Source organism: Trichocoleus sp. ST-U2, assembly GCF_039961875.1.
Lineage (GTDB): Bacteria > Cyanobacteriota > Cyanobacteriia > Cyanobacteriales > FACHB-T130 > FACHB-T130.
In genome coordinates this window covers 115,344-163,478 of the sequence record NZ_JAMPJY010000011.1, presented here as the reverse complement: position 1 = coordinate 163,478, position 48,135 = coordinate 115,344, and the positions used below count along the sequence as shown (strand labels likewise).

Genomic DNA, 48,135 nt, shown 5'->3' with positions numbered 1-48,135 from the left:
GGATGTGACCATTCTTGACCGTTTGAGCAGACGCACAAATAGGGCAGGCAGGCATGAGTGGAAAATATTAGCAAGAATTTCTACTCCTCTATCATTACATGTTTGGTACTACCGACTTAATAACATCTAGATTAAATTTATGAGAGCAAAATAATTGAATTAGCTCAACATCCTTTGACTCATATTTTAAAGCCTCAAAAATATAAAAAGGATGATGATCCATGACATTAGGCTTATCAAAATCACTAAAAAATTTGTAAGTAACTCCATTTGTAATAATGGGAATTTTCACTTTACCTCCATCTCTTATTTTTGCCGAGAAATAGTTAGCTAGCTGACCGTCTTTATCGTCTAAAACTTGGTTTACAGCTTTGGTTTCTATTAACATAACAGGATCGCTTCTGATAAATATCTTATAATCAACCCTTTTATATTTACCGGCTCTCCTCTTTTTTGCATAATCAGCCTTCGATTCTGCTTTGACTACTTCTGGATCATGAATGTTATAACCTAATAATTTAATAAAAGGTAATATCAAAGATGTCTTAGCCTGCTCTTCATTGTCTTCAGGGATAAAAGTTAATAGATTTTGAGTATTCTTAGCGAATACATTGATGTTTTCCGTAAAACTGGCTTTTTTCACTAAAATTGTTCTTTGAATATTCGCCCCTTCTAGTTGTGCATCGGTTAAATCAGCTCCTGCTAAGTTGGAATCACTTAAATCTGCTCCACGTAAGTCTGCTTTAATTAGCTTTTCATTAGCTAAGTTAGCCCGATGTAAATTGTTTCCCTTTAAGTCAGCACCAGTTAAATCAGCTTCAATTAAGCAGATATTAGACAAGTTAGCACCGCTAAAGTTGGCATTTGTTAGAAAAGCACCATATAAATTAGCATTTGTCAAATTTGCTCTTGTAAAATCTGTATAATCGTTAAGGTTAATTTCTTCTAGAAAATCATTAGACTCCTTAATATAAGAGAGCTTTTTTAGCTTATAAATTGCTTGTTTAGCAGCTCTTACTATCCTATAAAAATCAGGAACTGTCTGAGGATGAGGAGCGTTTACAAAACATAAGTTAGTCCTACTGAGATATGCAAAACTCAAGTTAGCACCGATTAGGTTGGCATAACTTAGGTTAGCATCCTGCAATTTTACATAAATTAGTTTGGCATCACTTAAGTTCGCATGACTCAAATTGGCGGTAGCTAGGTAAGCATGTCCAAAATCAGCACCACTCAGATCAGCGTTACTTAGGTTGGCACCACTCAGATCAGCGTTGCTTAGATTGGCAAAAGGAAAACTCCTTTCTCCTGCCGCGTAGCGTTTTAGAAGTTCGGTCGCATCCATATATGTTTTTTTCCGTTGGAAAGTTGACTCTAACTAATTATTCCCAAAATTAATATCCTGCACTACATTTGGTTTATTTTTTCTGTGGAGGTCAGCAATCAACCTGCTATGAAGCCGATACTCGCAAGTTTTTTTGCTGTCCGTTATTTAAGCGTTAGCTATCAATTCGCTAACTAAGCGTTAGCTATCAATGGGCTGTAGCAAAGACAGTAAGCTTACGGTCAGAACTACCTGAATAAAGTAATTCACAGGTAGCAACATAAAAAAATGACAATGCGTAAAGCAATAGACATTGGCTCTTACCGCGTGCGAATCCGGACACAAGCTGCTGGCGAACAAGAGGCTGCAATCTCTCCTGCCAGAGTGGAGGATATGCCGAATAGTTGGGCTTTTCGCTGGCAAGAGTTATGGCAACGTACCGATTTTGAACTGCAAAACATCGTCAAACTGGTATATGAAGAGCAAGTTTGGGGATTAATTAGGTATATCGTCTTTCCTTACCCCGGCACACCGCATACTCTAGAAATTGAGCATTTAGAAACCAATCCTGTTAGTAAAGGTCAACAAACTAACCCCTTGATTGAACCCATAAGAAAATGGTTAATCTGGTATGTGACGCAAGTAAGTTTGCGGTATTGTTCTGGTGGGATGAACGACACACCTCTGATGCTAGTTTCTGTGGATTCAGCCTTTAACTACTATAAAGACATAATCAAAATGCAGTATGTCGGTGCCACAACCATTGCCCCTGGAAAAGATGGATATGTGTTCAAATTCACAAGAGACAACGCCGCAGCCTTCACAAGAAGACAAGAACAACAATTGGGAGTCCCCTCGTCTGTTGACCCCTGAACAAGTTCGTGTGGGGACAAATCAAATAATGTCCTATGCTGAACGTCAAGCCTTTTGGAAAAATTCTGAGGTTGGGAAGTTACTTGGTTTTGACCGCTGGCCCGATTTAGAAGAAAAGGTGGTAACAAAGATAGTATTCCATCTGTCAATGGAAAGATGGATTAACAATAAACTTAAAAGCGAATTAATTAAAGACGCAAATTGGAGCCAAATAGAAGCAGCTATCCGCGAGTTAGATGGCAAAAGCAAAACTTTAGTTACATTGGGTGCTGATGATGAAACTTATATGAGTATTGGAGGTGGTGAAGCGGGAAAATATATTGTTACTGTAACTTTTGATACCCTTAACTTTCATGTGTTAATTGAGCCATCAAAACCAGATGAAACAGAAAAGCTAGTTGTGGGTGGACAAGAAGGGATTTATCCCGCCAAGATGTGTGTGGATTTGCTCCGATGCCTCCTGGCTGCTAGAACATTTACAGAGACAGGGAAACTTGAGCCATTACTTGCTTGGGAAGAAGATAAGTCCTTAGTAAGGGTGTGAAAGTGCGTAAGCGTTGCGGCTGCGTCAGCAGCATCACATTCCCTAACCACAACATAAGTTAAGCGCGATCGCTTCTTAGTTTCAGACTAGGGAGTGATTACAGCTTCCTCCTGAACTTGACACAATCGCTACAAAGGGCTAGCAGGTCTGGTGGAGCGAAGGGAAGGGGAATGGTTATTAAATCTTGGATGGTGATTGGGGGCGTGACTCTTTTAGTGGCGATGGGGAGTAACATCATTACGCCAAATGATGTTAAGTGGTTCAAACGCCTGCAACGACCAAGGTGGTTAACATTTGAGCCATTAATTCCATTCATCTGGACAGTCGTTTTTATTTGCGGTGCTTGGTCAGCTTATATCGTCTGGGAACGCACCAAAAATTGGTGGCTGATGGCGTTCTATCTTTTAGTAGAAATTGCGATTGTCGCCTATAACCCAATGATGTTGAGGCTACGCAATCTTAAAGTTGGGACAATTATTGGCACAATTGGTTCCGTTTTAGGTCTAATTCTGGCACTAACAGTCTTACCGATTTCCGGCTGGGCGTCTCTGTTGCTAGTTCCCTATGTGCTGTGGAGTCCGGTTGGAACTTTTACTACCTGGAAAATGATGCAGCTTAATCCTGACGATGCTTAGAGACGCGGACGACGCCTCCTGACCGCTTCTTACTAGGTTGAGATGAATGGTACCAACGCAAGGGTTTAACTTCTGTCGAAGCATCGAGTTCTATTGTTTCGCGGACTGCCTGATGCAAAATCGCTGAGTACTGCCGTGCAATAATCTCTGGGGTGAAGTTTGACTCCAAGTAGTAACGCCCTGCACGTCCCATTCGACTGGCTAATGGGGGAGAATTCACTAAACTCTGAATAAAGTTAGCCAAACCGTTCGCATCTTCATTGTTGAAAGCAGCGCCGCACTTGGCTTCAGTTATCAGCTGGCGAAGATAGGAATGGGGTTCGCAAATGACAGCAAGGGGACGCCCTGCGGCTAAGGCAGCGTAAAGCTTACTGGGAACGACTAATCCTTCCATTCCAGGGCTAATGCTGACTAAAGACAAGTCGCAAGCGGTAAGGGAATAAGGTAAGTTCTCCTTATTTTGATAGGGCAAGAAGCGACAATTGCGTAAACCCATCATGCTGACTTTATTGATACAACTTTGACGCTTGGCACCATTGCCAATAAAGACAAATTGAATGGGTTCATCTTCCAAGAGTCTGGCGGCTTCCAGAATTGTATCCATATCATGACAGCGCCCCATATTGCCGGAGTATAGGACGGTAAAGGTATCAACTAGATTAAACTCCTGGGCAAACCAGTTATCTTGTTTGGGAATCGGTACAATCCGATCTGGATCTGCCCAGTTATGAATTACAGAAATCTTATTGGCAACCTCCGGGCATTTGGCAGTGACGCGATCTTTCATTGAGGGGCTGAGGACGATAATTCTTTGAGCTTTTTTCCAGATGCATCTGTTGACAAAATCCCACAATCGAGCTAGCCAATTTTGGGGGCGAACCACATTTAGTTCGACGGCAACATCGGGATATAAGTCGTAGAGCAGACAAACATAAGGCACACCAAAGCTTAAGTTCGCTAAGTACCCTAGAATCGGCAAGAAGGGGGGAGCGGTCGTGAGGAGCAAAACATCGCCTCGCCCAGCCGTCTGGAGTAGATGAAGTCCAGAACGCACGCAGAATAATAACCCATTGATGGCTTTGCCGCGAATTCGCTGAGGCCACATTCGAGAAGTGCGCGATCGCTGCACGACAACTTTATTACAATGCTCGATTGCGGGTGCAGAGTGCTTTTGGAAGGCATACCCTGGCTGTCCGGTAAAAATTTGCACCGGCAAACCCAGTTGTCCTAAGTTAGCGGCTAGCTCTTCAATCAGCTGCCCAGTCGCTGCGTAGTCTGGTGGATAAAACTGCGTAATGATAGACAGTTTTATAGGCATTAAAGGAGCCAACGATTCTCGGCTCAATGAGCTTGGCTCTGGAAACCCGCCCCTACCAATATGCTCTTCTGAAATGTTCCCGTTGCTCATGCCGCCTCGCTGACTTCGTAGGGATATGGTGTAATTTACGTTACTGCCGTGCAGTATTGACAATTCGCTCGTAGACCGGCGGATGAGCTAAAGCCAATCAAGAGCTGGAATTTTCCACGTTTTGGCGGTTAATTGCCGTGTACATAAAAATATACTTATCTATCTGCCACAAATTATCCTGCTTCCATCCGAAATCACCTGTAAAGACTGATTAGAGACTCCCTATAGATTGATGTCGCCTCTCCAAAGGAGGAGTCCATTTCACACTTTTTATGCATGATGCCATTCGGTAGATGATTATTCATCGATCGGAGTTTGGAGTATCTTTCGAGCATATCAACTAGATGTAAAACACGTTCTGCCATGTATGTGATGGTTTAAAGGCAGGTAATCAGGATCGTCGATGTGCTTAGGGTAGGGTGTTTAGGAGAGTAGCTGAATCCGGAACCCCGCTCCAACCCTTGTGAATAAAAATTTATTCTCGATCTTCCCTTGCAAAAGCAGGCGGATAGAGGGGATAGGGGGAGCGAGAAATCCTACTTGTCTTCTTAACGAGGGATTTTAAGATGAATGCAGTACCTGTTCGTAACGAGATCCAGCGCTTTCCCAGGTGTACTCTGTTTCGATGAGCGATCGCGCATTTTTCGATAACTGCTCTCGAAGCTGGGGGTTTTCAAACAGCTTAGAGATCGCATCTACATACTCTTCCACCCGATTAGCCCGTAACGCGCGTAACGGCACGCTTTCCCCTTCCACAGCTAATCCTTCCAAACCGCGATCGCTCCCCACTACGGGCACCCCAGCTGCCATTGCCTCCAACGTTTTATTTTTGATCCCAAATCCTGTCCGCATTGGCACCACGCAGACGCAAGACTTGTGCAAATACTCTGCCATTGAAGGTACACGCCCCGTAACCGTAATCCCAGGACGCTTCCCTAAATCTACAACTTCCGTTCCAGGACGAGCGCCCACCAGTTCCAGCGTCGCATCCGGATATCGCTTCTGAACCTCCGGGAACACCTCCAAGCTAAAAAAGCGCACCGCATCAATATTCGGCGTGTTATCCATCGCCCCAATAAAAATTAATCGGTGTCCCCCCGGATCGGCGGAACGCATCGGAAACTGAGTAAAATCTACCCCATTCGGAATGACTTGAATTTGGGCGTTGGGATTAAATTTCTGAATTTGTTGCTTATCTTCCTCCGTCGTCACCACAATTGCCGAAAATTTAGAACAGTAGCGCTGCTCATAGCGGCGCAACAGCGGCAAATTCAGCTTGTCTCGCAATGGCTTCTCAGATGTCCCCGTTTCCAGCTGGTTCTTGCACGTCCCGTAGACAGAACTATGAATATTCACCAACGTCCGCAGCGCTGAGGTTTTTCCATCCTTGCGCCGCCACTCAGGACGCACATAGATTTCATTCACGCAATGTTCGCAAGTAATCGCCTCAAACTTGCCAGCAGCGACTGCTTCATCCACCCATTTCTGAATCTCTGGCGAGTAGAGAGACAGCACGCTGGGGGGTGTTCCCTCCTGCAAAAACGTACTGAAGCGCCGCAGTTTCCCCAACACGCCTCCTTGAGAATTTTCCTGTGGGCGGGGGAAAACTACCAACTCGTCCACCCACTCTTGCAGTCCTTTGATTTCTTCGTCCGTAACATCTCCACTGCGCTGCGTAATTAGAGTAATCGCATGGCTAGACTTGAGATACTTGAGTAAATTAAACGTCCTTACTTGCGTTCCTCCCCGTGTTGGCGGATAGGGAAAGGTGGAAGAGAGCATTAAAATCTTCATCGTAGACTGAGCGTTTGGTTAGATTTTACGGAGAGGGATAATATCGATACTATAGACTTTCGCCTCATACTAGACTTGCCAGAGCGTGTCTCTACTGCGTAAAAATAATCAGTAACAACTTCAGCTTATGCCCAAAGTTAGCATTTCCATCCCCACCTACAATCGAGCTAATTTGTTGCCTTATGCAGTAAATAGCGTACTGGCTCAAACTTATACAGATTTTGAACTAATTATCTGTGACGATGGTTCTACTGATGACACCCCAGCAGTAGTGAGTCAATGGAACGATCCGAGAATTCGCTATATTCGGCACCCGGTTAATATTAAGCGCAGCCGAAATATGCGTTCTGGTTTTGATGCCGCTGGTGGAACTTATTTTATTAAATTTGACGATGATGATGCGTTAACGCCTGAATTTTTAGAAAAAACGGTAGCTGTTTTAGACGCTAATCCAACCATAGATTTTGTTTGTACAAACCACTGGATTATAGATGCCAGGGGAGAAAGAAATGAATCAGCTACGTTAGAAAATTCTGCTAAGTGGGGGAAGGACAAACTTAACGAGGGAATGATTCCCGATCTAATTACGGAAACTTTCCAAAAACAAAGCTTACAGGTTGGTTCTACGCTCTTTCGGATGGAGTGTTTGAAAGAAGTTGATTATATGCGCCCGGAAGCAGATGGTTGTGAGGATTTTGATTTACTGGTGAGGTTAGCGATCGCAGGCAAAAATGGATACTTCCTGCCAGAATTTTTGATGGAATATCGAATGCATGGCGGTCAAACCAGTCTGAAACAAAATATTCACTTTTTAAAAGCAAAATCTTTCTGTCTAAATAGTTACAAATTTCCGGAAGAACAATTAGAAAAAGCCCGATTAAATAAACTTGCCGGAACCCGGAAAGCACTGGGCTTAAGGCTGATTGAAAATGGCGAAACCTCAGAAGGACGCAAGCTTTTGCAAGAATCTAGCCAGATTTTGGGGAGTTCGCGTCAAGCAAAATTAGGGATTGTGCTGTCTTATTTGCCTACCAGCTTACGACAATTCGCTCTCCAAACTTTTCGTCGAATCCGTCCCAAAGATTACGCTGAGCAAGTTCGGAAAGCAGCTAATTGATGAGAAAGTAAATGGAAGCGATCGCTATTAGCCGTTAACTGCAAGGCGCTACGTTTATAATGCGTTGCGCTAAGTGAATTAATGAGGTTATTTACTTTTGACTGGCATCGGCTTTTTGAAGAGCTGCAATGAGTTGCTCTTTTTTCATCTTTGAACGTCCCTCTATGTTCCGTTCTGCCGCGATCGCTTTTAGCTCCGGAACTGGCATTCCAGCGTAGTCCGGTTTTTTAGTTGGAGGTGTATCATCTCCCGCAGTTCCTACTTTTCCTTGGTGATTCAGGATTGGTTCAATTTTCCGAACAAATTCATCAATATGTTCGCCGATCCTGTTGCTAATCATTTGAATTTTTCTATCTATTAAACTTTCAATTTCAGGCAATAAAATTTTAAATTGTATTGCATTATTTGATGACTCAACCATATTTAAAGGCTGTATGTCAGCAACTTGGGACTCATTATTAAAAGATTCTCGATTTCTCAGGACTTTAACCTGATCCATGAGAACTTCCTCATTTTCTGATTCAATAATGAAAGCTCCAATCATTTCCCCTTTACGAGGATCTATCTCACGAGCCTTAACAGCAGCGTAGTATTCAAAGTGTCCGTTAACTACCTCATAGGATTCCAGGCTGGTTCTACGAATAACTGGAGGATTAATAATACCTTCAGCTTTTAAAATTAACTCAGCAGTCAGGTTCAACTCATCCTCTGAAAATTCTGAACGGGGCATATTAGAGTTAATTTTTTTTACTGCTACGAGCGAAGTAGATAATTTCATGTAGTTAGTCCTATTGCTCGCAAAACTTCTTCTGCTAGTAGATTAAATTCTTGAGCGGAGGTAGAATCCGGCTTGAAATCAAGCACCGAGATTGGATCTGGTATTTCCATGTTACCTACAATCTGAACTTTTTCGGTACACTTTGCCAGCTCCTCTCTTTCATAAATAACGCTTTCCATTACTTTCAAATCGTAGCGTTTGGGAATTACCTCTAAGCGCCGTGGTAAAGTATATTGAACAAATCTTGAATTCGTAGATATTTTACTAGGAAGAACACCTAATATTTCAATAGCTGGTTTATTGAGAAATTTTCTGAACTCATTATTTGTTTTAACAAAATCCTTGACGTTTACTAACCCTTGATTAGCAAAGGGTTTTAGATCGGAAGGAATAATTAGATAGTCAGCGGTGATTAGAGCAATTCTGGCATAAAGGTTTAAAGATGGTGGCGTATCAATAATTACAACATCGTATTGAGCCTCTACTGCTTTTAGTTTTTGCAGGAGCATTAGTTTACTAGAATCTTGTTGGTTTAGCTCAATTTCGTATTGCATTAAACTGATGTGGGAAGGCAACACATCAATTTCAGGGTTACTATACTGAGATTTCTTAGCAACTTCGTTTATAGGGTAAAACTCTTCTGACCTCAATAGATGACGAACATTGCAATCTTTTAGCTCATCTAGTTCTTCATCATCAAATTTTGCTAAACCTGCGGCAAAGGTAGTGTTAGCTTGACTATCTAAGTCAACAATCAGGACTTTTTTGCCTTTCTTTCTGATAGCAGCGGCTAGGTTAACAACGGTTGTTGTTTTGCCTACGCCGCCTTTGTTGTGGTAAACCGCAATTGTTTTCACAGTATGTTGCCTTTTTGGTTGAATAATTGGTGTGGATCTGAGTTGAGAATTAATTAATTCAGGTTGTAATGTTTTTTCCTCTACCAAAGGTTCATTTTGAGCGTTTTCAAGATTAATTTTGATATTGGTTGGATCTTCAGTAGTTTTTTCATTTAAGTTATTTCTACCAATAATAGTTTTTATATTGTCTATTTTAGAGCTAATCTCTCTGCCGGAACAGTGAAATACTAGCTGAATATTATCCTGATTTTTTTTATAAATTCTGAGTTCCTTGCCATTTGTTAACAATCCATATTCTACATTCAAACTCATTAAGTAGCGATTGAGTCTGCCAGTATGTCTATTTAAGTTTTGATTGGGATGCTTTGCTTCCATTACAACGCTTAATGGCGAGTTGTCATCCAACACAAATGGGATGACTTGCGCTGCAAATGCCAAAAAGTCTAATCGAATACTGCCAACGGCAATCTCTTGATGCCAAGTTTCTGGAGTATATCCTAGCTGTGGCAGCAGATATTGAACGATGAGTTTACTTTCTACTTCACTCTCATTTCGGCAAAGCTCAGGGTTGAAGTTCAATTGTGTTCTTCCTCTCCACGGCACTCATTGAAACCTTAAACCTATCTGATTGTCCTCAGAGTGAGGTTTTTCGTATTAGGGTATTGACCGCTTCTTAAGGACATGGGTCAAGTTCCTTTTAAAGTTTAGCGTCTGCTCAACTGGCAGTGGCAAAAGTGAGTTGGATGCGATCGCGTTTTCTTCTCGACTACGCAAACAGCCGTTAAAAACGGCATATTCTATGCGAGAAGGGCTTATGTACATACCAGCGGAGCGATCGCATCCTTGCACTAAACAACAAAATTAACCCCGTTTCAATAGCCCAGAGAAGCTATTCTTCAGCTTATCGATCGTTGCTTGAATCGCGTTCGGGACAGATGGCTGAGGAGGAACGGCAACTTGGATTGGCTCATCTGCATATTCAGAACCCTTGAGGCGATAGCCGTATTCCAAATTGTTCTGGTTCTTGCGGAGGACGGGAAATAGACGGAAGGCTCCTTGGCGTAAGTCTTCTTGGGTGTCGAAGATGGCTTGATTAATCTTACTGGTGCGATTCACCGCTAGGGAACCGACTGGAAACCAGTTTTTTTTACCTTGAATGCGAATGTAAATATTGAATTCTGGTACTCCGTCCCCCTTCATCTTGTCGTACTGCTTGGATGCTTCCGCGCGTTTGGTGGAGCTTTTGGGAGTTTTTTTGGTTTTTTGAACTTTGCCAATTCCACTATTAGTTGTCATAGATATTGATTGGTGTTTTGCTTTATTTATAAAAGTTTACATAATTTTCAGAAATCTGGGATAGTTGATTTCAGCGCAAGTTCTGGGCAAACGCTGTAGGGTAAGAGAAGCGATCGCACGTGCCATCGCTATTCTGGAGAGATTCCGCTTTGATAGGCGATATCCGTGGCGCACGGAACACCGCGATCCCAAATCGTCGCAACTCTCATATCGCGCTATTGCCTTACGACGGCGAATCCAAGATTATTATTAAGGCTGTAACAGTTGACCAGGGATTGAGTGACTGCGATTCGCTTTGTATTTAGCGGGGCGTAGGCTTGAGAGGAGCTAACAAATGGGATATGTAATTGCAACGGTAAACATGAAAGGCGGCGTCGGTAAGACGACTCTCAGTGTCAACTTGGCGACTTGTTTAGCCAAACATCATGGGAAACGGGTTCTAGTCGTCGATTTAGACACGCAAATCAGTGCTACGCTCAGCCTGATGTCCCCACAGGACTTTGGAAAGAGCCGGAAAGAGAAACGCACGTTGAGACAGCTGGTTTATAAAGCAGTTAGACCCGATAGTCCAACCAATCTTTCAATCCAAGATATTATTCAGCCTTACGTTTGCACGGTTAAAGGGCTGGATTTATTGCCGGGGGATATCGATCTCTACGATGAATTTTTAGTGTCTGAGATGCTTCATGAAAGAGCACTAAGGGATGGCAATAGTAATTTCATTCAAGTTTGGAATGAGTTTGAAAAGCAATTAGTCAGAGGGATTTTACAGCCGGTAATTAAAGATTACGACTTCATTATTCTGGACTGCGCTCCTGGCTACAATCTTTTGACTCGTAGTGGGATTGTCGCTAGTAATTTCTACTTGCTGCCAGCTAGACCAGAACCTTTATCCGTTGTAGGAATTCAACTGCTAGAAAGACGGATTAATAAGCTCAAAGAAAGTCATAATTTGGATGGCTTACTCAATCTCCGCCTGATGGGAATTGTCTTTATTATGTCAGGGAACATTCTGAGTGGAAGATATTACCAGCAAGTGATGCAGCGAGTTACTGAAGATTTTACCCCGGCTCAAATTTTCAAAACCCGCATTCCAATGGATGTAAATGTCTCTAAGGCAGTTGATAGTTTTACCCCGGTGAGTCTCAACAACCCCAATTCATCTGGCTCTAAAGCATTCCTTAAGTTAACGCAAGAGTTTTTACAGAAGTTACAAGTTTCTGGTGGTATCTACCAGGCTCCAGAAGCCAAGGTGAACTTAGCCAACCTCGATTGAAGATTCGTAATGAGCGGTTAACGGTTGATTGATTAACCTCCGATTTTTTGGGTAGGGGCTTTTTCTGCGCCATGCCCCTACTTAATCCACGTTCCGAAGGTTCCTATCGCCCTAGGATTCTCCGCTACGGACTTATATGGGTTTCGTGGATGCGACGCTCGTATCCTTGCATACCCGCGATTCCCACTTAACTTTGTTTCATAATCTCAATAGTATCTCCCTGCAAAAACATGAATTTTGGTTTCATTTACGGGTGCTTCTGAAAATGCCTGCTAAAGTAAAAATATGAAGCTAAACAGCTTCCCTGACAGATTCTACAGCGCGGTTCACATACGACTTGAGAGGTAAAAACGCTGTTTCATTTAACATCTGTCTCATCCAACAACAGCAGCACTCATCCAGAAGGCTGATATTTCCTAAGCTAGTGACTAGGGAGCGATGCAACTAAACTTTGTAAGTTAGTGCAACTCCACGTCGAATTGCCCATAAGAGGAAATCACTTAGCGAGTCTGGTTGGAGTGCTATTGTTGTTTTAAAGATTTAAATTTAATGAATCCAGCATTTCCCAACAAGGAAGCAATTCAAAAGTAATGCGATCGCTTGCAACAAAATGTCTGTAGCAGGCAAATTATAAATTTTGCCTGCGTTTGTGGTTTGTGTACTCAAGCGTCGTAAATTGTTTCGTCTTCCTTACGCCACGCCGGATCGACAATGCAGATAAACACCAACGGTTCAGTTCCGCAACTGTGAATAAATTGCTTGGCATTCGGCGGAATATACACCGCATCTCCAGGTTCTACCAACTGGGTTTCATCATCAATGTGCATCTCACCAGCACCGCTAAGGATGTAGTAAACCTCGGAAGTTGTTAGCGAGTGCGGCGTCGAAGTTTGTCCCACCGGCAGAATCGCGTGAGCCAAGCTATAACGCAATTCTACCGGCTGTTTATCTGGATGCAATAACTCCCTCAACTGAGTGGCATCACCGGCAATAAATTCTTCGCAGTCATGGAGCTTTTGAATTAGCATTCTCGATTCAGAGAGTAAAAAAACACCCGCAGTAATCTTACCCAAAAATTACGGGTTTAAAGCCCCGTCCTTCTAGGGCGATTTTTCTTTGTTTATAGCAATAAGTTGCTATAAACAGGGTAGGATATCCCCATGATTGTATTAGAGTTCAAGTTAAAAGGTGGACATGAGCAGTATCGGGTCATTGACGACATGATCCGAACCGCGCAGTTTATCCGCAACAAAACACTCCGGTACTGGATGGACAATCAAGGAATTAAGCTCTCTGACCTCTACAAATAATTTGCTGTATTAGCCAAAGAGTTTGATTGGGCAGACAAGCTTAACTCAATGGCGCGTCAAGCCTCAGCTGAACGCGCCCTGATTGCAATTCAACGTTTCTTTGCTAATTGCAAAGCGAACTCGCCTTGGAAGAAAGGATTCCCGCAGTTCAAGAAGTGTACTCGCTCTGTAGAGTACAAGACTAGCGGGTGGAAGCTTTCTTCCGATAAGAGACACTTGACTTTCACGGATGGCTTTAAAGCTGGAACGTTTAAGTTAGTCGGCTCTCGCGACCTATATTTCTACGCTTCCGAAGAGATTAAGCGAGTGCGGGTAATCCGTCGCGCTGACGGCTACTACAGCCAGTTCTGCATCAATGTAGAACGAGTAGAAGAAATCGTTCCTACGGGCAAAGCGGTTGGGCTGGATGTGGGATTAGCCCATTTCTACACCGACAGCACAGGAGAAACTGTTCCAAACCCTCGCCATCTTCAAAAAAGCGAGAAAGCCCTGAAGCGCTGGCAACGAAGAGTTTCTAAGAAAAAGAAAGGATCAGCCAACCGCCGGAAAGCCATTAATCGGCTAGGAAGAAAACACCTAAAAGTCAGTAGACAGCGTAAAGGCTTCGCCGTAAAAACGGCGTTGTGCGTGGTGAAATCTAGCGATTTCGTAGCCTACGAAGACTTGCAGGTGAAGAATATGGTGAAAAACCACAAGCTTGCCAAAAGCATTAGTGATGCAGCTTGGTCACAGTTCGCCCAATGGTTGCAGTATTTAGGGAAGGTGTACGGAAAAACAGTAGTTGCTGTTGCTCCTCAATATACATCCCAAGATTGTTCTAACTGCGGTGCGACAGTTAAGAAGTCGCTATCAGTCAGGACTCATGTATGTGGCTGTGGAACTGTATTAGACCGCGACCACAACGCCGCACTAAACATTTTGGCTATAGCTTTAAGGTAAACAGGTATTGATTTAAATACGGCGGGGCACGCCGGAATTAACGCTTTCGGACAGACCGATCTCTACTCGCGGGTGGTGACATCAACGAGCAAATCGACTGGTTGAAGAAAGAATCTCGCGCGTTTACGCCGAGCAGTGTCAAATTGTGTCTTGAGAATGGAACGAAAAACCCGGAATTGGACGATAGTCGGAGCAGTTAATCGCCTCTTCAGTCTGGGCAATACTGGGTTGCACGGTACACTTGAGCCGGTAATCGCCGGTAAAATATCGGCAATTGGTACAGGGTACGCTGTGCATTTGCTTCGCTTTGGTAAAACTCGCGGAGATCGTACTAAATAAACTCCAGCCAATCAAAAGGAGCAACATCCACGCACACAAAAAGCATAGAGGTACTAAAACTGGCTGGATTGCATGAACCAGAACGTATAAAAGTTGAAACACAGGCTATTTTTTGAGGAGGAGTGAACAGAGCTACTTAAACAAAATTACTTCACTTCCTCAAAGTTCGCCTCATAATTAGGGCTTAGTTGTAAATTTTTGTAAAGATTAGTTTGCCTTGTAGAAGTGGCACTACTTTGTGCCTAGATAATTTGTGCCTACATAAATTGATAGATAGACAGTTGCAGAGCAGAAAGTTAGAATACAACTTCCTACCCAGGAAGTAATTATCTTGATTAAGGGGTCTTACGCTCTTTTGTGGTGTAAGGGGTTGTGCATTTACTGCGACGGACCAGAAAGATCGCTGGCAACCGGAACGGCAAGCGAAACAAGGCTGGAAAGCAAAACGTTCTGCCGCCGGGAAAGGCGAAGGCGAAGCACTTCTACGCAGAATCTACGCAGAATTGAAAAACTGCTCTAGGTTTTCTGCGCGATCGCTTCGCTTATATAGATGCTGCCACGCTGTTACGGTATGCACCCATGCTTATCCCTTCATCTAGCAACGACAGCACCACCTTCCCCCTAGAACTCGCCCTCTGTAGGTCAAAGCTTGAGAGCGAGGCTTCCGCGCGCTATGCGGCTGGGGAAAACGCTCTGATCTCCTATGGCCTTTCAACCAAGAAAAGCTATGACTTAGGCACTCAAGGCGCATCGCTCATGCCTTTGCGAGAGCGAGACGTGACAGCACTGGCAGTGCTATTTGAACGAGATGACAGTGAGGAAATTGAAGCAGATATTAACCACAACCTCATCTGGCTGTGGCCTGAACCTTGCTGGGATGACGAAGATCCCTTTGATTTTTTGGGCGATTATCTTCACAAATAGCGATTAGTTACGAGTGATTAGCCCTTAGCCATGAATATGTTGCCAAAGACTAATGACTCATGACCCATGACGGCTAAAAGGGGATATCGTCGATATCTCCTTGAGGCGGTGGGGTGGAACGGCTGCCCGTTCGGGAGGGAACGCGACTGGGCGGTGTTTCCTCTGTTGGGAAGTCTCCAGACATTCCCCCATCGCTGTCATCAGCGGGTGCGGAGGTAGGACGACGAGAACCCATTGGAACGACATTGCTGGGAGGAGTCGATTCGGCTACCGAAGTGTCAAAATCTGTATCGATTGCCACTTTGTGAATCCGGGAAACCGTTAACTCGGCGCGTTTTTCTTTAAAACCTTCTTGTCGGTCAATGGTGTTCATTGTCAGGCGACCTTCAAGGATGACGCGATCGCCCTTCTTGAAACTTCCCTGAATTTCTTGCGCTAAATTGCCCCAGCCGACGACCTTCACCGTTGCCGGGGGGTCTTCCGCCCGCAGTCCAGGAAACTGTACCATCATCTCCGTAACCGCCGTTTGGGTATCCGGCGTGTAACGAAGTTGCGGTTCCCTGATAATCTCCGCCATTAAAATGCAGCTGTTCATAACTCCAAGATCCTCGCGCTGAACCGAGCGGCCTCATTCATAATAGAACAAATGTACCAAAGAAGACCCAAAAGTGGGTATGGTAACGGGTAATTGGTTATTCGCAATTCGTCATTCGTCATCAGCGAATAACCAAGGATGAAGGAGCGATCGCTCTTCACCGATTACCGATTACCTAACACCCTACACCAATTGCAATTTAACTTCCTCCACACCTTCCTCTTGGTCAACAAACGATTGAACCCGACCGCGATACTCCCGTAAGGTTTCATCAACCCAATCCCGGTCATTACTATTGGCGAAGATATGCACCAGCGGCTCACCCGCATCCGGCAACACTAGTACCCAGCTATCATCCTGGTAGTTGCAAATCTTCACTCCATCCACTAATTCCAGATGTTCGGCTGGGTGGGTTTCTACTAAATGGCGCATCAAGGCTCCTTTTGCCGTCCAGGGGCAGCGCACCGTGTAACTCTTGTGGTAAACCCGGGGGAGATCGGCGCGGATCGCCGCCAGATTTCGCTCTTGCATCGTTAGCATCTCCATCATCTTGGCAATGCAGAACATGGCATCAAACCCTGGATGCAGCTGTGGAAAAATAAAGCCCATTTCCCCACTGCCACCCAGTACTACATTCGGATTCGCTTGAGACGCTTCCATCAACGCCGTGGGATTTGCCTTCGTGCGAATCACCTTAGCATCGTGGCGACGAGCAATCTGTTCTACCGCACTGCTGCTATGCACCGGCACCACCACCGTTCCTCTGGGATGAGCGGTGAGAATCATGTTAACCATCAGCGCTGTCAACATTTCACCGCGAATCGGCGTACCCGATTCATCCACCAAAATTAACTGTTCTCCGTTTGCTGATACCTGGACGCCAAAATTTGCTTTTAGCGCTTCTACCACATGACCCAGCTGATTAAGCAACGCTTCTCGTTCTGCCGCAGCCAGTCCCGTTTGATTCAAGCTGGCATTCAGTACCACAGCATCACAGCCAAATTTTGCCAACAGTTGTGGCAGGATGGCTCCTGAAACTGCATAAACGTAGTCAATGACTACCTTCGAGCCTGAGTTGCGAATTGCCCCCGTATTGAGATGATTCTCAAACGCCGTGCTGTAAACATCTAGCACCTGGCTGGGGTAGGCGACATTTCCAGTTTCTTGAATCTGGACTCGCCGCAAGTCTTCCTTAAAATAAGCCCCCTCAATTTTTTTCTCTTGGGATTTCGAGATATTGATGCCCTGCCGATCGAAAAATTCGATCAAAATGTGGTCGGGTCGATCTGGATGCACCCGCACGTGGATACCTCCGGCAACTGAGTAAGTGGGAATAACCGTGCGGGAAATTGGGATTGCCGTTGCTTCCAGGTTTTGGACGTGGATGCCCACCGACATCAAACCAGCAATCAAAGCGCGACTGACCATGCGGGAAATATTCCGCTGGTCGCGGGAGATGGTGATCTGGGAACCGGGCTTTAATGTGGAACCGTAAGCTGCACCCAGTTTGACAGCAAATTCTGGAGTGATGTCGATATTCGCTAACCCACTCACACCGCGTTGCCCAAACAAATTGCGATGAGCCGTGTGACCCCAAATCAAGTTAATGTTTAATGTCGCGCCCGATTCAATTTGTTTGCTAGGCCAAACACGCACCTGGGGCGAAACTTGCGCTTCTTCCCCAACGGTAGAGAGCGAACCCACGACGGCTCCTTCCAAAACGTGCGATCGCCTATCGACTCTGGTGCCGCGACCAATCACGCAAGCCCGCAGATGCGCTTCCTCGCCAATAATCGCTCCATTCCAGACAATCGGACGCTTCAAGTTTGCGTCAGCTCCAATCGTTACATTGTCGCCAATTGAGGTTCCTGGCTCGATATGCACTCGTGCCCCAATTCGGCAGTTATTCCCGATCAGTGCAGGCGCTTCAATTTTGGCTGAGGGGTCGATATGAGTGTTCTGACCTATCCACAGTCCGGGAGACACTTGCTCGTAAGCAAAGTCTAATTTAACTTTTTGATGTAAGCCATCATATTGAGACTCTCGGTAAGCATCTAAATGACCTACATCGCACCAATATCCTTGGGCAACGTAGCCGTACATCGGCTCGTCTTGTTCCAATAGCAATGGGAATAAGTCTTTCGAGAAGTCAGACTCCTGATTGCTGGGGAGGTATTGTAGGACTTCTGGTTCCAGAATGTAGGTGCCGGTGTTGACAGTATCGGAGAAAATTTCGCTAGAAGAAGGCTTTTCTAAAAACCGACGAATTCTCTGTTTTTCATCTGTAATTACCACGCCAAATTCAATCGGGTTGGGAACTTGGGTTAAAATCAGGGTTGCTTTTGACTTCTGTTTTTTGTGAAATTCAATTGCTTGGGTTAAATCAAAATCAGTAATGCTGTCGCCGCTAATGACTAAAAAGGTTTCATCTAGTAACTCAGCAATGTTCTTGACGCAACCAGCCGTACCTAAAGGCTGGTCTTCTTCAATCGCATAGGTGATCTGCACTCCAAAGTCGCTGCCGTCCTGGAAGTAGTCTCGCATGACATCAGGGAGATAGTGCAGAGTGGCTATAACCTCTGTAATCTGATGCCGCTTGAGCAGATTGATAATGTGTTCTGCAATCGGTCGATTCAGAATCGGCACCATCGGTTTGGGAAGATCGCACGTCAGCGGTCTCAGCCGCGTTCCCGAACCGCCAGCCATCAGCACTGCTCGCATAAGTCCTCCTGATTCTTTGTTATGGTACGGGCGTGACCTTGATGATTTAAGTTGACCTAAGTCTTGTCTTTTAGTCTCCTATACCCTTGAAATTTAAGGTATCCCTCATAAGATTAGAGTGCAGCCTTGACTCTGGGCAAATCCTTTGAGGCTTTCATTTTAAAGCAGATGTTAAATTTAGCGGCGACTCCCTAATTATCTCGTTGATTGCTGGTATCTGCTGGCTCCTCGATCTAGAAAATTGCTTTTGTTACATCTTGAGGGTGCAGCTACAACTCAACCTCGGATAGGTTAGAACTGAATCAATGCTACTTTGCCGTGTAGCCGGAATCAATTGCGTAGTCTAGCTTACACTTGAGAGATGAAGCAGAATGTTCTAATCTTCTGGAACTGCCCAAGGTGGATGTCTCAAACAGTGTTGGAAAGATTAACAGTTGCTGGTGGCGACAAAAATGCAGTCAGTTTTAATGGGTTAATGAGGATTGTTTGAATGGGTACGTTATTAGGCTTATTATTTCTAGGGGCTTATGGATACGGCGGATGGAGATTCTGGAAGGGGTTTCGCCGGACGAATTTCAGCCAAGGTCGGCTCGTTCTGGCTCTCTTATGGCCTGCTTTGATAATTGGCAATAAATCCTATCGTCAGAACTTTAGAAAAGCACTCAAGGGATAGAGGAAGGATAAAGGGTGAGGGATGAATCAGAAACAATGAATTCTTCATCCTTTGAGCAACGCCTGTGGCTAATTGGGGGCACTCAGGAGAGTGCCGAGTTAGCAAAGGCGATCGCTCGTTTCCATCTACCCTGCATTGTTACTGTCACCACAGAAGCCGCTAGAACGCTGTATCCATCAATACCCTCCTTGCAAGTTTGGGTGGGCTATCTGCATGCAGCGCAGTTGGATTGGTTTTTAAAAGAGCAGGGAATTGTGGCGATTTTGGATGCGTCTCATCCCTATGCGGCGGAGATTTCCAAGATAGCGATCGCAACTGCCCAAAAGCAACAGATTCCCTATCTCCGCTACGAGCGTCCGGTTATTGATGCAAGCTTACAGAAGCAGTGGGTAATAGAGCTAGATAGTTTCGACACGCTTTTATCTGGAGACTACCTACAAGGGCAACGGGTGCTACTGACAATTGGTTATCGAAGCTTGTCCCGGTTCCGTCCTTGGCAAGAAAAGTCTACTTTATTTGCCCGAATTCTTCCTTCCGTAACAGCGCTGGAAGCAGCTTTACAATCAGGGTTTACACCCGATAAACTGATTGCGATTCGCCCTCCTATCTCTACTGAATTGGAAACGGCACTTTGGCGTCAGTGGGACATTTCCCTGGTGGTGACGAAAGCATCGGGAACTGCTGGGGGAGAAGATATCAAGCGCAGAGTTTCCGCAGAGTTAGGCATTCCTTTAGTTGCGATCGCTCGTCCAGAAGTTGCGTATCCTCAGCAAACCAGCGACTTGAAAACAGCGCTAGAGTTCTGCCAAGACATCTTTCGTCGAGTTTAGTCCGCCACAATCCTACCGAGCGTGAATCAAGCGACAATTAAAGAATGCTAGAACTACACTGCCACACCACATACTCAGACGGCACCCTCACACCCAGCGAACTCGTTAACGCGGCGATGAGTGCCGGAGTCCGCGCCCTTGCCATTACCGATCACGATACGATGAATGGCTGGGATGAGGCGTTTGCTGCTGCCAAACTGCATAACCTGGAAATTGTCCCCGGATTGGAACTCAGCACCGTTCACAACCATTGTTCCTTACATATTTTGGGCTTTTACCCAGATGCACAGAAGCTGCGAGAACCTTTGGGCGATCGCCTAGAAGGACGGAAACGGCGATCGCAACAAATGGTCGCTAAACTGGCAGAATTAGGCTACCCGATTCAGTTACCTGAATTAGGCGAAGGCATGGCACCAGGGCGTCCTCATATTGCGACTGCCCTCGTGAAAGCCGGTTATTTTCAGTCATCGCGGGAAGCTTTCGATCGTCTGCTGGGGGATGATAAACCAGCTTATGTGCATTACGAGAAATTCTCGATTGTTGAAGGGATTGCCATGTTACGTTCTTGTGGTGCCGTCCCTGTCTGGGCGCATCCCTACCTGTTCCGAGGCGGTGATGTGAAGGAAGTGCTGAAAGAATTGGTTGCTGCTGGGTTAATGGGCGTTGAGGTTTATCATCCCAACCACAGCGCCAAAGAAATTCAAAATCTCAAAAAGTTGTGTGCTGAATATGGCTTACTGATGACAGGCGGCAGCGATTATCATGGCCCCAGTCCCGATCCCAAAACTCCAGATCGCAGTACGCTGAATATGCTTCAGGTACCGTTAGATTTGCTTGAACCCATCAAACAGGCGGCGGCAAGTTTACGTTAATTTCTAATCGCTAGTGTCACCCGAAACAATTAGCGATTACCCATTCCTTATTACCAATTACCAATGGCAAGTGCCATCCTGCAAGACTTTCTCAACGACTTGCACCTCAAGTACAAGTCAATTCATGAAGGTGTATTGGCAAACTATATCCCGGAACTCGCCAAGGCAAACCCGGATTGGTTTGGGATATGCATTGTCACCGTGGATGGTCAAGTTTATGAAATCGGCGATTGCGAACAGTTGTTCACCCTTCAGTCGATTTCCAAAGCATTTGTATATGGAATGGCGCTGGAAGATCATGGGCGCGATTATGTTGTAAAGAGGGTAGGAGTGGAACCCACCGGCGATGCTTTTAACTCAATTATTAAGCTGGATGAATCCTCAAAGCGACCGTATAACCCAATGGTAAATGCGGGAGCGATCGCTACCACCAGTTTAATTAAAGGAGTGGGACCAACTGAGCGCTTAAACCGGATGCTGGATATGTTTCAGCGTTACGTTGGACACAACCTATTTATTGATATGTCCGTGTTCATGTCAGAGCGAACGACCGGGCATCGCAACCGAGCAATGGCGCATCTGATGCTCAATTTTGGCATGATCGACGCGAAAATTGACGAGGCACTGGATTTGTACTTTCAGCAGTGTTCTTTGATGGTGAATTGCCGCGATTTGGCAGTGATGGCAGCGACTCTTGCGAACAACGGCATGAACCCGATCACCCAGGAGCGTGCGGTTGATTCCCGTTATATCAGAGATATTTTGACAGTCATGTACACTTGCGGGATGTATGACTTTGCCGGAGAGTGGGCGTATAAAGTGGGTCTTCCCGCTAAAAGTGGAGTATCGGGCGGACTGATTGTGGTTGTGCCACAGCAAATGGGCATTGCAATTTTTTCACCCCCGCTAGACTCGCACGGCAGCAGCGTCAGGGGAATAAAGGTGTCTGAGGAACTATCAGAGAAGTTTGGGTTACATTTATTTGACTTGCAGACAGATAGATCCCGTTTGCTGGATACTTTGTGCAACAAGCAAGAAACTGAATCTGAATAGAACCGCCGCCATGAGCCTGGAGATAAATTCCACAGCCAGAAGCAATGTTAAGCTAAATTAAACTGACTGAGTGAGCGTTGAACCCGTTTTGATGGGTTACGAGCTTTCAGCCCAAACTTTAGTTTAGAGCCTTAGTTTAAGACTGAAATCAGTGCCATTCAACTGAACCTGAATAGCACCGATCTTTAGCCGAAATTCCGTAGCCTGAACCCTGGGAATGAAACCCAGCAACCGTTAGATTCCGCTGTCTTAGCTTAAAAGGGTAGCTTCTTGCGACGCATCAATCGCTTTAATTGCTTTGGTTTCCGAGGATTCTATACTCGAACCGTAGAGGTCTACAAATCTTTGAAAGAGCCACATTGTTTCATGATTTGAAACCCTATTTAAGCTAACCAAACGCTGTATATTTCTTTCAGCTAGTTTCTGTAGGTAAGGCAAATCTTCAAAGAGTGTCAAACAAGAGGCAAAATGCAAGATAAATTGCAATAAAGGTCTGGGCCACTCCAAATCGCTGTAAATGTCTACGAGGAACTTATGTTCGGTGTCGCTGAGCGGAATGGCATTGAAAATTACAACGATCCTTTTGCCATTGTAAACGGGAATGCTGAGTTCAACCGTATAGGGACTATGCAATGTTAAGTCCACTTCAACGATAGGTTGTCTCCAAATTCTTAAAGGATTAATTGGAGAATCTAAAACAGTTTGGAATTTCACCATTCCACCGATGGCTGTAGGCTGGAAATGACTCACATTAATAACCCGTAAATTATTCAGGCTAAAGTTGTGAATACTTTCCAGATGTTTTAAATTTAATAAATGATAGATTTGGCATACGTAGGGAAAAGGTAGAATATATTCCTGCCCTATCATATGCTGATGCTGCTCTTGCAATTCAAGCATTCTAGCTTGAACTGTAGATAAATATCCTTCATCTTGGTAAGGATTTACATCGGCTTGGTAGTTTTGGATTGTGCCTAAACTATCGCCCGTTAAGTTTTGATCGGGTCTTAAATACAGCCAACTTAGGAAGAAAAAAGAAGCTGTAAATAAGTGGATAACTTCTATTACTGATAAATAGCCATCAGCAAAGGAAGCAACCGTTCTATCGGTGAGTCCGAATAGCCAAGAGGGAATTCCAAATACCCAAATTCCATTCTTGAAGTTGGTGATAAATAGAGAAATCTCTAGGTATTGATTATTGTTTATGAGTTTAAAGTCAGTGTTTTGAAGAATATTGCTAGACATAATAATTCAAAAGATTGAGATTTTTCTATTGATTTATGCTTGGCTTTAGCACTCCTAATGGTGCTTGGAAGCTTGTATAGAAGCGATCGCGTTTGGGATCGTCTACTTCATCTAGTGCCATTGGCACTAGATACACCTCTGGAAAAAACCTCCGAATGCCACCTGTCTTAAACCTGTTTTTGCCTTGAGGTTGGCTTTAAAAGCAGCCAACTTACAAAGAAAAACGTCGCCGTGCCTAGTTGCGCGATGTCAATGACAGAAAGATATCCATCTGACAATGAAGCGATACTTCTATCGGTAATTCCAAATAGCCAGAAGGAAATACCGAAGAACCATAGACCAATTTTGAAGTTTGCTAAGAAATTAGCAGCTTCTGTTGGTTGCTGGTTATTCATCTTTTCAGCCCTTTTTCTAAAAATACTGAATGGTCATCTAGCGATTAAAGGGCTTGAGGACTTTTGATAACTCCTGACATTCCCCTTGACACTTCTATGTTAAAAAATGTTTCTTTTACTTGCCATGCGTCCAAAGAGGGAGTTGTTAAAATACCAGAGAAATCGACAAAAGGCAAGAAAATGTATATTAAACTACTAAAAAAGCTATAACCTCGACAGCATAGAGGTTTAGTAGCCTTTAAGTCAGACAAAAAAAGCAGGAAAACTGAGTTTGAAGGGAAACAGGGAGATTCGTTGATAAAATCCTTGAGGACGTGATGCCGGTTTGTCGGTGTGAAGCTGAATGGCGATCGCAATTGATTTTGGAACTAGCAATACGGTTATCGCTCGCTGGAATCCAGCCCTCCAGCAACCAGAAACCGTGAGTTTACCTGGGTTATCGGTCATCGCTGGGCAGAATCCCCCCCTAATTCCCAGTTTGCTCTATGTTGAGGATGCGGCACTCTCGACGGTGGTGGTGGGGCAAGCTGTACGCGATCGCGGTCTCGATCTCACTAGCGATGCCCGCTTTTTCCGTAGCTTTAAACGAGGAATTGGGGCTGATATTCAAGGATTCCTCCCAGAATTAGATGGGCAGTTCGTTACTTTTGAGCAAGTCGGACAATGGTTCCTCAACCAGCTGATTGAGAAACTCCATGCTGTTACTCCCGATGTGGGACAGTCTCTGGTATTAACGGTGCCAGTAGACAGCTTTGAAGCTTACCGAAAGTGGCTGGGACAGGTATGCCAATCTCTTCCGGTAGAACAAGTGCGGATGTTGGATGAACCGACAGCCGCTGCTTTGGGCTATGGAATGAAAGATGGGGGCGTGGTACTGGTGGTAGATTTTGGCGGCGGGACGCTGGATCTTTCCCTGGTGCGGCTGGATATGACAGAAACTCAGAAGCCACTGGGTTTTATTCTCAAATGGGGAAAAAAACAGCTAGCTGAAAAGTCCGGACAGAAGGCAAAAACTGCGCGGGTATTAGCGAAAGCCGGACAAAATTTAGGCGGTTCGGATCTGGATAACTGGGTTGTTGATTATTTCGCCAAAACTCAGGGATTGAAGCCGACCCCTTTGACGACACGACTGGCAGAACGGTTAAAAATTCAGTTATCTGTGCAAACCGAAGCGAACGAGGTTTATTTTAATGATGAAACTTTTGAGAGTTACGAATTAGAACTCAATCGCGATCGCTTTGAAGCCATCCTCACAGAACACCAATTTTTTGCTCGCTTAGACGAGTCAATGACTCAAGTGTTGCAGCAAGCGCGTCGGCAAGGCATCGAAGTGTCAGATATTGATGCTGTCTTATTAGTGGGCGGGACTGTACAAATCCCCGCCGTACAGACGTGGGTGCAGCAATACTTTGACTCCAGCAAAATTCGTTGCGATCGCCCGTTTGAAGCGATCGCGCAAGGTGCCCTGCAACTGAGTCAAGGCGTCGAACTGCAAGATTTTCTCTACCACAGCTATGGCATCCGCTACTGGGATCGCCGGAATAACCGCCACAACTGGCATCAACTGATTAATTCAGGTCAAGCTTACCCGATGAGCCAACCTGTGGAATTAGTTCTAGGTGCTTCGGTGGAAAACCAACCCAGCATCGAATTAATTGTCGGAGAGTTAGGTGCTGAAACAGGTGGAACTGAAGTGTATTTCGATGGCGATCGCTTAATCACCCGTCGTCTGGGCAGCGACCAGACATCGGTACAACCCCTCAACGACCGCCAGGGTGCCCGTACCATTGCCAATTTGACACCACCAGGGTACCCAGGAAGCGATCGCATTAAACTTCTGTTTCGCGTCGATCGAGAGCGCTTCCTGCGAATCACCGTTGAAGACCTGCTGACCAATCAAACTTTATTAGACAATCAGCCGGTCGTTGAGCTGAGCTAGGTTTGGGTCATCAGTCCTTATCCAATCCAGTTGATTACCCGCAATTAAGAAGAACCCCACCAACAGAGCGATCGCCTTTTGCTCCCGCTCCCACTCCGGCTCCAGCTCCCCTCCCTGCTTGCGGGGAGGGGTTGGGGGACTCGGGGTCCCCTCTGGGGATAGGGGGCGGGGGTTCTTTGATGACGCTATTTGATATTACCCGTTACCCCTTAACGACGGACAACCACCTTTGTGCCATGTGAGGCGAAGCTGTACAACTTGCGAGCTTGAGCGACTGGCACATTGACACAGCCGTGGCTGACTGGGGTACCAAAGCGGTTATGCCAGTACGCTCCATGAATGGCATAGCCGCCGGAGTAGTACATCGTGTAGGGTACATTGGGAACGTTGTAGTCTCTTCCTCGCATGCGAGCCGTGCGGTGCTTTGATTGAATCCTGAAAGTCCCGACGCGAGTGGGGGTGGAGCGCTTACCACTGGAAATTCGGACAGAATAAACCCGTCTTCCACCTTCCCAGGCAATTAACCGTTGCTTTGAAAGGTTTACTTCAATCCAGCGCCGTTGCGATCGCCGAGCGCGAAGACTGTTACTGGCGACTCTTGTACGACGAACCCTGTTGCTGGCGACTCTTCTACGAACGCGAGCCTTGTTGCTGGCAATTCTTCTGCCTCGGCGAACCCTGTTGCTGGCGGCTGTTCTCCGAACTCGGATGCGCTTCCGCATGGCTCTGCGCGATCGCACCGATCTTCTCGTCGATGGCTGTTCGGCTGTCTCCCTTGCCCTGACTGACTTTGATGCTGACAGAGCGGGCGTTGACCAAGAAAACAAAGTCGCAAAGATCAGGGCAATACTTGCCCAGAAGGTTCCAGAACGACGTAACCAAGCAAAGCAAATTTGGCTTTTAATGACACACCTCACTTTCGGGTCTAGGAAAGTAGCTAAGGTTAGGTTTCCCTATCTGATAGTTAGCTAAAACCATCTTTAGATAGATTTTGGGAATCTATTCCAGATTTTTCCATAAAAGAGGGTTCTAGAGCCAAAAAAACTATTTATTTTTATTTACTTTCCTTCTTACTTATGGACAACGACGGGCGTCCCCACCGCAGCCCAGTTAAATAGCCATTTAGAATGATTAACGGCTACATTGATGCAACCGTGGCTAACGGGAGTTCCAAACCGGCGATGCCAATAAGCACCGTGGATGGCATAACCACCGTGGTAATACATCGTGTAAGGAACATTCGGAACATCATAATCAGCCCCGCGCATCCTGGCAGACCGATGTTTAGATTTAATCGCAAACGTGCCGGTGCGAGTGGGGGTTGAACGTTTGCCGGTAGAAACAACCACTGCATAGACGGGTTTTCCACCTTCCCAGGCAACCAGTCGTTGCTTGGATAGGTCAATCTGAATCCAGCGTTGATCGGATTGTTGCAACTCCTGCATTTTTGCAGCCACAATCGGCTGCTTTGTTTGAGCGATCGCGGGTGCGAAAGCAGCATCCAAAGCCGTAAGCGCCACCACCGCCCCAGCAAAAAATGCAACTGGGCGATGCAGCAAATTAGCAGAAATGATGCTTTTCATGGCAAATCATCTCACTCGGTGGATCGGTTTGAAAAATTCAGCGAAAAGCTCTGATTAGCTGCTAGGAGCAACTAATGTCGGTCTTTTATTAGCTCAATCGTAACTCAGCTGGTGGATTCATTCACTAATTGCATCAGAGTTTGAGCGCGTTTGGCGATCGCCTCCCATCCAGAGGACGAGGCATTGGCTTCCCAGTTTTGGGGAAATAAACTGCCGGAAAGTCCGACCGCGATCGCTCCAGCCGCGAGAAAGGCTTTAGCATTTTCTACCGTGACCCCCCCAGTCGGAATTAAGGGAATATGTCCTAATGGCCCTTGCAGACTTTTGATGTAGCTGGCACCGCCTACCGCTTGGACGGGGAACACTTTGACACAACTGGCACCGGCTTGCCACGCGGTGACAATTTCCGTTGGAGACAGCGCCCCCGGCACCATCGGCACGCCCCTATCCATAGCTATCTGAATTAAGATTGGGTCAACATGGGGAGTAAAGACGAATTGGGCACCGGCAGCGATCGCGTCTTTAAGCTGTTCCCGATTTAATACAGTGCCCGTGCCAATCGTACACGCGGGTAATTGCGATCGCAAATCACCAATCAATTCTGCGGGGTTGTCGCTATTCCAAGTAATTTCAATCAACTGCATTCCCCCAGACGCAACCGCATGAGCCATTTGGCGACCCAGCTCCATCTGCGGTGCGCGAATGACTGCGATCGCACGGTGCTTTTGCACCTGCTTGAACCACGACTGATTATACATCCTCATTTTCTACCGTTAGGCAGATTAATTTTTGAACTTTTTAGATACTATTAGCTATTTCTGATTTAATTCTTACTTGTTTTTCAGCCCTTAGGAATACGCATTTGTTTATCTTAACTTGCTCTTAATTAATATTTCTTAATATTTTTAGCTATCAGTTACTGCCTAAAAAACTCAAGCTCAACCACCAAGTTACATTTTCAATAACTCAAGTTTAAATATTGAAATCCTTTGATTTAATTTTTGCAGGAGTTACTTAACGCGAGTTAATTCAGTCGCTAGGGAGATGGAAACACTTAATAAAATTAATAAAATCGCAAATATAGAAATAATTTTGAGGAAACAAAACCATGCCTCTTTTAAAACTCACTGACTTTGATCCAAACTACAGCGAGACTTTTGAAGGAGATGACCTTCATGGAATGGGGGTCTATTCAGAAAGTAGTACCGACGATAAAATTGGAACCGTTAGCGATGTTCTAGTTGATGAAGAAGGTCATTTCCGTTATTTAGTTGTTGACCTAGGCTTTTGGATTTTTGGCAAAAAAGTTTTACTACCAATTGGTCGTTCGCGAATCGATTACAACACGGATCGGGTTTATGCCATTGGCATGACCAGAGAGCAAGCAGAAGCTTTACCAGAGTTCAACGAAGCTACCAGGACTGATTACGACTATGAAGAACGGGTAAGAGGCGTTTATCGCACTCCCTCTACTGGAGCCTCTGCTACCTCTGCTAACGTTGATGCAGCACCTGTTGTTGATACCTCCTATGCAGCGGCTACGCCTAACATTGACGCTTACGATCGGAGTACCTACAACTATCAGCAAGAGCCGAATTTGTACGGACTGAACGATCGGGATCATCAAACTCTCAGACTGTACCAAGAGCGGTTGATTGCTAACAAAACTCGCGTTAAAACCGGGGAAGTTACGGTTGGTAAGCACATTGAAACCGAAACTGCACGAGTGTCAGTACCAGTTGAAAAAGAGCGAGTGGTGATTGAGCGAGTTACTCCAGCAGATGCTGGAACAGCCGTAACTCCTGGCGAAGCTGATTTCCGCGAAGGGGAAGTTGCCCGCGTGGAAATCTACGAAGAAACTCCTGACATTCACAAAGAAGCTTTTGTGCGTGAGGAAGTCAGAGTTAAGAAAGTTGTAGATCACGAAACAGTTGACGCAGAAGAAACGATTCGTCGTGAAGAGTTAGATGTGAATACGGACGGGCAAGCTACTATTAACCGCCCTACTAACTTACCTTCTGATCGGATTTAAGAAGCCCTCCAACGAGCGATTAAGTCACCGATGATTTAAGCGAGTAAAAACCATGCAGGCAGGGCAAATTATTAGCTCTGCCTGCACCTTTAGAGGTAGGGTTTTCCTACCACTAACTTGCACCTGATAACCTAATTTAGAAAGTCTTCATGTTTCTCAAAAACAAACAAACCGGCGATTTGATAGAAGTTCTCGATATTGAGGAGCTGTTCAACCCTAATAATGATGCAATTTCTGGGCGAGATCAAGCAGGGCAGGAGGAACAGGAAAAAGCTTCTTTTGAGAAGAAAGAATTAATTTTTCCTTCTGGAGAAAGCCTACCTCGCTGTTGGATGGATGCCAACTATACAACCACCTAATTTTCAATAAAACGCTTAAGCATTATCGGGTGTTTATTCGTCAAGTCTTGCTAGAAACTTTTGAGTTTAGGAAAAGGGCTGCAAATTTTGAAATGGCGGATATGGGATTGTATTACCATTGTCTTTTGTCGGTTGGGTAACGATTAGTCACACAACGCAATCGAAAATTCGTTACTAACAAAGCGAATATGCTCCTGGTAAAGATCCCCTTTCCCCATGCCTAATCCAAAATCTAAACTTCAAACTGGGATGATGACTTGCTTGTTATCTATATAAACACCCGTTCATAAATGGAATAAAAAATCGAATTTTGCTTCAAGATCGTTTAGGAAGTTTTTAAAATGAACCATCAAATGCTAGCACAAGGGCAAGGAGCAAGGCGAAACGATGTCAGAATTAATGTCTTGCTAAATAAATTGCAAAGTAAACTTAAATCTTTTGCAGTCAGAGATCGGGAAAATTTGCTGTTAGGAAAGGTGAAGGATGTAAATCTCGATTCAGACCGTCAGCTAAACTTAGTGATATCTCAAGAAGGGCTAAATCAAAATGCCCCATTATTTCTCATCCGAAGCAAGCATATCCAGCAGGTGGACTCGTCTACAAAAACTCTGTTTGTAGACATTAGCAAAGCGGAAACCCAGTATTTGCCTGAATATGTACCCTTAGAAAAAACAACGGATGTAGAGCCTTTAGAAACTTCACCAATCTCAACGAAAGCTGAGTGGGAAGTAACAGATGCCTCAACTGCTTCTTTCATAGCAACGCCAGATGAATTAAATAATCACCCAGAAGAACTGGAGCAAACTAGTATGCCAGAGGATGCTTCTAATACTTTTAGTACAGAGTCAGAAGTTGTCGAGGAAGAAATCTTCCGGTTGTTAGAAGAACGATTAGTCATTGACAGCAACAAACATAAAGTCGGTGAAGTTATCGTTCGCAAAGAAATCGAAACGCGCATGGTAGAGGTGCCAGTCCGCCGCGAAATTCTAATTGTTGAACAAATCAGCCCCGAACACAAACAGCTTGCAGAAATTGATTTAGGACAAGGAGAAATTCCTGGTCTTGAGCTGATTGAAGCAGCTATCGGCGCTAAATCTACAAGTATCGACGCTAAAACTACAAGTTTAGATACTCAGCCAACAGTTAGAGGTGAGTTTGATTCACCGAGAACAGCAAGTCGAATTTTAGATGCGATCGCGCATCAGCGTGGGCATGGGTGTGCCAAAGTCCGAGTGGAAATCATTCTAGAAGACGCAGAACATCAGGCAACTTACCAGGAATGGTTTGATCGCTGTTCAATCAAGCCATCGTCAAATGGAAAGTAACCCGGTTGAGATATTAAAGTGTGATACCAGTTTCTGAAGATTAGAAACGTGGTACTTGGGTGATAGGGAACTGCTAACTGGGAGCATCCCAATGCATCATGCGCCTACACCCTGAAGGGTGGAGGCTTGCGAGGACAACGGCTGCCGGGAACAGACTAAGAATTTTAGCCTGCTCCCGGCAAACTTCGTTTATGTAGCCCCACGCTAGAAACGTGGGGGCGTATCTCAGCAATACAGGGCATGCTCGCTTGTAACATTCCCAATCTCCGATCGCGTTTGCGATCGCCTACCCTTTTTGATTGCTCTACAACAGCTCCTTCCTTGCCCCCGAACTTCACAGAGATGGGGGAATTTTTTCCATTTGGTCTGCTATTTTGTTTTGCGTGCAAGAAGGTAGGGAGGCTTTTATCGTTTTGCTTTGTACCTCAGTAAGGAATCAAGAGAACAATTCTCAGCCTACAAGGACTGGGCTGGAAATCGGAATTAATTAATTAAAGGGTAAAAAAGTTTGAGCAGGAAAGGCGAAAGTTATAAACTCTGTTTACCTTTATCCTCGATCCCTCAGTATTTATCCTGAATTCTTTAAGCTTTATTCCGACCTGTTATTGAGGACATTTTTGCTAATTGGCAGCTTTAATCTCTGGAAATTATAACCAAAACCGGCTGATTTCGCAGTGATCCCAAAGAAATTACAAAATTAATGAAGAAGTGATCTAATTTACCCATTCTCAGCCTCGCCATCGCTAGACTAAAGCTACAAAAGGAGAAAAAGCTATGGTTACAGCAGCGGCAGAAAGGTCATTGCACTTATCCAAAGAGCGATCGCTAATTCTCTGGTTCGATGAAGTTGGAATTATCGATGTCCCTTTGGTAGGCGGCAAAAATGCTTCCTTAGGGGAAATGATTCAGCAGTTAACCCGCCAGGGAGTCAATGTTCCCAACGGGTTTGCCACAACGGCGTATGCCTACCGCTATTTCATTCAATCAGCGGGATTAGAAGACAAGCTGCGATCGCTCTTTTCTGACTTGGATGTTGAAGACCTCGACAACCTGCGGGAACGCGGAAAAAAGGCACGAGCATTGTTAATGCATACGCCTTTCCCTGAGGAACTACGGACAGCAATTACCGCAGCTTACCAACAGATGTGCAAGCTTTATGGCTCTGACATGGATGTAGCCGTTCGCTCCTCTGCCACTGCTGAAGATTTGCCCGATGCGAGTTTTGCCGGTCAACAAGAAACCTTCCTGAACGTTCAAACCGCTCCAGGAGTTTTGGCAGCTTGTCATCGATGCTTTGCCTCCCTATTTACCGACCGTGCAATTTCTTATCGCCACATCAAGAACTTCGACCATTTTGATGTTGCGCTTTCCGTCGGCGTGCAAAAAATGGTACGTTCGGATTTAGCCTCCTCTGGTGTCATGTTCTCGATTGATACCGAAACCGGCTTTAAAAATGCGGCCTTAATTACAGCCGCTTACGGATTAGGGGAAAATGTAGTTCAAGGGGCAGTCAACCCTGATGAATATTTGGTTTTCAAGCCTACTTTAAAAGATGGATTCCGCCCAATTATTGACAAACGACTGGGCAGCAAAGAATTCAAATTAGTGTGCGATCAGGGGGGCTGCAAAATCACTAAGAATGAGCGAGTTCCCGTAAGCGAGCAACGGAAATTCGCCCTTAACGATGACGAAATTTTGCAACTCGCCGAGTGGGCTTGCTTGATTGAAAATCATTACAGCGATGTCCACGGCAAAGATATGCCGATGGATATTGAGTGGGCAAAAGATGGTGTTACTAATGAGCTTTTTATCGTCCAAGCTCGCCCAGAAACAGTGCAATCGCAAAAGAGTAAAACAGTTCTGCGTAGCTATCATCTGGTAGGAGGGAAGCAGGCGGTACCTTTACTAACAGGGCGTAGCGTTGGAGAGGCAATCGGGCAGGGCAAAGCCAGGGTAATTCTCGATGCGAATAAAATTGATTTGTTCCAAGCCGGGGAAGTTTTAGTCACTGATAAAACTGACCCTGATTGGGAACCAATCATGAAAAAAGCTAGCGCGATTATTACGAATAAAGGGGGGCGTACCTGTCACGCGGCAATTATTGCCAGAGAAATGGGAATTCCAGCCATTGTGGGTTGCGGAAATGGTACAGATATTTTAAAAACAGGTCAAGAAATTACGGTTTCTTGTTCTGAGGGAGAAGAAGGACGGGTTTATTCCGGATTATTACCCTACGAAGTTCAAGAAATTCCGCTGGAGAACCTACCCCGCACTCGCACTAAAATTATGATGAATGTAGGCAATCCTGAAGAAGCATTTAGCCTCTCAGCGATTCCTAATGATGGGGTAGGATTAGCTAGGCTGGAATTCATCATTGCTAATCACATCAAAGCTCATCCTTTAGCTTTGATTTCTTACGACAAATTAGAGGATGTAGAAGCTAAAGAAAAAATTGCGGAAATGACGGTAGCTTATGAACACAAACCTCAATATTTTGTGGATAAGTTAGCTCAAGGAGCCGCCAGAATTGCCGCTGCTTTCTATCCCAATCCGGTAGTAGTGCGAATGAGCGATTTCAAGAGTAATGAATACGCTAATCTTTTGGGAGGCAGGCAATTTGAACCCAAAGAAGAAAACCCAATGCTTAGCTGGCGAGGGGCGTCTCGTTACTATGATGAAAACTATCGCGATGCTTTCGCCTTAGAGTGCCAAGCCTTGAAGCGGGTGCGAGATGAAATGGGTTTAACCAATGTTATCCCGATGATTCCTTTCTGCCGCACTCCCGAAGAAGGGCGCAAGGTGTTAGCAGAGATGGCGAAGCATGGCTTGGAACAAGGTAAAAACGGTTTGCAAGTTTACGTGATGTGCGAGTTGCCCAGTAACGTAATTATGGCTGAAGAATTTGCCGAAGTTTTTGATGGTTTCTCCATCGGTTCTAACGACTTAACGCAGCTAACGTTAGGTTTAGATCGGGATTCTGCGTTAGTGGCGCATATTTTTGACGAACGTAACGAAGCAGTGAAGCGGATGGTGAAGATGGCGATCGCTGCCGCTAAGAAAACTAATCGCAAAATCGGTATCTGCGGTCAAGCGCCCAGCGACTACCCGGAATTTGCTCGATTCTTGGTAGAACTGGGGATTGATTCGATCAGTTTAAACCCGGATTCTGTACTGAAGACGCTGTTGATGGTGGCGGAAGTTGAAGGGGTTTAACTCAATCGTTGCCACAACTGAACGTCAAGAAACCCGTTTTCCCCAAGAGAACGGGTTTTTCATGTAGCTGGAAATAAGTAAGCTGAGAAGAATGCTCTCCTGCCACAATCTCTTTATGAAAAAATACTCATTCAGCCAATTCTGCGCTTGGTCGCTGTTTATTTTCCTCCTCTGTGCCTTGCCTGCTTATTCCCAAACAATCTCCAGCCCTCAAACGCAGCAGAGCTATACTGGACCCGAAGTTTTGCAACAACTCGCAAAGGTAAACGTCATTTATTTAGGGGAAACCCACGATAGCCCTGAAGATCACCAAGCTCAACTGGAGATAATTCAGGAACTCTATCGGCGAAATCGGAAAGTAGCGATCGCGATGGAGATGTTCCAGCGTCCCTATCAAGGCGTACTCGATCGCTATCTGGCGGGGAAGATAACAGAAACTCAGCTAATCGAACAAAGCGAATATAAAAAACGCTGGGGTTTTTCTTGGGAATATTACGCCCCAATTTTGGGTTTTGCTAAGGAGAAGAAACTGCCTGTCTTAGCCTTAAATACTCCCAGCGAAGTCACCCGCAAAGTTGCCCGACAAGGCTTAGAAAGCCTAACAGCAACGGAACGGCGCTATATTCCAGCAAAGGCTGAAATCCGTACTGATAATCCTGAGTATCGCCAAATGGTACAACAGGCTTTTCAACAACATCAAGCCGCGGGTCATGGTTCCAGCGCCAACTTCGAGCGATTTTTCACTGCCCAAGTGCTGTGGGATGAAACAATGGCAGATGCGATCGCGCAGTTTCTAAAAACCCATCCAGATTATCAAGTCGTCGTGCTGGCTGGACAAGCTCATATAGTCTACGGCTATGGAATTCCCAGCCGTGTTGCTCGACGCTTGGGCAATAAAATAATCCAGCGATCGATTCTACTCAATCCTACGGTAGAAGAGCCTGCACAAACTGATAAAGCGATCGCTGATTGCTTGTGGGTAACATCACCTGGCAAATAACTGAGCAATAAGTTATAAACGAAGAAAATTAAACTCTCCCTATGGATAGGTTCCTAATCACAGCTATTTTGATAGCGATTCCCACCTTTATTTACATCCGCATCGTGATTAGCATCGATCGGTTTGAGAAAGAACCGACACGCTACCTGATTGCGGCATTTTTGTGGGGGGCGCTGCCAGCAGTGGTGGGTGGCATCATTGTGCAATTAATTCTAAACGTACCCATCCAACTGATATTTGGTGCAGAAAGTCTTGGGGGTCAATTCATCACCACTGCCGTCAATGCGCCAGTCACCGAAGAAATCCTCAAAGGCGCTGCTGTAGCAATTATTTACCTGTGGTATCGCAGAGAATTTGATGGCTGGGTAGATGGGATCGTCTATGGGGCGATGGCGGGTTTCGGATTTGCCTATGTAGAAAATATCCTCTACTTGCAGGGTACAAAGACGTGGGAAGAATGGGGACAGCTGCTGCTGCTACGTGTCATTGTCTTGGGCTTCATGCACGGCTTTTGGACAGCCCTCACCGGCATCGGTTTTGGTTTGGCACGCCATCGCCATAACCTGTTTACGAAAATCCTGCTAATCTCTGGCGGGTTGATTGCGGCGATGAGTGCCCATTTAATCCACAATGGCGCACTGATTTTAGCAAAAGCTAGTGGTGGTGCGACTCTAGCGATCGCTTTGTGGAATTACGGGTTCCTGGCAGCTTTAATGATTGTTTTAGGGTTTGTCGCTGCCGATCGCGATCGCAAAATGCTCAAAACATACCTTAGCGACGAAGTTCCAACTGTAATTTCATCTGCTGACTACGAAGCACTCTGTAACAGGCGTTCCAACACCCTCGCGCGGTTGCGCGTAGCACCCAAACAACAACGCGCTTTCATTCAAACCGCAGCCGAGTTGGCTCAAAAGAAATTTCAATTATTTAAAATGGGCGAAGAAAGCGGTAACAGTACCGAAATCGCCCTACTCCGCAAACAATTAAAACAATTCAGAAATTAACGCCCTGTGCAACTTTTTCTTGTTTCTCAATTTTTCTAGGATTGGGAGCTAAGAAATGTTTTAGATATCAATCAACGCTGCATTAGCAAAAACGGTCTCCAGAGACTTATGGGTAGCAGGCATTTCTACACTTGATATTGTTAATTTTCTTTGCTTGCTGGTATTTTTTATCAGCTTTGCTCTGAATTTATAATAGAAAATTCCTGCGCCTTCTCACTAGGAACCAAAGTCCAGCCTGTCCGGATTAACTTTTGGTAAGTTGCCCAACCCCTAGAAATTCCTGGTTCGCGGTAGTCGGGTACAGCGTATTGCGGAAAGGCTGTGTAAGGTCGCCAGGGTTCATTGGGTTGATTTTGCAAATACAAAATCTTCTCATCATCCGTCGCAGACTTAGGCAACCAGGACATTTGTTTAGGCATCAGAAAACTCCTTTCTCAAAAAAAGGGGTGAACCCTTGAGCAGATTTTCTTGGGGTAAATGCTTGGAGGAAGCTTCCTTTAACATCCTTTAACAATAGCTGTCTATACAGCTCAACTAAGAGTTGCTAAGACGGCTCAAAGTCGCTCGACTTGATTTGACCGGAAAATCTCTTAGGATGAACTGCTGCTCCAAGGAAAGTTGGATTTATTAATCGTTTACAATAACATACCTCTAAAGAACTCACAAAATTTTTGCTCCAATCAAGCTCGCGCAATGTAGTTATAAAACTTATCACTTTTTTCTTGACAATTTATGCAAAATAGCTAATAGAAACTGGTGACTTAGCCTAGTTGTATATAGCGCCAATTGTGGAATAAGTTGTCTAATAGCATTCATTCTTAACTCAACATCAATGCGATCGCTTTGACACCGAACCGATTGAGACGAATTCTTCACGCCACTCACCCAAAGTCTTTGACCTATGGCTATAATTACTTTTGCTCAAAGGTCGTTGCCAGTCGCTTTTTTTGGGGAAACATTGTCTCGGTAGCACAGTTGAGTCTCAGCCAATCGGGTGAATTCCCTTTGACTTAGCTCTCGCATCAGCAAATGCGGCAATGCACTTAATCGGTGTAAATATATAACAAGCAAGATGTATTCAGTAAAATATGAAACATAAAATTGATATGAAGTTATGAAAAAACCGCGTAGATGATTGCCAAATTCGCAAAAACGGGAACGTGTAACCCTTCTGAAACTCTATAGGATCTATATAGGCTCTAATAAATCTAGGCACAAAACCATGCCTGGGGAATCGGACAAAATGCCCGACTGATGCTGGTCTGTCGGTAGTAAGTCCTTGTTCAAGGAGAAAGTTATAGCATATCAAAGTAGGCAAATGTCTTTTAGGCAAAAGGAGATTGCGATCGCACAACCTATGTCGGTATACGCGGCATCCCCTGCCTTGAAGATGGAAGAAGCGGGAAAATGGTGAGCGTAGCTTCTTAAAGGTCTTCTACAGTCCAGAAAACTTATGAGCGATCGCATTCGTAACTGAAGAAGATAGAAGAAGCTAATCGTAGCACTGTACTTTGCAACGCGGCTAGTTATGATGAGCAGATTAAAACGCAGAATGTCTAGAGAGTTTGATATGCGGCTTAAAGCACAAACTCTAAAGCTTCTCAAAGCCAAAGAAGCGTTGCAAGCTGCATTAACCCGGTGTCAGCAAACAGAGGCGAAGTTGCACGAAGCTGATGAAGAGTTAGAAAAGCGCGTCAGAAACCGGACTGCGGAACTGGCGCAAGCTAACGAACAATTGCAACATGAAATCAATCAGCGCCAACAAACTGAGGCACTGCTGCGCCAAAACGAACAGATGTATCGGCGAGTTCTGGATGCGACGGGTGAAGGCATTTGGATAATCGATGCTGAGGGAAAAACGACATACGTTAACCAGCAAACCGCCGAAATGCTCGGCTATTCAAGTGAGGAAATTCTGGGTCGTTCTGCATTTGATTTCCTCTTTGAGGAAGACCTTGCTGAAGCACACTCGTATTACCAGCGGATGCAGCAAGGAACCCAAGAACAGCATGAGTGGCGTTGGCGTTGCAAAAACGATCGAGAGTGGTGGGTATTCGCTAGAACCAGTCCCCTCTTTGGCGAAAATGGTCAATTTCAGGGTGCAATCGGCATATTCATCGATATCAGCAACCGTAGGCAGGTGCAAGAGGCACACAGAGAAAGCGACAGGTTCTTCCAGGCAACATTTAACCAAGCTGCTGTTGGCATCGCTCACGTCAGCATCGACGGGCAGTGGTTACTGGTTAATCAAAAACTCTGCGATATTGTGGGTTACACGCCAGAGGAACTGCGAGAGCGCACTTTTCAGGATATTACTCACCCCGACGATTTGAATGCGGATCTTGAACACGTCCGCCAAATGTTGGCGTCAGAGATTCAGACCTATTCCATCGAGAAGCGCTCCATCCGCAAAGATGGTTCTCAAGTTTGGATTAATCTGACTGTATCGCTGGTACGCGAACCAACGGGTGAGCCGAAGTATTTCATTTCGGTTATTGAAAATATTGACGAACGTAAGCGAGCTGAACAGGCATTAGAACAATCGTTGAAGGAATTATCAGACATCAAGTTTGCTTTAGATCAAGCAGCGATCGCGGTAGCAACTGACGAGAAGGGAACGATTAACTATGTTAATGATAAATTTTGTCAAATTTCTAAATATGCCAGAGAAGAATTGATTGGACAAAGTCATCGTTTGATCAATTCTGGATTCCATGCAAAAGAATTCTTTCAAAATCTTTGGGCAACGATTTCTGACGGAAAAATTTGGCAAGGGGAAATTAAAAATAGAGCGAAGGATGGCACTTGTTACTGGGTCGATACTACGATTGTGCCGTTTCTAAATGACCAAGGAAAACCGTTCCAATATTTAGCAATTCGATTCGATATCACGAAACGCAAGCAAGCAGAAGAGGCACTGCAACAAAGTGAGGAGCGATTGAGACTAGCTCTGGAAGCTGCACAAATGGGCATTTGGGACTGGAACATCCTCACGAATCAAGTGACCTGGACTGACAACAATGAAAAGCTATTTGGTTTGACTCCAGGTAGCTTTGAGAAAACCTATGACGCCTTCCTTGGATACATTCATCTGGAAGACCGCGAATCCGTACAGCAAGCAGCAATTCGTGCCTTGGAAGAAAATCAGGGCTACGAACAGGAATTTCGCATTGTCTGGCCTGATGGCAGCATTCGTTGGATGATGACAAAAAGCCAGTTGCTGTGCAACGAAACAGGCACAGCGGTGCGGATGATTGGCACTACTCTGGATATCACCAAACAGAAGCTCGCACAATTCGCTTTAACGCAGCAGACTGAACGACAGCGATTGGTAGCAGCGATCGCTCAACGCATTCGCCAATCTTTAGACTTAGACGAGATTCTCAGTACGACCGTCACTGAAGTCCGAGAATTGCTCCAGACCGACCGGGTAATCGTTTACCGTTTCCAGCCAGACTGGAGTGGAGTCGTGATGATGGAATCGGTCGGTTCTGGGTGTAAGTCTCTCCAGGGAAGCACCATCTCAAAACCACTAGGAGACATTTATGTCCAGCGCCACCAACAAGGGGAAATCACCGCGATAGAAGATATTCATACCGCAGATTTAGATAAATATCATTTTGACCTACTGGCTGAGATTCAAGTCAGAGCGACTTTGATAGTCCCGATTTTGCAAAGAGGCAGGGACGAAATCTTCACCGTCGCAGAAAATACGGGAGCGAATGCGGTGTTTTGCACCACTTCCCCCACGCCTCTACTGTGGGGGTTGCTTTGTGTCCATGAGTGTTCGCAACCCCGACAGTGGCAGCAATTAGAAATTGACTTACTGACTTCATTGGCGAATCAGTTAGCGATCGCCATTGAGCAAGCGGCACTGTTTAAGCAGGTGCAACAGATGAACTCGAATCTGGAACGCCAAGTGCAAAAACGTACCACCCAGTTGCAAAAAGCACTCGGCTTTGATGCGGTGCTGAAACGCATCACAGACAAAGTCCGCGATAGTCTGGACGAAAGCCAAATTTTGCAAGCAGCGGTTAGGGAGTTGGCACTCTCTTTCAACATGAGCAGCTGCCATGCTTCGCTCTACAACTTGGAACAAGAAACTGCCACGATTTGCTACGAATACGCCGCCTCAATGCCTTCCTCGAAGGGTCGCGTCTTGCAAATGGCTTCTTTTCCGGAAATTTATCGACCCCTCCGGCAAGGGAAGCATTTTCAATTGTGTTCCTTCTCTGGCAACTCTATCCACGGTCAGGCATCGATGTTAGCTTGTCCGATGTTCGACGATCAAGGAGTCCTGGGGGATTTGTGGTTATTCCATCACCCAGATTATACCTTTAACAATCTGGAGATTCGGCTGGTCAAACAGGTAGCCAATCAATGCGCGATCGCAATTCGTCAAGCCCGACTTTATCAAACATCCCTTGCCCAAGTGCAGGAACTGGAGAAACTCAATCAACTCAAAGATGACTTCCTCAGCACGGTTTCCCACGAATTGCGGACTCCTATCGCCAATATGAAAATGGCGATCCAAATGCTCAAGGTTTCTCCGACAGGCGATCGCTCTCAGCGCTATCTACAAATATTGCAAACAGAGTGCAACCGAGAAACTGAGCTAATCAATGACCTTCTAGACTTGCAACGGCTAGCAGCTGCGTCTTATCCCAGCTTTCTTGCCACGGCAATCGATCTACCAGAGTGGTTGCCGAATATTATTGAATCCTTTCGCTCCCGCATACAGGAACGCGAACAAATCTTACAGGTTGATATTCCCTCAAACTTGCCCACCCTAGTCTCGGAATTAGCCAGTGTGGAGCGAATTTTGACAGAGTTGCTCAATAATGCGTGCAAGTATACCCCACCAGGAGAACGCATTACAGTAACAGTCCGTGCCGCTTCGGCAATGATGCAAATCAAGGTGAGCAACTCTGGGGTCGAGATTCCGCCTGATGAGCTACCCCGCATTTTTGACAAGTTCTACCGCATTCCCCGTGCCGATCGCTGGAAGCAGGGCGGAACTGGTTTAGGATTAGCGCTGGTGCAGAAACTCACCCAACATTTAGGCGGCATTCTTCGAGTCAGGAGTGCTTCTGAAGAGATAACGTTTACTTTAGAGTTACCGCTGACGCACCCAATGTCTGGTAATGGGTAATCTGTCCGGTTTCCATAATAAAAGAACCCCACCCCCAGCCCCTCCCCGCTTGCGAGGAGGGGAGCCGGAGCCGCAGGAGATGGCGGGGTGGGGTTCCGGAGAATTACGGCGAATTAACCAGATTTGACATAGCGGATAATGGAATACTTCTCACCAATTAGCTATTTGCCGAATTGTTGTGACTTGCTGAGCATATTCTGCATCATCTAAAACAGGTTTTGCATCCTCAAATGCGATCGCGCTTGCAAGATCGATCCACGACTTGCAACCTCCATATTCCGGGCGGTAAGCGATAATCTGCGCTTGAATCAGTTTGTAAGTGCGTAGTAGCAGCACATAAATCGGCTGACGCGGCTTCCATTTGAGGCGATCGCTGACAAATTGCTCGTTCCAAATATGGTACGGTAGCAGCCCTCTCACCGCTGATTCTTCACTCACAGGCAAAATATCAGTAATTTCAGCCCAAGCACCGATTCGGATGGTTTCTGGATGCCAACCGGAGGCGACGGGTTGCACCAGATTGGAATATTCCGCTTTTAGCAAATCGGGCTGTTGATGTTCATAAGTTGGGTAGAGCAAAACTTCTGTTTCGGCAACGGTGAAGCGGTTGTTTTCCTCGCGGATGCCGCCTTTGCGTAGCAGCATAATCGTTTTGCCTTGTTCTAAGGCATCGACAGCAACCGCCCATTCTTTGAGGGCGTGAGGCGTGGTTTTGGTGGTCGTCGTGGATTGCATAAGTCTCGGATATTCTAATTCCAGGCTAACAGCGACCACACGACAGGTCAGTTAACATCGTTACTTTGATGCTGATTTGATTTGATGTTGAAAACGAAGCAAGCGATCGCATCCCCTTCCCCCAAGTGTTGCCTAATATGAAGACAGAAGCCGATAAACCAGGATTGACGCATGGAAAAACGACACTTAGGCACTTCTGACATTCAAATCTCTCCGATTGTCATGGGTACATGGCAAGCTGGCAAAAGGATGTGGGTGGGAATTGAAGACGCCGACACGATAAAAGCAATCCGGGTGGCATTTGATGCCGGTATCACTACAGTTGACACCGCTGAAGTCTACGGCGAGGGGCATTCTGAGCAGATTGTCGCCCAAGCGCTATCAGATGTGCGCGAGCAAGCGGTTTATGCAACCAAGGTGTTTGCCAATCATCTCAAGTATGACCAAGTGATTGAAGCGTGCGATCGCTCTCTCAAAAACCTGAAAACCGACTATATCGACCTATACCAAATTCACTGGCCCTCTGGAGTGTTTAAAAGCGAAATAGTCCCCATTGAAGAAACCATGAACGCCCTTAACCACCTGAAGGAACAAGGTAAAATTCGGGCAATTGGGGTTTCTAATTTCTCCCGCGCCCAGTTGGAAGAAGCTGCCCAGTATGGACGCATCGATAGTTTGCAACCGCCGTATTCCCTGTTTTGGCGTTGGGTGGAAAAGGATGCCATGCCTTACTGCGTTGAAAACAAGATTTCAATTCTGGCTTATTCGTCTCTCGCTCAAGGATTATTAACTGGAAAATTCGGCTCCGATCATCAATTCGATCCAGCGGATAATCGTGCGAAAAATAAGCTTTTTCAAGGGGAGAACTACGAACGCGCCCAGCAAGCTTTGGACAAACTGCGTCCGATTGCCGAACGCCATCAGTGTAGCCTTGCTCAACTGGCATTGGCGTGGTTAATTGCCCAACCACAAACGAATGCGATCGCGGGTGCGAGAAATACCCAACAAGTCATAGACAACGCTAAGGCGGGTGATATTAAACTATCGACTGATGAATTGCAGGAAATTGATGCAATTGGGCGGATTGTCACCGCTCGTCTAGACGATAGCCCCATCATGTGGAATTGGTGATCGGAACGCAAAGAATTTTTCGCATCAGAATTTTAGGGAGTCAGCCGTGAAAGTGCTGTATCGGGATGAGCCAACAGTAGCGATCGCGCTGGCTTTCTCCTATTTTCTCTTATTTAATTAGCAGATTTAAAAATAGAAAATTGCTTTTGGCGAACCATCACCTTATTTTTCTTACGGTAATAATTCGTAACTGCTGGCGCGAATCGTGTATCTCTATTGAAGAGATAGCGTTTCTGGTTAAATTATGGCAAGTTACCGCTCTGCTTTTTGGGTCAATAGTTTCTCTTTTCTAGCAGTTATTGCTTTAATTGTCTATACCCAATTCTTGGGTTCTCCAGCAGGAATACTATTCGAGCCGCCGCGTGCCCCAGCCGATCCAAATGCGGGTTTGTTAACTCATACGTTCCAGTTATTATGTGCGGTACCGCCCATTGTTTGCACTTTTAGTTTTGGATTGCTGAGAACGATTCAACGACAACAAACCCGAAATTCATTTATTCTGTATTCGGCAATCATAACTGGCGGGTTTCTCATTAATGAAATTTTTCGGATTCACATTATTCTTTTAAGAGCAGGAATTCCCAAGTTAATAACCATCGTCGTATATGCGATAGCGACCTTGGGATACGGATTAGCCTTCAGGCGGAAAATACAATCAACGCCCTACATTCTGCTACTCAGTGGTATCGGTTTATTGTTCAGCGCGATCGCTGTAGATTCGCTAAAGTTAAGCGGCGATGTAGTTCCCGTCTTGCTAGAGGGTGTCCCAAAGTTGTTCAGCGAAATTAATATTGCACTTTATTTTTGGTCTGTCTGTTACGGAGAGATATTGCGATCGCGCAATTCTTAACCCTGCGTCACCTCAACATAAATATGCTCTAACCGTACAGGTTGCCGAGCAATCGAATCGAGAGGAATTCCATCAAAACAGGAAATAATTTCCTTTAGTTCTAGATGTTCTGGTAGCCAAAAAGCTAAATCATTCCCATAACGCCGAGGAGTGAAATTATATTTCTTAGCGCGAGCGATCGCTTGCTCCTCCTCCGGCGTCTCCACTACCACAACTTCCACTGCTGGCACTAATTTTCGCAGTTCTGTTAAACTGCCCTCCGCCAAAATACTACCCCCTTTAAGAATCCCGATTTTTTGACAAAGGCGTTCGGCTTCATCTAACAAATGAGTCGTAAGCAGAATTGTAATCCCCTGATTTTTCAGATGCCGAATTAACTCCCAAATTTCGTAACGCGCTTCAATATCCAATCCAGTCGTGGGTTCATCCAGAACGATCAGCTTAGGCTGATGTACCAAAGCAACCGCAATATTTAACCGCCGCTGCATTCCGCCACTCAACGTTTCCACCGGACTTTTTGCTCTATCTAATAAATTAACAGCCGCTAAACTTGCTTCTACCTGTTGACGCCGCTGCTGATTTGTTAAGCCATAAATCCGAGCAAAGAAATGGAGATTTTCCTCACAACTTAGAGTTTTATAAAGTAAATTTTCTTGCGGCGCAACCCCTATCAGATTTTTTGTTGCGTTTGAGACAGGTTGGTTGTTAATCTTAATTTCTCCACTATCCGCCCGCAATAAATTACAAATTATATTAATCGTTGTGGTTTTTCCCGCTCCATTGGGTCCCAGTAAACCGTAAATTTCTCCAGGGGGAATATGCAGCGTTAATTCCTGTAAAACAGCTCGCGTTCCGTAAGATTTATTTAGCTTCTCAATTCGTAGCACAATATTCCCTAATTGATTACAAGCTGAACGATATTCTTTAAACACAGAAGTATGGCAAAAAATCGCCAACTACGCTGAGAATAAAATTAAATTTTGCTGGCTTTTGCGTAAAGCTTAGCGTAACCCCACGTTAAAAACTATGTATACATCCCTATTTTTAAACAATCACAGTCTCCTTTCAAGACTCAACATCCGCTGGTAGGACAGCCATCCTCCTACAACCATTAAAATTGCAAACACGCATAAAAACCAAAAGTGAGATGCAATTTCTCCCAGTCCACTGCCATCAGCAGATACGCCGATTAGGGCTTCATTCATGTGATAAATTGGATTGAACTTAGCAATTTTTAGCAGTGTCTTTGAAAACAGCGAAGTCGGTAAAAAGGCACCTCCTAAAATTAATAAAGGCACCCCAAATGCTGCCACCAAAGCATTAACATCCTCTGTGCGACGAGCAAACTGCGTACCGAGAATAAACCCAACACCAACATAGGAAATAATACTCAAAAAAATAATCAGGATTCCTAGCACAATAGAACCCTGAAACTGAGCATTCCAAAAAGCAGCAATCGTGTAGACTAAAATGGCTTGACCGACACCAATGCAGCTGTGAGCTAGGAAAATTCCTAAGAAATAAGACGTTCCGCTGAGCGGTGAGATAAAAAGACGTTTGAGGGTTTGCTGTTCTCGCTCTGCAACCACAGTTGCTACACTACCACCCAAGCAACTAAAAAATAGTGCGGCACCCACCAGTGTTGAGGGAGCAGCCTTTTCAAAAGCCTCAGCCATAGACAACTTGGCATTTTCTGCCAGAATAACCCCATTAATCAGCAAAACAGAGACTGGAAAAATACACCAAAAAATCAGGCTGCGTCGCCGTCGTAATAATTCAATCAAAATTCGCTGGCAAACTGCCAGCGTTTCACGCCCGTATTTCATGGTGAGAAGTTACCCCAATACCAGATAAGTCAATTATTAAGGTACGCTTTTTCGCAACCTATCTGTAGACGCACAACTACTTAATATGTTCGGATCGCTGCTGCTAGGATATTAAAACACTCTCCCTTTCCCAAGCCTCTGCCCACAGTTTTTCAACAACAGACGCTAGACTTGCCGCGACTTCAAATCGATGAGTGTTGTAGTGGTAGGTGGCTAGGTTGGCTAGCTTAGCTTGTGCCGATGCTGCTTTGACAACGTTAGGTAGAGAAAAATCGACTCAAGCCTGAAAACCCTTTCGCTATTTGGGATGGGATAGCAGTCAGAATTCTACATCACACTATCTAGATAGATAGTGTTCTTGCAACAATGATATTCATTTGTCTTGATGACATATAATTCGTCTCAGAGACAACAATCTGTCACTGATGACAAATAATTAGTCATTGTACATTTGTTAAATGGGCGATACTGGATTTGAACCAGTGACCCCTTCCGTGTGAAGGAAGTGCGACAAGGCTACCAACAATTACTGCAAGCCTTACATGGTAAGGTCTTTAATCGTTATCTAATAGTAGCTATCCAGTGATAACCACTATTTTGATAGCCAAATGATAGCCAAGTAGTTAAAATTCCGGTGGAACTGGCGGTGTAGCACCAGAATATATAACAGCAGCTTTACCTTTATCTCTTGCATCCTCTACAGCAGACATTGCTTCATCCCAATTTGGGTAAGTAACATACTTCCATTCTCCTGTAGTATCGCCTTCTACAGCAATTACAGTTTCTTCTCGTTTCCACGCCTCGTTAGGATCATGCTCGTTCATGTGCCTGTTTAGTAGCTGCTAGATGTATGCACCTAGTCAAGTAATGTCTGTAGGGCGAATCCTGCTTATCGTGCTTACAGACGATTCTAGAGGGAATACAGATGCTCTAACAGAACTATAGTTTAAGGGCATACTAAAATAACATAGCTAACTATCCTAGTCAATACTTATATCTATACTCATGTCATCACGTCTTAAGTGCTAATCATATATAAATCCAATAGCTCTATAACTACAAACACATAATTGCTGTATACACATAGCGAATGTAATTTTACAATTTCTGCTATGGGAAGACCCATACAATTGATGTAAACAACGGTAATTCAGGCTTTCAACACAAGACTATTGAGATTAAATACACACACAATATCTACAATAAGCATACAAAAGTAGAACATATTGTTATACATGAACTCATGCTCATCACTTCTTGAGTGCTAATCATATGTAAATCCAATCGCCCTATAACTACAAACACGTATTTTCTGCACACATAGCAGATGTAATTTACATATTTATCTTGCTTAATGCACATACGACTGATGTATTTATCGATTATTCGATGTTTTAGAGGTATGAGGTTGAAAAAAATGTATAAGTTATATAAACATTTATCCATACAAGATTACATACAATTATTCAACATCAATCCAACAACAGAAAAACAAATTAATAGTCAACTACAAGAAATAGGAATTAAATCTACAAACTTTCAAATGCTTTTGTACAGATATTAAGTTTTATTGCACATTAACTACTTAATAAATTTTTTGCAAAAATCATCTTGTAACTGCTGAGTAGCTAAAGACTCTTGTTTGTTATCAAATTGAGATAGTTTACTGTCAACTATGAACTTAACAATTAAACAATGGTAGTCCTTATTATAAGGGTCTTCCCTATTTTGGATGATTAATTCAGACTTATAACTATAATGATCTTTTTCAGCTTTAATTTCATATATGAGCTTAGAGGATCTAAAATTCCCAGACTTTTTACTTGTAATTGAAAAGCCCATTTCCTGTATACAGTTCAAGCAGTTTGCATAACAGTAAATTAGACTGTAAGTTTCACTTGAGGAGATTGGTCGATCTGAATGTTTATAGGTGTAAGTTTTCTCATCTACTAGCATATTTTTAGCGTTGCTTGTAATCAATCTCGTGGCACAAATGTATTATTGATTAAAAGTTACAATTGCTATTCAATCTGTGATACAAATCACAAACATTAATAATTAATATCATTTACTTTGTGTAAGCTATCTTCAACTTCTGATTTATACAGAGATTGATGAAGCTTAAGCTTGTCAAACATCTAAATACACTTTCAAGCTAAATTTAATTTATTACTTGAGTATTTTACGG

40 protein-coding genes and 2 pseudogenes are annotated in these 48,135 nt (G+C 44.7%); 23 read left to right on the top strand and 19 right to left on the bottom strand.

Annotation, left to right across the window (positions count from 1 at the left end):
- Window positions 1-94 precede the first annotated feature (94 nt).
- Entirely contained in the window at window positions 95-1,345 is a 1,251-nt protein-coding gene (locus NC996_RS10375) for a pentapeptide repeat-containing protein (RefSeq protein WP_190682715.1), read from the bottom strand.
- Between the two features lie 267 nt (window positions 1,346-1,612).
- Here NC996_RS10375 and NC996_RS10370 point away from each other — a divergent pair, with 267 nt between their 5' ends.
- The 3 genes from NC996_RS10370 to NC996_RS10360 all read left to right on the top strand — a co-directional run bounded on the left by NC996_RS10370 (window position 1,613) and on the right by NC996_RS10360 (window position 3,376).
- Window positions 1,613-2,197 (top strand): hypothetical protein, encoded by a 585-nt coding sequence (locus NC996_RS10370; RefSeq protein WP_348259989.1) that lies wholly within the window; start codon window positions 1,613-1,615, stop codon window positions 2,195-2,197.
- Window positions 2,187-2,741: an Imm1 family immunity protein gene (locus tag NC996_RS10365; RefSeq protein ID WP_242037449.1), complete on the top strand. Its 555-nt coding sequence runs from the start codon at window positions 2,187-2,189 to the stop codon at window positions 2,739-2,741. The genes NC996_RS10370 and NC996_RS10365 overlap by 11 nt, the downstream gene beginning before the upstream one ends.
- A 170-nt stretch (window positions 2,742-2,911) precedes the next feature.
- The gene (locus NC996_RS10360; RefSeq protein WP_190682708.1) at window positions 2,912-3,376 is read left to right on the top strand and encodes a TspO/MBR family protein; all 465 of its coding nucleotides are present in this window, start codon (window positions 2,912-2,914) and stop codon (window positions 3,374-3,376) included.
- On the opposite strand, the gene NC996_RS10355 is transcribed toward NC996_RS10360, so the two are convergent.
- On the bottom strand, window positions 3,357-4,694 hold the full coding sequence (locus NC996_RS10355; protein ID WP_242037452.1) for a glycosyltransferase family 4 protein: 1,338 nt from the start codon (window positions 4,692-4,694) through the stop codon (window positions 3,357-3,359). The two genes, NC996_RS10360 and NC996_RS10355, sit on opposite strands and share 20 nt — an antisense overlap.
- A 651-nt stretch (window positions 4,695-5,345) precedes the next feature.
- On the bottom strand, window positions 5,346-6,578 hold the full coding sequence (locus NC996_RS10350) for a glycosyltransferase family 4 protein (protein ID WP_190682702.1): 1,233 nt from the start codon (window positions 6,576-6,578) through the stop codon (window positions 5,346-5,348).
- 127 nt (window positions 6,579-6,705) lie between these two features.
- Here NC996_RS10350 and NC996_RS10345 point away from each other — a divergent pair, with 127 nt between their 5' ends.
- Window positions 6,706-7,695 carry a glycosyltransferase gene (locus tag NC996_RS10345; RefSeq protein ID WP_190682699.1) on the top strand — a complete coding sequence of 330 codons (990 nt, stop codon included), beginning with the start codon at window positions 6,706-6,708 and terminating at the stop codon, window positions 7,693-7,695.
- 91 nt (window positions 7,696-7,786) lie between these two features.
- Here NC996_RS10345 and NC996_RS10340 read toward each other — a convergent pair whose 3' ends face one another.
- The 3 genes from NC996_RS10340 to NC996_RS10330 all read right to left on the bottom strand — a co-directional run bounded on the left by NC996_RS10340 (window position 7,787) and on the right by NC996_RS10330 (window position 10,626).
- Complete coding sequence (locus NC996_RS10340; protein ID WP_190682696.1) at window positions 7,787-8,473, bottom strand: Rho termination factor N-terminal domain-containing protein; 687 nt, start codon at window positions 8,471-8,473, stop codon at window positions 7,787-7,789.
- Window positions 8,470-9,909, bottom strand: a complete 1,440-nt coding sequence (locus NC996_RS10335) for an AAA family ATPase (protein WP_190682692.1) — start codon at window positions 9,907-9,909, stop codon at window positions 8,470-8,472. The genes NC996_RS10340 and NC996_RS10335 overlap by 4 nt, the downstream gene beginning before the upstream one ends.
- Window positions 9,910-10,191: 282 nt before the next feature.
- On the bottom strand, window positions 10,192-10,626 hold the full coding sequence (locus tag NC996_RS10330; RefSeq protein WP_190682690.1) for an HHL1-like protein: 435 nt from the start codon (window positions 10,624-10,626) through the stop codon (window positions 10,192-10,194).
- A gap of 64 nt (window positions 10,627-10,690) precedes the next feature.
- On the opposite strand from NC996_RS10330, the gene NC996_RS10325 reads away from it, so the two are divergent.
- Window positions 10,691-10,879: a hypothetical protein gene (locus NC996_RS10325; RefSeq protein WP_190682687.1), complete on the top strand. Its 189-nt coding sequence runs from the start codon at window positions 10,691-10,693 to the stop codon at window positions 10,877-10,879.
- An 81-nt stretch (window positions 10,880-10,960) separates the two neighbouring features.
- Window positions 10,961-11,902, top strand: coding sequence for a ParA family protein (locus NC996_RS10320; protein WP_190682685.1), 942 nt, complete (start codon window positions 10,961-10,963; stop codon window positions 11,900-11,902).
- A 662-nt stretch (window positions 11,903-12,564) separates the two neighbouring features.
- Here the strand turns inward: NC996_RS10320 and NC996_RS10315 are convergent.
- The gene (locus tag NC996_RS10315; RefSeq protein WP_190527634.1) at window positions 12,565-12,930 is read right to left on the bottom strand and encodes a cupin domain-containing protein; all 366 of its coding nucleotides are present in this window, start codon (window positions 12,928-12,930) and stop codon (window positions 12,565-12,567) included.
- A gap of 132 nt (window positions 12,931-13,062) precedes the next feature.
- Between NC996_RS10315 and NC996_RS10310 the strand changes: the two are divergent.
- The 3 genes and pseudogenes from NC996_RS10310 to NC996_RS10300 all read left to right on the top strand — a co-directional run bounded on the left by NC996_RS10310 (window position 13,063) and on the right by NC996_RS10300 (window position 15,414).
- Window positions 13,063-14,256, top strand: a pseudogene (locus NC996_RS10310) (transposase).
- Window positions 14,257-14,307: 51 nt separating this feature from the next.
- Window positions 14,308-14,490 (top strand): hypothetical protein, encoded by a 183-nt coding sequence (locus tag NC996_RS10305; RefSeq protein ID WP_190682682.1) that lies wholly within the window; start codon window positions 14,308-14,310, stop codon window positions 14,488-14,490.
- A 579-nt stretch (window positions 14,491-15,069) separates the two neighbouring features.
- Window positions 15,070-15,414, top strand: a complete 345-nt coding sequence (locus NC996_RS10300) for a hypothetical protein (protein ID WP_190682746.1) — start codon at window positions 15,070-15,072, stop codon at window positions 15,412-15,414.
- Between the two features lie 73 nt (window positions 15,415-15,487).
- Here NC996_RS10300 and NC996_RS10295 read toward each other — a convergent pair whose 3' ends face one another.
- Entirely contained in the window at window positions 15,488-16,009 is a 522-nt protein-coding gene (locus tag NC996_RS10295) for a single-stranded DNA-binding protein (protein ID WP_190412086.1), read from the bottom strand.
- 183 nt (window positions 16,010-16,192) lie between these two features.
- Entirely contained in the window at window positions 16,193-18,730 is a 2,538-nt protein-coding gene (locus tag NC996_RS10290) for a mannose-1-phosphate guanyltransferase (protein WP_190682679.1), read from the bottom strand.
- A gap of 490 nt (window positions 18,731-19,220) precedes the next feature.
- Here NC996_RS10290 and NC996_RS10285 point away from each other — a divergent pair, with 490 nt between their 5' ends.
- The 4 genes from NC996_RS10285 to glsA all read left to right on the top strand — a co-directional run bounded on the left by NC996_RS10285 (window position 19,221) and on the right by glsA (window position 22,158).
- A complete protein-coding gene (locus NC996_RS10285; protein WP_190682676.1) occupies window positions 19,221-19,403 on the top strand; it encodes a hypothetical protein in 183 nt (60 codons plus the stop codon).
- A 35-nt stretch (window positions 19,404-19,438) separates the two neighbouring features.
- Window positions 19,439-20,233, top strand: a complete 795-nt coding sequence (locus NC996_RS10280) for a cobalt-precorrin-6A reductase (RefSeq protein WP_190682675.1) — start codon at window positions 19,439-19,441, stop codon at window positions 20,231-20,233.
- 44 nt (window positions 20,234-20,277) lie between these two features.
- On the top strand, window positions 20,278-21,105 hold the full coding sequence (locus NC996_RS10275; RefSeq protein WP_190682672.1) for a PHP domain-containing protein: 828 nt from the start codon (window positions 20,278-20,280) through the stop codon (window positions 21,103-21,105).
- Between the two features lie 63 nt (window positions 21,106-21,168).
- Window positions 21,169-22,158 (top strand): glutaminase A, encoded by a 990-nt coding sequence (gene glsA / locus NC996_RS10270; RefSeq protein ID WP_190675995.1) that lies wholly within the window; start codon window positions 21,169-21,171, stop codon window positions 22,156-22,158.
- Window positions 22,159-22,407: 249 nt separating this feature from the next.
- On the opposite strand, the gene NC996_RS10265 is transcribed toward glsA, so the two are convergent.
- Both NC996_RS10265 and NC996_RS10260 read right to left on the bottom strand, forming a co-directional pair.
- Window positions 22,408-23,403, bottom strand: coding sequence for a hypothetical protein (locus tag NC996_RS10265; protein WP_190430206.1), 996 nt, complete (start codon window positions 23,401-23,403; stop codon window positions 22,408-22,410).
- 167 nt (window positions 23,404-23,570) lie between these two features.
- On the bottom strand, window positions 23,571-23,798 hold the full coding sequence (locus NC996_RS10260) for a hypothetical protein (RefSeq protein ID WP_190412080.1): 228 nt from the start codon (window positions 23,796-23,798) through the stop codon (window positions 23,571-23,573).
- A gap of 343 nt (window positions 23,799-24,141) precedes the next feature.
- Here NC996_RS10260 and NC996_RS10255 point away from each other — a divergent pair, with 343 nt between their 5' ends.
- Window positions 24,142-25,737: an Hsp70 family protein gene (locus tag NC996_RS10255; protein ID WP_190682669.1), complete on the top strand. Its 1,596-nt coding sequence runs from the start codon at window positions 24,142-24,144 to the stop codon at window positions 25,735-25,737.
- A 209-nt stretch (window positions 25,738-25,946) separates the two neighbouring features.
- Here NC996_RS10255 and NC996_RS10250 read toward each other — a convergent pair.
- From NC996_RS10250 to NC996_RS10240, 3 genes and pseudogenes are all read right to left on the bottom strand, one after another.
- A pseudogene (locus NC996_RS10250) lies at window positions 25,947-26,309 on the bottom strand (L,D-transpeptidase); the annotation flags it as partial.
- A gap of 498 nt (window positions 26,310-26,807) precedes the next feature.
- Window positions 26,808-27,320, bottom strand: a complete 513-nt coding sequence (locus NC996_RS10245; protein ID WP_190430208.1) for a L,D-transpeptidase — start codon at window positions 27,318-27,320, stop codon at window positions 26,808-26,810.
- Between the two features lie 104 nt (window positions 27,321-27,424).
- Complete coding sequence (locus NC996_RS10240) at window positions 27,425-28,078, bottom strand: bifunctional 4-hydroxy-2-oxoglutarate aldolase/2-dehydro-3-deoxy-phosphogluconate aldolase (RefSeq protein ID WP_190682666.1); 654 nt, start codon at window positions 28,076-28,078, stop codon at window positions 27,425-27,427.
- 350 nt (window positions 28,079-28,428) lie between these two features.
- Between NC996_RS10240 and NC996_RS10235 the strand changes: the two genes are divergently transcribed.
- The 6 genes from NC996_RS10235 to NC996_RS10210 all read left to right on the top strand — a co-directional run bounded on the left by NC996_RS10235 (window position 28,429) and on the right by NC996_RS10210 (window position 36,253).
- Window positions 28,429-29,352, top strand: coding sequence for a DUF2382 domain-containing protein (locus NC996_RS10235; protein ID WP_190430210.1), 924 nt, complete (start codon window positions 28,429-28,431; stop codon window positions 29,350-29,352).
- Window positions 29,353-29,501: 149 nt separating this feature from the next.
- Window positions 29,502-29,711 carry an acetyltransferase gene (locus tag NC996_RS10230; RefSeq protein WP_190412075.1) on the top strand — a complete coding sequence of 70 codons (210 nt, stop codon included), beginning with the start codon at window positions 29,502-29,504 and terminating at the stop codon, window positions 29,709-29,711.
- A gap of 341 nt (window positions 29,712-30,052) precedes the next feature.
- Window positions 30,053-31,036: a DUF2382 domain-containing protein gene (locus NC996_RS10225; protein ID WP_190682663.1), complete on the top strand. Its 984-nt coding sequence runs from the start codon at window positions 30,053-30,055 to the stop codon at window positions 31,034-31,036.
- 774 nt (window positions 31,037-31,810) lie between these two features.
- Window positions 31,811-34,249, top strand: coding sequence for a phosphoenolpyruvate synthase (gene ppsA / locus NC996_RS10220; protein WP_190682660.1), 2,439 nt, complete (start codon window positions 31,811-31,813; stop codon window positions 34,247-34,249).
- Window positions 34,250-34,364: 115 nt separating this feature from the next.
- The gene (locus NC996_RS10215) at window positions 34,365-35,249 is read left to right on the top strand and encodes a ChaN family lipoprotein (RefSeq protein WP_190682657.1); all 885 of its coding nucleotides are present in this window, start codon (window positions 34,365-34,367) and stop codon (window positions 35,247-35,249) included.
- A 41-nt stretch (window positions 35,250-35,290) separates the two neighbouring features.
- A complete protein-coding gene (locus NC996_RS10210; RefSeq protein WP_190531312.1) occupies window positions 35,291-36,253 on the top strand; it encodes a PrsW family intramembrane metalloprotease in 963 nt (320 codons plus the stop codon).
- Window positions 36,254-36,423: 170 nt separating this feature from the next.
- On the opposite strand, the gene NC996_RS10205 is transcribed toward NC996_RS10210, so the two are convergent.
- On the bottom strand, window positions 36,424-36,672 hold the full coding sequence (locus NC996_RS10205) for a hypothetical protein (RefSeq protein WP_190412071.1): 249 nt from the start codon (window positions 36,670-36,672) through the stop codon (window positions 36,424-36,426).
- Window positions 36,673-37,805: 1,133 nt separating this feature from the next.
- Here NC996_RS10205 and NC996_RS10200 point away from each other — a divergent pair.
- Entirely contained in the window at window positions 37,806-41,405 is a 3,600-nt protein-coding gene (locus NC996_RS10200) for a PAS domain S-box protein (RefSeq protein WP_199302877.1), read from the top strand.
- A gap of 150 nt (window positions 41,406-41,555) precedes the next feature.
- Here the strand turns inward: NC996_RS10200 and NC996_RS10195 are convergent, their stop codons facing one another.
- Window positions 41,556-42,140 (bottom strand): DUF1802 family protein, encoded by a 585-nt coding sequence (locus NC996_RS10195; protein WP_190682654.1) that lies wholly within the window; start codon window positions 42,138-42,140, stop codon window positions 41,556-41,558.
- Between the two features lie 171 nt (window positions 42,141-42,311).
- On the opposite strand from NC996_RS10195, the gene NC996_RS10190 reads away from it, so the two are divergent.
- Window positions 42,312-43,271, top strand: a complete 960-nt coding sequence (locus tag NC996_RS10190) for an aldo/keto reductase (RefSeq protein ID WP_190682651.1) — start codon at window positions 42,312-42,314, stop codon at window positions 43,269-43,271.
- 244 nt (window positions 43,272-43,515) lie between these two features.
- Window positions 43,516-44,121, top strand: a complete 606-nt coding sequence (locus NC996_RS10185) for a hypothetical protein (protein ID WP_190412067.1) — start codon at window positions 43,516-43,518, stop codon at window positions 44,119-44,121.
- Here NC996_RS10185 and NC996_RS10180 read toward each other — a convergent pair.
- The 3 genes from NC996_RS10180 to NC996_RS10170 form a co-directional block, all read right to left on the bottom strand.
- A complete protein-coding gene (locus NC996_RS10180) occupies window positions 44,118-45,008 on the bottom strand; it encodes an ATP-binding cassette domain-containing protein (RefSeq protein ID WP_190682737.1) in 891 nt (296 codons plus the stop codon). The two genes, NC996_RS10185 and NC996_RS10180, sit on opposite strands and share 4 nt — an antisense overlap.
- A 165-nt stretch (window positions 45,009-45,173) precedes the next feature.
- Entirely contained in the window at window positions 45,174-45,947 is a 774-nt protein-coding gene (locus NC996_RS10175; protein WP_190531813.1) for an ABC transporter permease, read from the bottom strand.
- 623 nt (window positions 45,948-46,570) lie between these two features.
- Window positions 46,571-46,771 (bottom strand): hypothetical protein, encoded by a 201-nt coding sequence (locus tag NC996_RS10170; RefSeq protein ID WP_190682648.1) that lies wholly within the window; start codon window positions 46,769-46,771, stop codon window positions 46,571-46,573.
- Window positions 46,772-48,135 lie beyond the last annotated feature (1,364 nt).

Coding starts and splice junctions, on each gene's coding strand:
- NC996_RS10170 (WP_190682648.1), bottom strand. CDS start 46,771: ATGAACGAGCATGATCCTAACGAGGCGTGGAAACGAGAAGAAACTGTA.
- NC996_RS10375 (WP_190682715.1), bottom strand. CDS start 1,345: ATGGATGCGACCGAACTTCTAAAACGCTACGCGGCAGGAGAAAGGAGT.
- NC996_RS10285 (WP_190682676.1), top strand. CDS start 19,221: ATGGGTACGTTATTAGGCTTATTATTTCTAGGGGCTTATGGATACGGC.
- NC996_RS10290 (WP_190682679.1), bottom strand. CDS start 18,730: ATGCGAGCAGTGCTGATGGCTGGCGGTTCGGGAACGCGGCTGAGACCG.
- NC996_RS10265 (WP_190430206.1), bottom strand. CDS start 23,403: ATGTCTAGCAATATTCTTCAAAACACTGACTTTAAACTCATAAACAAT.
- NC996_RS10330 (WP_190682690.1), bottom strand. CDS start 10,626: ATGACAACTAATAGTGGAATTGGCAAAGTTCAAAAAACCAAAAAAACT.
- NC996_RS10225 (WP_190682663.1), top strand. CDS start 30,053: ATGAACCATCAAATGCTAGCACAAGGGCAAGGAGCAAGGCGAAACGAT.
- NC996_RS10205 (WP_190412071.1), bottom strand. CDS start 36,672: ATGCCTAAACAAATGTCCTGGTTGCCTAAGTCTGCGACGGATGATGAG.
- NC996_RS10360 (WP_190682708.1), top strand. CDS start 2,912: ATGGTTATTAAATCTTGGATGGTGATTGGGGGCGTGACTCTTTTAGTG.
- NC996_RS10210 (WP_190531312.1), top strand. CDS start 35,291: ATGGATAGGTTCCTAATCACAGCTATTTTGATAGCGATTCCCACCTTT.
- NC996_RS10240 (WP_190682666.1), bottom strand. CDS start 28,078: ATGTATAATCAGTCGTGGTTCAAGCAGGTGCAAAAGCACCGTGCGATC.
- NC996_RS10190 (WP_190682651.1), top strand. CDS start 42,312: ATGGAAAAACGACACTTAGGCACTTCTGACATTCAAATCTCTCCGATT.
- NC996_RS10185 (WP_190412067.1), top strand. CDS start 43,516: ATGGCAAGTTACCGCTCTGCTTTTTGGGTCAATAGTTTCTCTTTTCTA.
- NC996_RS10200 (WP_199302877.1), top strand. CDS start 37,806: ATGTCTAGAGAGTTTGATATGCGGCTTAAAGCACAAACTCTAAAGCTT.
- NC996_RS10280 (WP_190682675.1), top strand. CDS start 19,439: ATGAATTCTTCATCCTTTGAGCAACGCCTGTGGCTAATTGGGGGCACT.
- NC996_RS10320 (WP_190682685.1), top strand. CDS start 10,961: ATGGGATATGTAATTGCAACGGTAAACATGAAAGGCGGCGTCGGTAAG.
- NC996_RS10370 (WP_348259989.1), top strand. CDS start 1,613: ATGACAATGCGTAAAGCAATAGACATTGGCTCTTACCGCGTGCGAATC.
- glsA (WP_190675995.1), top strand. CDS start 21,169: ATGGCAAGTGCCATCCTGCAAGACTTTCTCAACGACTTGCACCTCAAG.
- NC996_RS10235 (WP_190430210.1), top strand. CDS start 28,429: ATGCCTCTTTTAAAACTCACTGACTTTGATCCAAACTACAGCGAGACT.
- NC996_RS10350 (WP_190682702.1), bottom strand. CDS start 6,578: ATGAAGATTTTAATGCTCTCTTCCACCTTTCCCTATCCGCCAACACGG.
- NC996_RS10315 (WP_190527634.1), bottom strand. CDS start 12,930: ATGCTAATTCAAAAGCTCCATGACTGCGAAGAATTTATTGCCGGTGAT.
- NC996_RS10340 (WP_190682696.1), bottom strand. CDS start 8,473: ATGAAATTATCTACTTCGCTCGTAGCAGTAAAAAAAATTAACTCTAAT.
- NC996_RS10305 (WP_190682682.1), top strand. CDS start 14,308: ATGGAACGAAAAACCCGGAATTGGACGATAGTCGGAGCAGTTAATCGC.
- NC996_RS10195 (WP_190682654.1), bottom strand. CDS start 42,140: ATGCAATCCACGACGACCACCAAAACCACGCCTCACGCCCTCAAAGAA.
- NC996_RS10230 (WP_190412075.1), top strand. CDS start 29,502: ATGTTTCTCAAAAACAAACAAACCGGCGATTTGATAGAAGTTCTCGAT.
- NC996_RS10260 (WP_190412080.1), bottom strand. CDS start 23,798: ATGAATAACCAGCAACCAACAGAAGCTGCTAATTTCTTAGCAAACTTC.
- NC996_RS10215 (WP_190682657.1), top strand. CDS start 34,365: ATGAAAAAATACTCATTCAGCCAATTCTGCGCTTGGTCGCTGTTTATT.
- NC996_RS10355 (WP_242037452.1), bottom strand. CDS start 4,694: ATGCCTATAAAACTGTCTATCATTACGCAGTTTTATCCACCAGACTAC.
- NC996_RS10300 (WP_190682746.1), top strand. CDS start 15,070: ATGCTTATCCCTTCATCTAGCAACGACAGCACCACCTTCCCCCTAGAA.
- NC996_RS10245 (WP_190430208.1), bottom strand. CDS start 27,320: ATGAAAAGCATCATTTCTGCTAATTTGCTGCATCGCCCAGTTGCATTT.
- ppsA (WP_190682660.1), top strand. CDS start 31,811: ATGGTTACAGCAGCGGCAGAAAGGTCATTGCACTTATCCAAAGAGCGA.
- NC996_RS10295 (WP_190412086.1), bottom strand. CDS start 16,009: ATGAACAGCTGCATTTTAATGGCGGAGATTATCAGGGAACCGCAACTT.
- NC996_RS10345 (WP_190682699.1), top strand. CDS start 6,706: ATGCCCAAAGTTAGCATTTCCATCCCCACCTACAATCGAGCTAATTTG.
- NC996_RS10175 (WP_190531813.1), bottom strand. CDS start 45,947: ATGAAATACGGGCGTGAAACGCTGGCAGTTTGCCAGCGAATTTTGATT.
- NC996_RS10255 (WP_190682669.1), top strand. CDS start 24,142: ATGGCGATCGCAATTGATTTTGGAACTAGCAATACGGTTATCGCTCGC.
- NC996_RS10275 (WP_190682672.1), top strand. CDS start 20,278: ATGCTAGAACTACACTGCCACACCACATACTCAGACGGCACCCTCACA.